This window comes from Lactobacillus porci (genome assembly GCF_009695985.1).
GTDB lineage: Bacteria > Bacillota > Bacilli > Lactobacillales > Lactobacillaceae > Lactobacillus > Lactobacillus absianus.
Map to the genome: position 1 here is coordinate 1 of NZ_VUMX01000011.1, position 57,671 is coordinate 57,671.

At 53.3% G+C, this 57,671-nt stretch carries 46 protein-coding genes, 1 tRNA gene and 1 pseudogene (1 of these 48 running past the window's edge); 41 read left to right on the top strand and 7 right to left on the bottom strand.

Annotation, left to right across the window (positions count from 1 at the left end; translation table 11 throughout):
• Window positions 1-583: pseudogene (locus tag FYJ62_RS05070) on the bottom strand (RNA-guided endonuclease TnpB family protein); the annotation flags it as partial.
• 147 nt (window positions 584-730) lie between these two features.
• On the opposite strand from FYJ62_RS05070, the gene FYJ62_RS05075 reads away from it, so the two are divergent.
• The gene (locus tag FYJ62_RS05075; protein ID WP_154548383.1) at window positions 731-1,924 is read left to right on the top strand and encodes a CCA tRNA nucleotidyltransferase; all 1,194 of its coding nucleotides are present in this window, start codon (window positions 731-733) and stop codon (window positions 1,922-1,924) included.
• Between the two features lie 185 nt (window positions 1,925-2,109).
• Here the strand turns inward: FYJ62_RS05075 and trhA are convergent, their stop codons facing one another.
• The gene (gene trhA, locus FYJ62_RS05080; protein ID WP_154548385.1) at window positions 2,110-2,772 is read right to left on the bottom strand and encodes a PAQR family membrane homeostasis protein TrhA; all 663 of its coding nucleotides are present in this window, start codon (window positions 2,770-2,772) and stop codon (window positions 2,110-2,112) included.
• A gap of 134 nt (window positions 2,773-2,906) precedes the next feature.
• Here trhA and FYJ62_RS05085 point away from each other — a divergent pair, with 134 nt between their 5' ends.
• The 25 genes from FYJ62_RS05085 (at window position 2,907) to gtfB (ending at window position 33,261) form a co-directional block, all read left to right on the top strand.
• Entirely contained in the window at window positions 2,907-3,761 is an 855-nt protein-coding gene (locus FYJ62_RS05085; RefSeq protein ID WP_154548387.1) for a DegV family protein, read from the top strand.
• A gap of 1 nt (window position 3,762) precedes the next feature.
• Window positions 3,763-3,993 carry a YozE family protein gene (locus FYJ62_RS05090; RefSeq protein ID WP_154548389.1) on the top strand — a complete coding sequence of 77 codons (231 nt, stop codon included), beginning with the start codon at window positions 3,763-3,765 and terminating at the stop codon, window positions 3,991-3,993.
• Window positions 3,994-4,135: 142 nt separating this feature from the next.
• A complete protein-coding gene (ylqF, locus tag FYJ62_RS05095; protein ID WP_154548391.1) occupies window positions 4,136-4,987 on the top strand; it encodes a ribosome biogenesis GTPase YlqF in 852 nt (283 codons plus the stop codon).
• Window positions 4,977-5,744, top strand: a complete 768-nt coding sequence (locus FYJ62_RS05100; RefSeq protein WP_154548393.1) for a ribonuclease HII — start codon at window positions 4,977-4,979, stop codon at window positions 5,742-5,744. Before ylqF ends, FYJ62_RS05100 begins: the two co-directional genes overlap by 11 nt.
• Window positions 5,745-5,842: 98 nt before the next feature.
• Window positions 5,843-6,688, top strand: a complete 846-nt coding sequence (dprA, locus tag FYJ62_RS05105) for a DNA-processing protein DprA (protein WP_154548395.1) — start codon at window positions 5,843-5,845, stop codon at window positions 6,686-6,688.
• Between the two features lie 123 nt (window positions 6,689-6,811).
• Window positions 6,812-8,986 (top strand): type I DNA topoisomerase, encoded by a 2,175-nt coding sequence (gene topA / locus FYJ62_RS05110; RefSeq protein WP_154548397.1) that lies wholly within the window; start codon window positions 6,812-6,814, stop codon window positions 8,984-8,986.
• A gap of 120 nt (window positions 8,987-9,106) precedes the next feature.
• Window positions 9,107-10,426, top strand: coding sequence for a methylenetetrahydrofolate--tRNA-(uracil(54)-C(5))-methyltransferase (FADH(2)-oxidizing) TrmFO (gene trmFO, locus FYJ62_RS05115; protein ID WP_154548399.1), 1,320 nt, complete (start codon window positions 9,107-9,109; stop codon window positions 10,424-10,426).
• Window positions 10,426-11,331: a site-specific tyrosine recombinase/integron integrase gene (xerA, locus tag FYJ62_RS05120; RefSeq protein ID WP_154548401.1), complete on the top strand. Its 906-nt coding sequence runs from the start codon at window positions 10,426-10,428 to the stop codon at window positions 11,329-11,331. The genes trmFO and xerA overlap by 1 nt, the downstream gene beginning before the upstream one ends.
• Before the next feature lie 58 nt (window positions 11,332-11,389).
• Window positions 11,390-11,923, top strand: a complete 534-nt coding sequence (hslV, locus tag FYJ62_RS05125; protein ID WP_154548403.1) for an ATP-dependent protease subunit HslV — start codon at window positions 11,390-11,392, stop codon at window positions 11,921-11,923.
• Entirely contained in the window at window positions 11,923-13,326 is a 1,404-nt protein-coding gene (gene hslU, locus FYJ62_RS05130) for an ATP-dependent protease ATPase subunit HslU (RefSeq protein WP_154548405.1), read from the top strand. The genes hslV and hslU overlap by 1 nt, the downstream gene beginning before the upstream one ends.
• Before the next feature lie 25 nt (window positions 13,327-13,351).
• Window positions 13,352-14,260, top strand: coding sequence for an aldose 1-epimerase family protein (locus FYJ62_RS05135; protein ID WP_154548407.1), 909 nt, complete (start codon window positions 13,352-13,354; stop codon window positions 14,258-14,260).
• 203 nt (window positions 14,261-14,463) lie between these two features.
• Complete coding sequence (locus tag FYJ62_RS05140; RefSeq protein WP_154548409.1) at window positions 14,464-16,131, top strand: FAD-dependent oxidoreductase; 1,668 nt, start codon at window positions 14,464-14,466, stop codon at window positions 16,129-16,131.
• 30 nt (window positions 16,132-16,161) lie between these two features.
• The gene (locus FYJ62_RS05145) at window positions 16,162-18,420 is read left to right on the top strand and encodes a Rib/alpha-like domain-containing protein (protein ID WP_154548411.1); all 2,259 of its coding nucleotides are present in this window, start codon (window positions 16,162-16,164) and stop codon (window positions 18,418-18,420) included.
• A gap of 279 nt (window positions 18,421-18,699) precedes the next feature.
• The gene (locus FYJ62_RS05150) at window positions 18,700-19,452 is read left to right on the top strand and encodes a hypothetical protein (RefSeq protein WP_154548413.1); all 753 of its coding nucleotides are present in this window, start codon (window positions 18,700-18,702) and stop codon (window positions 19,450-19,452) included.
• Window positions 19,453-19,567: 115 nt separating this feature from the next.
• Window positions 19,568-19,639, top strand: a tRNA-Gln gene (locus FYJ62_RS05155).
• A gap of 258 nt (window positions 19,640-19,897) precedes the next feature.
• Window positions 19,898-21,202, top strand: a complete 1,305-nt coding sequence (gene lysA / locus FYJ62_RS05160; RefSeq protein ID WP_154548415.1) for a diaminopimelate decarboxylase — start codon at window positions 19,898-19,900, stop codon at window positions 21,200-21,202.
• Between the two features lie 181 nt (window positions 21,203-21,383).
• On the top strand, window positions 21,384-22,568 hold the full coding sequence (locus FYJ62_RS05165; protein WP_154548417.1) for an aminotransferase class I/II-fold pyridoxal phosphate-dependent enzyme: 1,185 nt from the start codon (window positions 21,384-21,386) through the stop codon (window positions 22,566-22,568).
• A gap of 208 nt (window positions 22,569-22,776) precedes the next feature.
• Window positions 22,777-23,988: an accessory Sec system protein translocase subunit SecY2 gene (gene secY2 / locus FYJ62_RS05170; protein ID WP_154548419.1), complete on the top strand. Its 1,212-nt coding sequence runs from the start codon at window positions 22,777-22,779 to the stop codon at window positions 23,986-23,988.
• Between the two features lie 48 nt (window positions 23,989-24,036).
• The gene (asp1, locus tag FYJ62_RS05175) at window positions 24,037-25,626 is read left to right on the top strand and encodes an accessory Sec system protein Asp1 (protein WP_154548421.1); all 1,590 of its coding nucleotides are present in this window, start codon (window positions 24,037-24,039) and stop codon (window positions 25,624-25,626) included.
• Window positions 25,626-27,182 carry an accessory Sec system protein Asp2 gene (asp2, locus tag FYJ62_RS05180; RefSeq protein ID WP_154548423.1) on the top strand — a complete coding sequence of 519 codons (1,557 nt, stop codon included), beginning with the start codon at window positions 25,626-25,628 and terminating at the stop codon, window positions 27,180-27,182. The genes asp1 and asp2 overlap by 1 nt, the downstream gene beginning before the upstream one ends.
• A gap of 1 nt (window position 27,183) precedes the next feature.
• Window positions 27,184-27,801 carry an accessory Sec system protein Asp3 gene (gene asp3 / locus FYJ62_RS05185; protein ID WP_195837394.1) on the top strand — a complete coding sequence of 206 codons (618 nt, stop codon included), beginning with the start codon at window positions 27,184-27,186 and terminating at the stop codon, window positions 27,799-27,801.
• Between the two features lie 27 nt (window positions 27,802-27,828).
• Window positions 27,829-30,198 (top strand): accessory Sec system translocase SecA2, encoded by a 2,370-nt coding sequence (secA2, locus tag FYJ62_RS05190; RefSeq protein WP_456073119.1) that lies wholly within the window; start codon window positions 27,829-27,831, stop codon window positions 30,196-30,198.
• Window positions 30,191-30,409: a hypothetical protein gene (locus FYJ62_RS05195; RefSeq protein ID WP_154548429.1), complete on the top strand. Its 219-nt coding sequence runs from the start codon at window positions 30,191-30,193 to the stop codon at window positions 30,407-30,409. Before secA2 ends, FYJ62_RS05195 begins: the two co-directional genes overlap by 8 nt.
• A 10-nt stretch (window positions 30,410-30,419) precedes the next feature.
• Window positions 30,420-31,928 carry an accessory Sec system glycosyltransferase GtfA gene (gtfA, locus tag FYJ62_RS05200; protein WP_154548431.1) on the top strand — a complete coding sequence of 503 codons (1,509 nt, stop codon included), beginning with the start codon at window positions 30,420-30,422 and terminating at the stop codon, window positions 31,926-31,928.
• Window positions 31,921-33,261: an accessory Sec system glycosylation chaperone GtfB gene (gtfB, locus tag FYJ62_RS05205; RefSeq protein ID WP_326831994.1), complete on the top strand. Its 1,341-nt coding sequence runs from the start codon at window positions 31,921-31,923 to the stop codon at window positions 33,259-33,261. The genes gtfA and gtfB overlap by 8 nt, the downstream gene beginning before the upstream one ends.
• Window positions 33,262-34,758: 1,497 nt before the next feature.
• On the opposite strand, the gene FYJ62_RS05210 is transcribed toward gtfB, so the two are convergent.
• From FYJ62_RS05210 to FYJ62_RS10770, 4 genes are all read right to left on the bottom strand, one after another.
• On the bottom strand, window positions 34,759-34,929 hold the full coding sequence (locus tag FYJ62_RS05210) for a hypothetical protein (RefSeq protein ID WP_154548433.1): 171 nt from the start codon (window positions 34,927-34,929) through the stop codon (window positions 34,759-34,761).
• 2,148 nt (window positions 34,930-37,077) lie between these two features.
• Window positions 37,078-37,314, bottom strand: coding sequence for a hypothetical protein (locus FYJ62_RS05215; protein WP_154548435.1), 237 nt, complete (start codon window positions 37,312-37,314; stop codon window positions 37,078-37,080).
• Window positions 37,315-37,461: 147 nt separating this feature from the next.
• Window positions 37,462-37,959, bottom strand: a complete 498-nt coding sequence (locus tag FYJ62_RS05220; protein ID WP_154548437.1) for a hypothetical protein — start codon at window positions 37,957-37,959, stop codon at window positions 37,462-37,464.
• Between the two features lie 216 nt (window positions 37,960-38,175).
• Window positions 38,176-43,500 carry a hypothetical protein gene (locus FYJ62_RS10770; RefSeq protein ID WP_229771842.1) on the bottom strand — a complete coding sequence of 1,775 codons (5,325 nt, stop codon included), beginning with the start codon at window positions 43,498-43,500 and terminating at the stop codon, window positions 38,176-38,178.
• On the opposite strand from FYJ62_RS10770, the gene FYJ62_RS05235 reads away from it, so the two are divergent.
• The 4 genes from FYJ62_RS05235 (at window position 43,499) to FYJ62_RS05250 (ending at window position 46,067) form a co-directional block, all read left to right on the top strand.
• Window positions 43,499-44,080, top strand: a complete 582-nt coding sequence (locus tag FYJ62_RS05235; RefSeq protein WP_154548439.1) for a hypothetical protein — start codon at window positions 43,499-43,501, stop codon at window positions 44,078-44,080. The two genes, FYJ62_RS10770 and FYJ62_RS05235, sit on opposite strands and share 2 nt — an antisense overlap.
• Window positions 44,081-44,592: 512 nt before the next feature.
• Window positions 44,593-44,757, top strand: a complete 165-nt coding sequence (locus tag FYJ62_RS05240) for a hypothetical protein (protein WP_154548441.1) — start codon at window positions 44,593-44,595, stop codon at window positions 44,755-44,757.
• 64 nt (window positions 44,758-44,821) lie between these two features.
• On the top strand, window positions 44,822-45,706 hold the full coding sequence (locus tag FYJ62_RS05245) for a YitT family protein (RefSeq protein WP_154548443.1): 885 nt from the start codon (window positions 44,822-44,824) through the stop codon (window positions 45,704-45,706).
• An 82-nt stretch (window positions 45,707-45,788) separates the two neighbouring features.
• Window positions 45,789-46,067 (top strand): hypothetical protein, encoded by a 279-nt coding sequence (locus FYJ62_RS05250; protein ID WP_154548445.1) that lies wholly within the window; start codon window positions 45,789-45,791, stop codon window positions 46,065-46,067.
• 76 nt (window positions 46,068-46,143) lie between these two features.
• Here FYJ62_RS05250 and FYJ62_RS05255 read toward each other — a convergent pair whose 3' ends face one another.
• Window positions 46,144-46,992 (bottom strand): pyruvate, water dikinase regulatory protein, encoded by an 849-nt coding sequence (locus FYJ62_RS05255; RefSeq protein ID WP_154548447.1) that lies wholly within the window; start codon window positions 46,990-46,992, stop codon window positions 46,144-46,146.
• A gap of 200 nt (window positions 46,993-47,192) precedes the next feature.
• Between FYJ62_RS05255 and rpsU the strand changes: the two genes are divergently transcribed.
• The 11 genes from rpsU to rpoD (FYJ62_RS05310) form a co-directional block, all read left to right on the top strand.
• Entirely contained in the window at window positions 47,193-47,369 is a 177-nt protein-coding gene (gene rpsU / locus FYJ62_RS05260; RefSeq protein WP_002880182.1) for a 30S ribosomal protein S21, read from the top strand.
• A 165-nt stretch (window positions 47,370-47,534) separates the two neighbouring features.
• The gene (locus FYJ62_RS05265) at window positions 47,535-48,485 is read left to right on the top strand and encodes a PhoH family protein (RefSeq protein WP_154548449.1); all 951 of its coding nucleotides are present in this window, start codon (window positions 47,535-47,537) and stop codon (window positions 48,483-48,485) included.
• A gap of 3 nt (window positions 48,486-48,488) precedes the next feature.
• Window positions 48,489-49,013: an rRNA maturation RNase YbeY gene (gene ybeY, locus FYJ62_RS05270; protein ID WP_154548451.1), complete on the top strand. Its 525-nt coding sequence runs from the start codon at window positions 48,489-48,491 to the stop codon at window positions 49,011-49,013.
• A 5-nt stretch (window positions 49,014-49,018) separates the two neighbouring features.
• Window positions 49,019-49,441, top strand: a complete 423-nt coding sequence (gene cdd / locus FYJ62_RS05275) for a cytidine deaminase (RefSeq protein ID WP_154548489.1) — start codon at window positions 49,019-49,021, stop codon at window positions 49,439-49,441.
• A complete protein-coding gene (era, locus tag FYJ62_RS05280; protein WP_154548453.1) occupies window positions 49,425-50,330 on the top strand; it encodes a GTPase Era in 906 nt (301 codons plus the stop codon). The genes cdd and era overlap by 17 nt, the downstream gene beginning before the upstream one ends.
• A gap of 3 nt (window positions 50,331-50,333) precedes the next feature.
• On the top strand, window positions 50,334-51,083 hold the full coding sequence (gene recO / locus FYJ62_RS05285; RefSeq protein ID WP_154548455.1) for a DNA repair protein RecO: 750 nt from the start codon (window positions 50,334-50,336) through the stop codon (window positions 51,081-51,083).
• 259 nt (window positions 51,084-51,342) lie between these two features.
• Window positions 51,343-52,257 carry a glycine--tRNA ligase subunit alpha gene (gene glyQ / locus FYJ62_RS05290; protein WP_154548457.1) on the top strand — a complete coding sequence of 305 codons (915 nt, stop codon included), beginning with the start codon at window positions 51,343-51,345 and terminating at the stop codon, window positions 52,255-52,257.
• Window positions 52,250-54,316, top strand: coding sequence for a glycine--tRNA ligase subunit beta (gene glyS / locus FYJ62_RS05295; protein ID WP_154548459.1), 2,067 nt, complete (start codon window positions 52,250-52,252; stop codon window positions 54,314-54,316). The genes glyQ and glyS overlap by 8 nt, the downstream gene beginning before the upstream one ends.
• Before the next feature lie 26 nt (window positions 54,317-54,342).
• Entirely contained in the window at window positions 54,343-56,193 is a 1,851-nt protein-coding gene (dnaG, locus tag FYJ62_RS05300; RefSeq protein ID WP_154548461.1) for a DNA primase, read from the top strand.
• A 16-nt stretch (window positions 56,194-56,209) separates the two neighbouring features.
• Window positions 56,210-57,295 carry an RNA polymerase sigma factor RpoD gene (gene rpoD / locus FYJ62_RS05305; protein ID WP_154548491.1) on the top strand — a complete coding sequence of 362 codons (1,086 nt, stop codon included), beginning with the start codon at window positions 56,210-56,212 and terminating at the stop codon, window positions 57,293-57,295.
• Between the two features lie 53 nt (window positions 57,296-57,348).
• Window positions 57,349-57,671 carry the start of an RNA polymerase sigma factor RpoD gene (rpoD, locus tag FYJ62_RS05310; RefSeq protein WP_154548463.1) on the top strand. It continues 802 nt past the right edge of the window, so only the first 323 of its 1,125 coding nucleotides appear in the window; the start codon lies at window positions 57,349-57,351; its stop codon lies off the right edge, out of view.

Here is a 57,671-nt window from a genome sequence, read left to right on the forward strand (position 1 = left end):
AGGACTTGGTTGCGCTGATGTGCATAAACCAGTGCTTGCCGGATTTAAGAATCCTGGCAGTGCCAAAAGTCCATTCGTCATTCAGATACTGCTCAAAGCCGGGCATGGCAATCTCGCATTCAATCCGCCCGTCAAGGGTGTTGACGGACACGATCTTGCCGTTCTGCTTAAAGGAATAATCCCGGTCTCTGACCTCATCCAGCTGCGGTCGCTTAAAGAAGATTGGCTTCCAAAGCCAGTCAAGATCGCGCTGAACAGAATAGCAGCCCTTGCCTTGGGGCGCATTGATGTCGTGGATTTTATATGGCTTTTGACCAAGCTGAGTTTGAACAGACTTGTATCTGGCAATAACGGTCTTCAAAACAGACTGAGCCATTTGGGATCTGAGGCTGAACTTCTGTCGCAAGTCGGAGTAGAGTGCTTTGTTCAGCTTTGCCTGGCGGAGTTCAAAGTCATGCTCAAAAACATATTGGGATACGAAGTTGCAGCCCTGTCTGTAAATTTCCATGCTGTCTGCTAAGGCTTTAGCGGCATCAGGGCTAGGCACTTTGATGTGAGCTTTAATGGTCAAAGAAATTTCCATTGGTCATGCCCCCTTTCACTAAATATATTATAATGCAAAGGTAGTGAAAGCAGCCACTGGAATACTAATTATCTGGAGAATTTAGAAAGGAGAAAGGTGCGCTTCCCCCCTCGATTGAAATCGAAGGTTTCCGCGCGCTACATATTCATGAAAATTAATCAATTACCAGAATTGTTCGTCAAGGCCCTGCCAGTCTTGCAGACCCTGGAGCAGGCCGGTTTTGAGGCCTACTTCGTCGGTGGCTGCGTCAGAGACCTCCTTTTGGGGCGTCACATCCATGACGTCGATATTACGACCAACGCTTATCCGGAAGAAGTCAAGAAATGCTTTGACCGCACGATTGATACCGGAATCCAGCATGGGACCGTAACTGCCCTGTATGGCGGCGAGAGCTACGAGATTACCACCTACCGGACGGAATCGGGCTACCAGGACTTCCGCCGGCCAGACAAGGTGACTTTCGTGCAGAATCTGGACGAGGACTTGAAGCGGCGGGACTTTACCATCAATGCCCTGGCCATGAACACCAAAGGGGAGATCGTTGACCTCTTCCATGGCCTCGACGACTTGGACAAGAAGGTTATCCGGGCCGTGGGCGTGGCTGAGGAGCGCTTCCATGAAGATGCCTTGCGGATGATGCGGGCCGTCCGTTTCATGAGCCAGCTGCAGTTTTCTTTGGAAGGGCGGACCCGGCAAGCCATTGTTGACAACCATGAGCTTTTGAGCAAGATCAGCATTGAAAGAGTCCGGGAAGAGTTCGTCAAGATGGGAACTGGCCCTGATGCCCGCCGGGCTTTCGCGGAATTTTTGGACACGGGATTGAGCGAAGAATGTCCTCACCTTGCCGGAAAAAAGGACCAGTTGACCGTCTTTACCAGCTTAAAGGCCAGTCCATCCAGTGAGCGGGTGCTTTGGTCCTTGATCGTCATCCTTTTGAATTTGCCGGAAAAAGCTATCGGCGGGTTCATGAAGGACTGGAAGAACTCTAATGCCATGACCCGTAAGGTGAAGGGGATTGCAGCCGCTTTTGACAAGCTGGGGCAAAGTCCAAGTGACGTCGATTTGTTTGAAATGGGGGCATTGAATCTAAATGACGCCATTGACGCGGCCTTCATTTTGGGCCAGCCGGTTGATTCCAAGACCTTGTTGGACCGCTACCAGAAGCTGCCAATTAAGGACAGCGATGATCTGGCCATTGACGGCCGCTGGTTGATCGCCCAAGGCGTGCGCCCTGGTCCAAAGATGGGGACGCTGCTGAACGACATCAAGACCAAGGTGATCAATGGCGACCTGGTCAACAGCGAGCTGGCCATCGCCAAGTACGTCAGTCAGCAATTGTAGATGAGTAGCGATAAAGCCTTGTCACCGTTGGTGGCGGGGCTTTTGTTTTGCAGGGGGAACGCTGCAGTTGGATACCTTTCGGGAATTAAACTTCAAAAGGTCTAAAGCTACAATGGCTACTTGAAACATAAGCATTCAAAAAAGACCTTGATCAAGCGATCAAGGTCTTTTTACCAACGCGGGCATCAGACATAGAAAAGCACGGAGAAGTACATCAATACTGAGCCCAGCAGTACGAAAAAGTGCCAGATGACGTGGCTGAAGGGGAGGTTTCTCATTGAGAAGAAGAGGCAGCCAAAGGTATAGGCCACCCCGCCCCAAACCAAGAGCCAGAAGCCGGTGGGCCCCAGGCGCGGGTACAGCTGGCTGGCGGCCAGGATGACCATCCAGCCCATGGCAATGTAAAGAATGGTGTCGCCGATCCAGTGCTTGCCCCGGTTGAAGATATAGTAGACGATCCCAAACACGGTCAGGGCCCAGATGATCCCGAACATCCACCAGCCTTCAGCGCCGCCAATGGCGACCAAGGTGTAGGGGGTGTAGGAACCGGCAATGGCAATAAAAATTGACGAGTGGTCGAAGATCTGGAAGACCTTCCGCGCTCTGGTAAAAATCAAGCTGTGATATAAGGTTGAGAAGAGGTAAAGCAGGATCATGCAGGAGCCATAAATGGCAAAAGTCGTGATCCGCAAGGCGCTGCCGGTGTGGGCCGCCTTGACGATCAAGATGACCAGCCCCGCCACGGCCAAGCCAAAACCAATTCCATGAACGACGGCGGAAAGCACGTTGTCAACGACATGGTAGGCTTTAGACCGCTCTTCAGGTTCACTCCAAGGATTAAAAGTCATGTAAACATCCTTTCAAATCGTTATCAGTTTTCACAAAAAGTTTGCTATACTAAATTCGTATAAACTAAATTCTATCATAATGGTTGCCAGTCGGGGCGATTGATAGAATATTATGGAAATTGAGGTCATTTAAATTGGCAAAGATCAAGATCATGACGGACTCTTCCGTACAGTTGAGTCCAGAAGAAATTGAAAAATATCACATTACCGTGGTGCCGCTGTCGATCACGATTGACGGCCACACTTATACGGATGGGGTTGAAATTACCCGTGCCAACTTCATCAAGAAGATGGATGAAGCGGACCAGCTGCCAAAGACCAGCCAGCCGCCGGTTGGGGTCTTTTTGGAAAAAATGAAGGAACTGACGGCTGACGGCAGCGAGGTTCTGGGCATCTTTATGGCCAAGAGCCTGTCCGGGACCGTAGATGCCGCCCGCCAGGCCGCTGAACTGGTCGAAGGCAAGATCACGGTCATTGACTGCGGCTACACCGACCGCTCCCAAGGCTACTACTGCCTGGAAGCAGCCAAGTATGCCGAAGCCGGCAAGAGCATGGACGAGATCGTCGAGCACCTGGATGAAGTTGGCGACAACATGTACCTGGAAATGATGGTGCCGAACCTGAAGAACATTCTGGCTGGGGGCCGCTTAGGCAGATTGGCGGGCCGGGTCGTGTCCGCCTTGAACTTCCACGTGGGCCTGGTCATGAAGAACGGAAAGCTGACCGTGCCTTACCGCGGCCGCGGGCACAAGTTCATGAAGAAGTTCGACGACATGATCGTCGACCAGCTCAAGGAACTGGGCGACAAGGTCGACCGGGTCGGCATCTCTTACGTCGATACCCGCGAAGACATGGAAAAGCTGGCCGCCCGCTTCAAGGAAGTCAACCCTAACCTGGACATCCTGATCCAGGAGACCAGCCCGATCATCATTACGCACGCAGGACATGGCGCTTACGCGGTCATGTTCTTCACTAAGACGGAGCACTAGCATGGCTTACCGGCAAAGTTTCTATCAGTTCCTGATGACCCAGCGCGACCCTGATTCCCGTGAAGAGATTGCCCAATTTGCCAACAATGCTCAGTTCGATTCGTCCTTCCCAAAGCAGGAGCAGGACAAGAACAAGCTCTCTGAGTACCTGGAAGAAAACGCCGGCTACCTGCCGACGATGACGATCTTCGACGATGCTTGGGAGCGATACGTCGAGAAAATGCAGTACTAGCATGATATCGATATACCAAGAGCCTCGCGGCTCTTCTTTATTTGCGGCTGGGGAATGAAGCGGCAAAAATAACAGCAAAATAATTTTTTAGAATAGTAAACAGATATTTAGTTAAGATTGGTATTAGCTTATTGGAGGAAAGATGACTAAGATTCAATGGTATCCTGGCCACATGAACAAGGCCAGGAATCAGCTCGAAGACAAGATGAACCTGATTGACGTGGTTGTGGAAGTATTGGATGCCCGGATTCCGATCGCGTCCAGAAACCCGATGATCGCCGAACTGGTTGGCGACAAGCCGCACTTGATCGTCTTGAACAAGGCCGACCTGGCGGACCCGGTGATGACCAAGCTTTGGCAAAAGGCCCTGATGGGGCCTAAGACCTCAGTCATGGCCATGGACGGCAAGCACAACACCAACATGCAGGCCTTGATCCACCTGATCAAGCGGGCGGGCCAAGACAAGGTGCAGAAGCTGCAGGAGAAGGGGGCGGCTACCCCAACCATCCGCATTGCCTTGGTCGGGGTGCCAAACTGCGGCAAGTCCACCATCATCAACCGCCTGGTTGGCCACAACGTGGCGATTACCGGCGACAAGCCCGGCGTTACTAAGGGCCAGTCTTGGTTGAAGACCCAGCACGGGATTCAAATCCTGGACACGCCAGGGATTCTGTGGCCAAAATTTGACGACCAGGCCGTCGGCTACAAGCTGGCTGCCTTTGGGGCCATCAAGGATACCATTTTCCACGCCGATGACGTGGCTTTGTTCGTGATCGCCCAGATGCGCCAGTACTACCCGGCTTACCTGGCCAAGTTCGCCAACACGAGCAAGGAAGCCCTGGAAAACATCTCAGATACCGACCTGCTTTTGGCTATGACACAAAACAACGGGATGCGGGACGACTACGACCGCTTTGCCAACTTCATGCTCCTGCGCCTGCGCAAGGGCAAGCTGGGGCGGATTACGCTGGACCGGCCGAACCATGACAATTAGCGAAATCAAGGCCCTGCTCAAAAGCGGCCAGGTTGACCCAGCCGCTTTGGCTGCCCTGCGCCAGGACCCGCGAAAAGGCGTGGCCGCGGCCCTGAAGGCCTATGACAAGCGGATGGCCAAGGAAAGCGAAAAGAAAGCGGCTTTTTTGGCCCGCTTCAAGTATGAACGGGAATTCTGGGCTAAGGGGCAGCTGGTGGCCGGAGTCGATGAAGTCGGCCGGGGGCCTTTGGCCGGGCCGGTCGTCGCGGCCGCGGTCATCCTGCCCGCCGGCTTTGACCTGGTGGAAGTCAATGACTCCAAGCAGCTGAGCCCCCAAAAGCGCCTGGCCCTCTACCCGAAGATCCTGCAAGAGGCCGTCAGCGTCGGCGTCGGCGTGATGGACAATCAGGTGATCGACCGGATCAATATCTATGAGGCTGACCGCCAGGCCATGCGGCAGGCGGTTCAGAGCCTGTCCGTCCAGCCGGATGCCTTGCTGGTCGACGCGATGAACGTGCCGGTCAAGCTGCCGCAGACGGAATTGATCAAGGGGGATGCCAAGTCCAACTCGATCGCGGCTGCTTCGATCGTGGCCAAGGTCTTCCGGGACACCCTGATGGATGACTATGCCCAGCTTTACCCCCAGTACGGCTTCCAGCACAATGCCGGCTACGGGACGGCGGAGCACCTCGCGGCTTTGCGGGAATTCGGCCCCACGCCGATCCACCGCCTGACTTTCGCGCCAGTAGCTGATATGGTCAATGAAAATAATGAATAGTTTATAAGACTGCTGCGGCAGTCTTATTTTTTGGCAATTTTAAAAAAATTCCGGTAAAAAGCGCCCTTTTTTGCGTAATAGTAAGTGGAGGGAAAATTATGAACAAAACCGAATTTCTTCTGCGACTGAAAATGCAAAAGGGGCTCAGCTACCTGAAGATCCTCCAGGTCATGCAGCAGATGCCGCCTGACGAGGACGTGGACCATGAGTGGCTCAGCTGCCTGGAATTGCCGGACGAGCTCATCCTGAAGGTGGAGTCCGCCTTCTTCAATGACCGCTTTGAAAGCGCCATCGAGCGGGTTCAGCGGCAGTTCAAGATCATTACTTTCTTTGACGACCTGTACCCGGTCAAATTGCGGGAAATCTACCGACCGCCGGTCCTCTTGTTCGCGATGGGCGACTTGGGCCTGCTTGAGCGGGAAATCACTGTGATCGTCGGCTCCAGAACCCCGACGGCCTACTCCCGGCAAGTGATTGAGAACTTGATGCCGGAGCTCTTGCGCCGCAAGCAGGTGATCGCGTCCGGCCTGGCCCAGGGGGTTGACGCGATTGCCCACCAGACCACCCTGAATTATGGCGGCAAGACGATTGCCGTGGTGGGCAACGGGCTGAACTACTTCTACCCCCAGGGCAACATGGACCTGCAGCGCGCGATTGCCAAAAAGGGGCTCTTGCTCAGCGAGTACCTGCCGGATACCCCGCCCAAGCCCTTCAGGTTCCCGGAGCGCAACCGGATCCTGGCCGGCATCTGCAAGAACGTGATCGTGACTGAGGCCAAGGAGCATTCCGGCTCCTTGATTACCGCCAATTTGGCCCTGCAGGAAAACCGCAACGTCTACGCGATTCCCGGCCAGATCAACTCCCCCTTGTCGGTTGGCACCAACCAGCTGATTTCGGCGGGCGCGACTCCGATTATTGGCCCGCGTCTGGAAGGGATCGGCTGACTTTTTGTCCGCGCCAGAACTTGTTTTTTCCTTTATTAGCTTTTCTTTTAGTTGACAATTCGCCAAATAATACCTATATTGGAAAAAGATTTGAATTTAGATTACAAGTGAAAGGGGCATTTGATGCCTGCTACGACAAAGAAAGCTACGAAGAAAACGACAGCGACTAAGAGCGCGGCCAAGACCAAGGCCAAGCGCAAGAGAAGCAAGGTCAAGAAGGACCTGGTCATCGTGGAATCGCCAGCCAAGGCGCACACGATTGAGAAGTACCTGGGCCGCAAGTACCACGTGATTGCCTCTAAAGGCCACATCCGCGATCTGCCCAAGTCCCAGATGGGGGTCGACATTGAGAACGACTACAAGCCAAAGTACATCTCCATCCGCGGCAAGGGCGACACAATCAAGGAACTGAAGAGCGAAGCCAAGAAGGCCAACAAGGTCTACCTGGCTTCCGACCCGGACCGGGAAGGGGAAGCCATTGCCTGGCACGTGGCCCACGTTTTAGGGCTGGATGAGAAGGAGCAGAACCGGGTCACCTTCAACGAAGTGACCAAGGACGCGGTCAAGGAGGCCTTCAACCACGCTCGGACCATCGACATGGACACGGTCGACGCCCAGCAGGCCCGCCGGGTCCTGGACCGCTTGGTCGGCTACTCCCTGTCGCCAATTCTCTGGTCCAAGGTCAAGAAGGGCCTCTCAGCCGGCCGGGTGCAGTCCGTGGCCCTGAAGCTGGTCATTGACCGGGAGAAGGAGATCAAGGCCTTCAAGCCTAAGGAATACTGGACCATTGAAGCCGAATTTGAGAAGGACAAGAAGTTCCAAGGCAGCTTCTACGGGGTCAAGGGAAAGAAGACCGAGCTGCCTGACAATGACGCCGTTCAGGACCTGCTCAAGCAGTTTGACAAGAAGCAGCCTTTTGAAGTGGCGAAAGTGGTCAAGCGGGAAGTCCGCCGGCAGGCGGCAGCCCCCTTCACCACGTCAACCTTGCAGCAGGAGGCCAACCGGCGCTTGAACTTCCGGACCTCAAAGACCATGAACATTGCCCAGCACCTCTATGAAGGGGTCAGCCTGGGCAAGGAGGGGACCGTCGGCTTGATCACTTACATGAGAACCGACTCCAAGCGGGTTTCCCCGGTCGCGACCGCTGAAGCTGCCAAGTTCATCAATGAGGAATACGGAGAAGCGTTCGCGGCCAAGAAGCAGCGGCACTTCAAGAACCAGGAAGATGCCCAGGACGCCCACGAAGCCATCCGGCCAACCAGCGTCTACCGCACGCCAAAGTCCCTTGAGTCCGTCTTGACCCGCGATGAGCTCCGCCTCTACAGCCTGATCTGGTCGCGCTTCGTGGCCAGCGAGATGACGCCGGCCGTGTTTGACACGGTCCGCTATGACCTGGTCCAAAACGAGGTCTGCTTCAGAGCCTCCGGGTCAGTCATGAAGTTTGCCGGCTTCACCAAGGTCTACGACAACCGGGCTGAAAAGAACGTTACCCTGCCGGTTTTGGAAGAAGGGGATCAGGTCAAGCTGACCAAGTCCGACAACAAGCAGCACTTCACCCAGCCGCCGGCCCGCTACACGGAAGCCAGCCTGGTCAGAGCCCTGGAAGAAAACGGGGTCGGGCGGCCGTCAACCTACGCGCCAACCATCCAGAACATCCAGACCAGAAACTACGTCAAGCTGGAAGGTCGCGCCATCGTGCCGACTGAGCTGGGCGAGATCGTCGACGGCCTGGTTGAGCAGTTCTTCCCAGACATCACCAGCGTGGACTATACGGCCAAGCTGGAAAGCGACCTGGACGAGGTCGAGGACGGGAAGAAGGACTGGGCGGCCGTGGTCGACCAGTACTACAAGCCTTTCTCCAAGGAACTGGAAAAGGCTGACAGCGAGATCCAGAAGATCCAGATCAAGGACCAGCCAGCTGGCTTTGACTGCGAGATCTGCGGGGCGCCAATGGTGATCAAGATGGGCCGCTACGGCAAGTTCTACGGCTGCTCGCGCTTCCCTGACTGCCACCACACCCAGGCGATCGTCAAGAAGGTCGGCGTGACCTGCCCGAAGTGCGGCCAAGGCGAGATCTTGGAGAAGAAGTCCAAGCGCGGCCGCAAGTTCTATGGCTGCTCGCGCTACCCGGACTGCGACTTCGTCTCCTGGGACAAGCCGATCGCGCGCAATTGCCCTAACGACGGCCACTTCCTGGTCGAAAAGAAGCGCAAGGACGGGATCATCGTCCAGTGTCCAAACGGCGACTACAAAGAAGAGCCGCAGGCGGAAAGCGAAGCCGTCAGCGGACAGGAATGAAAATGATTGCTTAAAAATCAATAAAATTAAGCGTTTACCATCAACCGAAATTCGATTGATGGTATTATTTTTAGAAGAAGAATTTTTACGCGAATTAATAGGATTAAAGGATTGAAAGAAATGACTCAAAAAGTAACTGTTATCGGCGGCGGACTGGCCGGCTCAGAAGCCGCTTGGCAACTGGCCAAGCGGGGCATCGAAGTTGACTTGTACGAAATGCGGCCTAAGAAGCTGACCCCAGCCCATGAAACCGGCGGCTTCGCGGAATTGGTCTGCACCAACTCCATGCGGTCCAACCAGCTCTCCAACGCGGTTGGCCTGCTCAAGGAAGAAATGCGCCGCATGGGCTCCTTGATCATGGAGGCCGCTGACGCGACGCAAGTGCCAGCCGGCGGGGCCTTGGCCGTTGACCGGGCGGACTTCTCCAAGTACGTCACTGACAAGCTCAAGAGCATGGACAAGATCACGGTTCACGATGAGGAAATCACTAACCTGCCAGCTAACGGCATTACGGTCGTAGCGACTGGTCCATTGACCTCAGACGGGCTGGCGGAGAAGATTCAGGAATTTGAAGGCCGGGACTCCCTCCACTTCTTTGATGCCGCCGCTCCAATCATCGCGGCCGACTCCATCGACATGGACATCGTCTACAAGAAGAGCCGCTATGACCGGGGCGAGGCGGCCTACCTCAACTGCCCGATGAACAAGGAGCAGTACGAGGCTTTCGCGGATGCCCTGATTCACGCGGAGACCGCTGAGCTGCACGGCTTTGAGAAGTCTGAGGTCTTTGAAGGCTGCATGCCAATTGAGGTCATGGCCGCCCGGGGCCCGAAGACCATGCTGTTTGGCCCCCTCAAGCCAGTCGGCCTGGAAGACCCGCACACTGGCAAGACCCCATACGCGGTCGTGCAGCTTCGCCAAGACAACGCGGCCGCGTCCATGTACAACATCGTGGGCTTCCAGACCCACCTGAAGTACGGGGAGCAAAAGCGGGTCTTCCGCATGATTCCGGGTCTGGAGAACGCCCGCTTCGTCCGCTACGGCAAGATGCACCGGAACACCTACATGGCCAGCCCGGAAGTCTTGAACGCCACTTATGAGGCCAAGCAGCGCCAGGGGCTCTTTTTTGCCGGCCAGATGACCGGCGTTGAAGGCTACGTTGAAAGCGCGGGCTCAGGCCTGGTTGCCGGGATCAATGCCGCCCGGGAGGCCTTGGGACAAGCGCCGGTCGTCTTCCCGAAGACTACGGCCCTGGGCTCCATGGCCAACTACATCACGACCACTGATGCCAAGCATTTCCAGCCAATGAACGCTTCCTTTGCCTTGATTCCGGGCCTTGAAGGCAAGAAGATCCGCAACAAGCGCGAGCGCCACGAGAAGATTTCCGAAAGAGGCCTGCAGGATCTGGAAGCCTTTAAGGAACAAGAGCTGGCTGACTAATGAAGGACGAGTTCCTGGACCAGTTCCTGAGCTATTTGAAAAATGAGCGGGCCTACAGCCCCAAGACCATCCAGGCCTATCAGCGGGACTTGGAAGCAGCCAGGCAGTTCTGGCAGGACAATGGCGGCTTTCCCGGCTGGGGGCGCTTAGCGGGCCGGGACTTTGAAATCTACCTGCAGGACTTGGCCAGCCGCGGCCTGGCCCGGTCGACGACCAGCCGGAAGATGTCCAGCCTCAAGTCCTTCTACCGCTTTTTGACCAAGCGCCAGCTGGCCGCGGTGGATCCAACCGCCGGGATCGTCATCAGGCGGGGCGAGAAGAAGCTGCCCCAGTTCTTCTACCCCCAGGAGATCAAGCGGGTCTTTGACTCCCTGAATGACGACCGTCCCCTGACCATCCGCAACCGAGCCATCTTGTCCTTGTTCTATGCCACGGGGATGCGGGTGAGCGAGCTGGCGGCCTTAAAGTTCCAGCAGCTGGACTTAGACCGGCAGCTGATCCTGGTTCACGGCAAGGGCGGGAAGGACCGCTGGGTCTTGTTTTCGGATGAGGCCAAGCAGGACCTTGAGCGCTACTTGGACCAAAGCCGGCCGCTTTTGCTGGGACGCAAGGAGGATGGCGGCCAGGTCTTTTTAAGCCAGCGGGGCGATCCCCTGGCGGTAAGGACGATCCAGGAGGTCATCCGGCAGATTTTCGCCAAGGCCGGCGCTGGGACGGGGGCCCACCCCCATGAATTGCGGCATACTTTTGCCACCCAGATGCTGAACAATGGGGCGGACATCAGGAGCGTGCAGGAATTGCTGGGCCACGCCAGCCTATCGACGACTCAGATCTACACGCACGTGACGATGGCTCACCTTAAAGCTGATTACGCGAAATATTTTCCACGGAAGGGCCCGAAATGAGCTCAAAGTGCTAAGATGAAAATGGCCCTACGGCCAATAAATGGAGGATAGAGAAAAAATGACGACGATTTGTTCCGTTAAATACCATGGCCAGACCGCGATCGCGGGCGATGGCCAAGTTACCTTGGGAAAGAGCATTATTGCCAAGTCTTCAGCCAGAAAGATCCGCCGGATCTACCACGACCGCGTGGTGATCGGCTTTGCTGGCGGCGTGGCTGATGCCGTCAGCCTGGAAGAAATGCTGGAAGGAAAGCTGGAAAGCTTTAACGGCGACCTGCGCCGGGCAGCCGTCGAAATGGCCCAGTCCTGGCGCAAGGACCCGACCCTGCAGAAGCTGGAAGCGATGCTGATTGCTTTTGACGACAAGGACCTGCTCCTGATCTCCGGCAACGGCGAGGTGCTGGAGCCGGATGAAAGCGTGGTGGCAATTGGCTCAGGCGGCTACTATGCCCAAGCAGCCGCAATTGCCATGACCCGGCACAGCGAAGGCATGAGCGCGGCGGAGATTGCCAAGGAAGCCGTGGACATTGCCGCGGGGATCGATGTCTTCACCGACCACCAGATTATTACTGACGAAATCGAGGCAAAATAATGAAGCAGAAGACTCCAAAGCAGATCGTGGCCTTGCTTGACCAATACATCATCGGTCAAGACGAAGCCAAGAAGTCAGTCGCCATCGCCTTGTACAACCGCTACCGCCGGGCCCAGCTGCCAAAGGACGTGCAAAAGGACATCACGCCCAAGAACATCCTGATGGCTGGCCCGACCGGGGTCGGCAAGACCGAGATTGCCCGCCGCCTGGCTGACATCGTCGAGGCGCCTTTCGTCAAGGTCGAGGCCACCAAGTTCACCGAAGTCGGCTACGTAGGCCGGGACGTGGAATCAATGGTCCGGGACCTGGTGACTGAAGCCGTCCGCATGGTGGAAAAGGAAGAATTCGCCCGCGTGGAGGCCCAGGCCGCCCGCGAGGCCAACAAGATCCTGGTCAGAAAGCTGGTCCCAGGCATCAAGCGCAATGATCGCCAGAACCAGATGCAGCAGATGCAGTCAATGATGCAGAACCTTTTGGCAGGCAATCCTTTGGCAAGCCCAGAGGAAGATGACGGGGAAGTGACTGACGAGATCAGAAATGAGCGTCTGTCAGTTGCTGAGCAGCTGGACAAGGGGCTCTTGGAAAACCGGGAAGTCACCATCGAAGTCGAGCAGGCGCCAAAAGTCAACCCAATGGGCGACATGATGGGCCAGATGGGGATGGACATGTCCTCAGTCCTGGGCGACATGATGCCCAAGAAGAAGGTCAAGCGGACCCTGCCGGTCAGCGAAGCCCGCCAGCTGCTGATCCAGGAGAACGAGCGCAAGCTGGTCGACTACGACAAGATCTACCAGAAGGCGATCGAGCGGACCAGCCAGGACGGGATCATCTTCATCGACGAAATCGACAAGATCGTTGCCGGCAACAAGAACAACTCCGGTGAAGTCTCCCGTGAAGGGGTGCAGCGCGACATTTTGCCAATCGTGGAAGGGTCAACCGTCAACACCAAGTACGGTCCGGTCTCCACCGACCATATTCTGTTCATCGCGGCGGGGGCTTTTGCCGAAAGCAAGCCGAGCGACTTGATCCCTGAATTGCAGGGGCGCTTCCCAATCAGAGTCGAGTTGAACGGCCTGACCAAGGAAGACTTCATCAAGATCTTGAAAGACCCGCAAAACTCCCTGCTCAAGCAGTACATTGCCTTGCTGAAAGCAGACGGGGTCAGCCTGGTCTTTACGGCCGAAGCCGTGGACAAGATCGCCCAAATCGCTTATGAAGTCAACCAGGGAACTGACAATATCGGTGCCCGGCGTCTCGCCACCATTTTGGAAAAACTGTTGGAAGATGTGCTCTACGAAGGGCCAGACATGGAAATGGGGCAGATTACCGTGACCCAGGCTTATGTAGAGCAGAAACTGAGTGATATCGTAAAGAACAAGGACCTGACCAAGTTTATCTTGTAAAGATCCTGAACAAGGAACCGAAGCTATGGAATACACTATTGAGAATGGAATTATCAAAGTAACTGTTTCAACCCATGGAGCCGAAATCCAAAGCATTGTCGGCAAGCATCTGGGCAATGAATACATTTGGCAGGCTGATCCTGCCGTTTGGGGTCGCCATGCTCCCGTCCTTTTCCCAATCGTTGGACGCCTGAAGAACGACTCTTACACCTACAAGGGCAAGAAGTACGAAATGCACCAGCACGGCTTTGCCCGTGACATGGAGTTTGCTCTGGAAGAGCAGACTGAAGACAAGCTGACTTTCCTTTTGACTGACAATGAAGAGACCCGCAAGATTTACCCGTTCAAGTTTGAATTCCGGGTCAGCTACGAGCTGTTGAACAATATGGTCAAGGAAAGCTTCAAGGTCACCAACAAGAGCGAAGGCGAGATGATCTTCGGCGTTGGCGGTCACCCAGGCTTTGCCTTGCCGGTCAATGACCAGGTCAAGAAGGACGACTTCTACCTGCAGGTCACCCCGGCCAAGCCGCGCGTGCAGGTGCCGCTGGAAGGGGCTTACCTCAACTGGAAGAAGCGGTCCCTGGCCCCAACGGGCACCCTGATCACCATTGATGATGAATTGTTCAAGAACGATGCCATGGTGCTGGTGATGCGCCGGCCGAACAACAAGTTCTCAATCCGGACCGACACGAGCCGCTTCCACGTCAACGTGCGGACTGACTCAGCCCCATACGTCGGCGTTTGGTCCCAGTACCCGAACTGTGGCAACTACGTCTGCATCGAGCCATGGTGGGGGATTGCCGACCTCACTGATGCCGATGGGGACCTTGAGCACAAGCAGGGGATGAACAAGTTGGAGGCTGGCGAAGAATTTGAAGCCAGCTTCCGCATGTCCTTCCACAGCCAAGGTGAACCAAACGAGCTCAAGGCTTAAGGTAAAGTTAACTAAAGACGCTTCCAAGCATGGAGGCGTCTTTTTTTGACCCCGGCTTAACTCATTTGCTATCTTTTTTGATCCGAAAGCGTTTACTTTTCAAGGAAAAAGAATTACGATTTGGATGTAGACAAGCAATACATACCGTTATTAATCGTGTTATAGCAAAGATCAATCAAGCAGATTGCTAAGGAGGAAAAATTATGGCAAAGCTGCAGAAGGGGACCTTTACGGGTCAAGCCGGCGGTCATGGCGGCGACATCAAGGTCGCTTTGACGACGGACGGCGAGCACATTACTGACGTTAAGATTGTTGAACAGCATGAAACCCCGCATGTGGGCGACAATGCCTTTAAGTGGATTCCAGAGCGGATCGTCCATTACCAGTCCCTGGCCGTGGACGCGGTCAGCGGGGCCAGCTTCACGTCCAGAGGGATCATCAATGCCAGCAAGCAGGCCTTGCAAGCGGCCGGTGGCGACTTGGCCGACTGGAGCCAGCCGGTGCCTAAGCCGCCAGTCGTGGCCAAGGACCAAACGGTAGACGTCGCCATTGCCGGTGGCGGGCTGACGGGCTTGACGATGGCGGCTTTTGCCATCAAGAACGGCTTGAAGCCCCTGATCGTTGAGAAGAACGACCAGGTCGGCGGCTCCTTCCGCTACGCGGCTGGGGCCTTTGCCACCGTTGGCTCCAAGAAGGTCGCTGACAACCAGATCGACGATCTGATCAACTGGGTCAAGGAGCTCAATACCCACGGCGCCAAGAAAGAGATGGACTATGACTTTTTGCGCTATCTGGAAGAGCATACGGGCGAGACTTTTGATGAATTGGTCGACATCGCAGGCAGCAAGCCGCAAATTGCCCAAGAAGCGCCTTACAAGTTCGCCGTATTTGGCGGCGGGGCCTTTATCGTCAATGCCCTGGAGAAATACATCAAGGACCATGGCGGCTTGATCCTGCCGGACACGGTGATTACCAGAATCAACGTTGACGAAAGCGGCAAGCACGCGACTGGCTTTGCGGCCCGGAATGCCGCTGGCTGCTTTACCGTAACCGCCAAGGCCGTGGTGATCGCGACTGGCGGTGAGTCATACGGGCACAAGGAAGACTTGGTCAAGACCACCCCAAGCCTGGAAAAGGTGCACGTCTTCAATGAAGCCAACCCGGGCAACACCGGCGATGGCTACGGCCTGCTGAAGGAAGCTGGGGCCAGCTTCTATGAGGGCAATATCTACAAGAACGCCTTCCTGGACTTTGGCTGGCCGCTGCGCATTTCCTACGCGAACGTGCCAGACTACAGCAAGGCGATCGTGGTCAATGACCAAGCCAAGCGCTTTACCAATGAAGCACCATTTTTTGCCTTAAATCTGACCACGGCCCTTTACTATGAAGGCAGTCCGCGCTACTACGTCATCTATGACGCGGCAAAGATGGACCAGACCTTCAGAAAGAAGCTGGATGCCCAGAAAGAAGACCCAAAGGTCGTCGTTCATGCTGGCAGCGTCAAGGAGCTGGCTGAAAAACTGGACCTTGACCCGGCGGCTTTGGAGCAGACGGTGGCCGGCTACAATGAAGCCTGCGCCAAGGGCGAAGACGAGTTTGGCAAGGACGCCGCCCACTTGGAGAGCCTGGACGGGGCGGATGGCTACTATGGCCTTTACACCATGCCTGGCTCATGGGGAACCATCGGCGGGGTCAAGATCAACCGGGACATGCTGGTTGAGCAGACTGACGGCTCTTTCTTTGACAACCTTTACGCACTGGGCGAGATGTCAACGAACGAGCTCTTCAGCGACTTTTACATTGCCGGCTTCAGCTTGGCCAACTACTCAACCGAAGCCCGACTGGTTGCCGAGCGCCTGGCTGCGAATTAAGGCAGGCGAAAACAAAAGGGGGAGATCATTATGAAACGGATAGTTAAAAGCTTGAGTGCGGCTGCCTTGGCCGCCTTGTTCCTGACCGGCGGGCTGGCTGGCCAAGCAAAAGCCGCCAGAGAGGACGCGGAGCGCTATCAGCCAAAAGTAGCCAACAAGCAGGTGGAGGTAGGCGATTTCCGCTTTGCCGACAGCTTCGTCAAGAATAAGGAACAGCTGCCGAAGGAGACGATTTTTTCCTTTACGGAAACGCCGGACTTCTACCGGGCGGGCAGCTACCGGACGCGGATCATCGCCGCGTACCCGGACTGGTCCCAGGACAAGAGCAAGACCTTCACGGTAACGGTCAAGGAAAAGCAGACCGATGCCAAAAAGTACCGTCCAGAGGCCAAAGGCAAGACGGTCAAGATGGGCAAGAGCATTTCGCCGGCCAGCCTGATCAAGAACCGCCATTCCCTGCCAAAGGGCACGAACTACAGCTTTAGCAGCCGGGTCAACTTCAAGAAAGCCGGAAGCTACAAGACCAGGATTGCCTTGGTCTACCCGGATGGGAGCAGCGAAAGCAGCAAGACCATCAGGATCAAGGTCAAGGACCTGAGAAAGGACAAGGAGAAGTACCGGCCAAAGGTCAAGAAAGTCAAGACCGCTTACGGGAAAGTGCTGTATGCCTACCAGGCCGTGACCAACTGGCGCAAGCTGCCAAAAGGGACGACCTTCTCCTACACCAAGGCCGTCAACTTCTGGAAGTCCGGCAAGTACAAACGGCGGGTTCTGGTCCAGTATCCGGACAAGTCGTCTGAAAAGACCAGCAGCTTCTATTTGACCGTCAAGCGCCAGCCTGACAACCAAAAGTATGGCTTAAGGGTCAAGAATGCCAGCCTTTGGCTGGGGCAAAAGACCACGGCCAAGAAGCTGGTAGCCAATGCCGCGGCCTTGCCAAAGAAGACCAAGTACTCCTTTACCAGCAAGGTCAGCTTCAAGAAGACCGGGACCTATTGGACCCAGATCAAGGCCACTTACCCGGACAAGTCCAAAAACACCAGTGCCTGGCTCAAGGTCACGGTTGCCAGAAAGCCGGACCGCTTGAAGTACCAGCCAAAGGTCAAGGGGACCAGCGTTTGGAGCGGGCAGGCCGTGTCAGCCAAGCAGCTGGTCACCAACCACTCCAAGCTGCCAAAGAAGACCAAGTACTCCTTTACCAGCAAGGTCAGCTTCAAGAAGGCCGGCACTTACCAGACCCGGATCAAGGCCACTTACCCGGACAAGTCCAAGGATACCAGCGCCAAGATCAAGATCACGGTAAAGAAGAAGCCTGATGCCGCAGTCTACAAGGCCAAGGCCGTCAAGAGCGCGTCCGTGGTCCGCGGCAGCGTGCTGCCGGCGGCCAGTCTGATTGCCAACCGGTCCAAGCTTCCCAAGAAGACGGCTTTTGCCTTCACGGTTGGTCCCAACTTCCAGAAGGTGGGCTCATATGACACCGGCGTAGTCGTCATCTACCCTGACGGCAGCCGGCAGGTAATTAAGAAGCTCACCGTGGTCGTCAAGGAAAAAGCCAACGCGGACTTGTATGCCCCGCAGGTTAAGGGCACGGCGACGACTTTGAAAGGGCACCCGCTCACGGCGGCCAGCCTGATCACCAACGCTGCTGCTCTGCCAAACGGCACCAAGTTTGCCTTTGTCAAGGCGCCTGACTTTAACAAGGCCGGCAGCAGCCAGGTGAAGATCAAGGTCACCTACCCAGACAAGTCCAGCGAGGAGACGGCGGCGGTCCGGATCCAGGTCAACGCCAGCCAGGCTTCTCTGCACCCAGCCTTAGCCGTCAAGGAGGCGGTCTTGCCAGTCGGGCAGGCGGCTGACGCCAATAAGCTGCTGACCAATGCCGCGGCTTTGCCAGCTGGCTTTAGCGTCCGCTTCGTTGAAGCAGGCGGCGCCGCGAGCTACCAGCTGCCAAATACCGGCGTGGCCGGCACTTACAAGGCCTGCCTTGAGGTGGCCTACCCAGACGGGTCAACGGTTCAGCGGCCAGTCACGGTCAAGGTTCTGCCAGACAGTGAATACTTCAAGCCGCAAGCTGGGAACAGCGAAGCCGCGCTAGGGACGGTCAAGAGCGCCAAGGATTTGATCCAAAACGCGGGCGAATTGCCGGGCATGACCACGTATGAGTTTGTGAGCGAAGATGGGGCAGTCGTGCCTGACTTTAACCAGGCCGGCACTTACCCAGCTGCTATCAAGCTTGGCTACCCGGACCAGACCAGCACTATCGTCAAGCTGACCATCGTGGTCAAGTAAGCTAATTGCAAGAGTCTGGAAAAAGACTCTAACGAATAATAAAGGCTTCTAGAAGTGGAAAAACTTCTGGAAGCCTTTTTATGTGTCTCAAATCACAGCAGAGAATGGCTGAAGCCCAAAAGGCCCCCAGCAGCCACTTTTTCCCAGACTCTTTTTTCGATCATTTTGTGTGACTTTTGCCGTCTGCTTTTGTTATAATTTTCCTTGTGTGAAGCGGTTACATTTAGAAAAAGAGTTTTAACAAGGGATTTAGTTAATTAAGAAGACAGGAACACGCAAATGGACAAGATCAAGTGTGCCGTCTGCGGCGGCCAGAAAATCAGAAAGGAAAGCGACCTTTACGTCTGCCAGACTTGCGGGATCGAGTATACTCTGGGCCAGGTACAGGAGCTCTATTATCAGAAAAATTTAAAGCAAGAGGACCTCTTGGCCAAGGCCAAGGAGTGCTACCGGCGCAAGGAGTACCGCAAATCCTGTCGCCTCTGCCAGCAGCTGCTGGCTTCTGGCGCCAAAGAGCCGGAAGCCCAGCTGTACCTGGCCTTAAGCCAGGCGCGTCTGCACTTTCATAGCAAAAGCGCGCGGGAGCAGCTGGTCAGTGGAACGTCAGCGGCAATTGCTACTAAAAGGCAGGCCGGCATTGGTCGCTCCTACTTTGACTTTTGCAGCCGGGCTCTGGGGGAAGTCCTGGTCTTGGGGCTGGCTTATGAAGAAGCCGCGGAAAAGGTCTTTTATGCTGAAACCAGTCATTTGGACTCATCATCGCCAATTACCATTGCCCAGGCTGAGAAGCGCCTGTCTAAAGAGCTGATGGCCAGCTGGGAGACCTGCGACCAGGTGGCCAGGGCCTGCGTCAGCGGGATCGAGGACTTTTCGGAGGCTGGATCAGGCTTTTGGGACTTGATCGCGGCCATGCTCGATGACTTGAACATCAACGCCAAGCGGGGGATCGCCTCGTCAGAGCGCCTGCAAGAAGAGCGGACCTTTTTTGCCAAACTGCAGAAAGCGCCTTGCCTTTTTGAAGAAATTTCCTGAAAAACAAATTATTTTTAAAAAAGGTCTTGCCAAAGGCTAAGAAAATAAGTAAGATAGTAGATGTCGGTTGGGGGATGCAAGTAGTCAACCCTTGATTGAACAAAATGATTTTGCTTGCGTTATAGCCAAGTGGTAAGGCAACGGTTTTTGGTACCGTCATGCGCTGGTTCGAATCCAGCTAACGCAATGAAAAGGAGAAGCCAAGGCAGCAGTACTTGGCTTCTTTTTTGCTATTTTGAACGGAGAACACTCATCTAGGCTGGTGAGTGTTTTTTTACAGTTCGGGAATCAATTTTCGCGCAAATGTCCGTTGCATGCAGACTATTGGCCCTTGCAGGCGGGCCAGGTTCAGGCTAAACTGAATGTTATGAAAATAATGATTAGATTAAATAGATGAAAGAATTCTGATTTCAACCAGGATAAGAAAGACTTTTGAGGTGAAGAAATGACAGATTTGATCAAGCCGGCCGATATCAACGCGGCTGGCCACTTGCAGATTGGCGGCGTGGATGCCTTGGACCTGGCCCACAAGTACGGGACGCCTTTGGTGGTTTATGACGTGGACAAGATCCGCGCCACTTTCCGGGCCTTCAAGCGGGTTTTTGAGGAAGAGAAGGTGCCTTATGCCGTCAGCTATGCCTCCAAGGCCTTTTGTGCCATTGCCATCTATCAGGTGATCAATGAAGAGGGCGGGCACGTGGACGTGGTCTCAGGCGGCGAGCTGGCCACGGCCAAAGCAGCCGGCTTCCCAATGGACCGGGTCAGCTTCCACGGCAACAACAAGTCCCCGGAAGAACTGGCCATGGCTGTTGACAGCGGGGTGGGCGTGATCATCCTGGACAACTTCCATGAGATCGATCTTTTGTCAGCCATCCTCAAGGAGAAGGGGAAGTGGGCCAAGGTCATGCTCAGAGTGACCCCGGGGATCAGCGCCCACACCAACGAATACATTCAAACCGGCCAGGTTGACTCCAAGTTTGGCTTTGACCTTGGCAGCGGGCAGGCTGACCGGGCTTTGGAGCAAGTCTTGGCGGATGAGCGCATGGACCTGCTTGGCGCCCACGCCCACATCGGCTCGCAGATTTTTGACGTCCGCGGCTTCGTGGGCTGTGCCGACAAGCTGGCCAGCTTGGGCAAGCACTGGCAAGACAAGTACGGCTACGCCATCAAGGTCCTGAACGTCGGCGGGGGCTTTGGCATCCGCTACACGGAAGCAGACCAGCCGCTGCCGCCAGAAGAATTCGTCCGGGCCATTATCAAAGAGGTCAAGGCGGACTGCCAGCAGGCCGGCCTGCCTTTGCCGGAAATCTGGATTGAACCGGGCCGCTCACTGGTGGGCCAAGCCGGCTATAATCTCTATACGATTGGCTCGCGCAAGGACTTGCCAGGTTATGAAAGCTACGTGGCCGTTGACGGCGGGATGGGCGACAATATCCGCCCGGCCCTTTACCAGGCCAAGTATGAAGCCGTATTGGCCAAGGATCCAGCTGCAAAGGCTGCCGAGCGGGTCAACCTGGTCGGCAAGTACTGCGAGAGCGGGGACATCCTGATCAAAGACTGTCCTTTGCCAAAAACCGAACCTGGCGACGTCGTGGCCATGCTGGCTACTGGGGCCTACGGCTACTCAATGGCCTCTAACTACAACCGCAACCCGCGCCCAGCGGTCGTTTTCGCGGAAGGCGGGCAAGACCGGCTGGTGGTCAAGCGCGAAAGTTATGAAGATCTGATTCATCTAGACTTAAAATATTAATGGTTAAACCGGTTACATATTAAATAACCCAATTTTCATTCCGGCCAAACTAAACTATTTTAGGCCAAGGAGGATTTTTTCTGGCGAAAAAAGGGCGCTCTTAGCGAAAAACTTAACATATTATGGTAGAATAAAAGCAAATGTTAAGTTTATTTTGTTTCGAATGAAGAGGTTTATTTCAATGCCACAATTAGCGCAAGATTTGCAAGGGATCGTCAACCACAAGCTTGACGCCTTGCTGCCATCAGATATTCGTCTTTTTGACAAATACGTTTCTCAATATGAGGGGGTCATCAAGCTGACCCTAGGCGAACCTGACTTGAACACCCCGGAACACGTCAAGCAGGCGGCAATTGCCGATATTGAAGCCAACGACTCCCACTACGCGCCGCAATCTGGCAAGCCTGAATTGCGCCAAGTCATCAGCAAGTACGTTAAGGGCCTGAACGGCGTTGAATATGATCCAGAATCCGAAGTTGCCGTTTCCGTTGGGGCTACCGAAGCCTTGAACGCGGTTTTGGATGCCTTGCTCAACGACGGCGACAAGGTTCTCGTGCCAACGCCGGTCTGGTCCATGTACATGCAGCTGGTTTCCCTGACCGGGGCCACCCCAGTTGAAGTTGACACCAGTGCCGACGGCTTTGTCTTGACTCCGGAAAAGCTGGAAGAAGTCCTCAAGAAGGAAGGCAAGGGCGTTAAGGCGGTCATGATCAACGACCCAAGCAACCCAACTGGCGTCGTCTACCCTAAGGAAACCCTGGAAGGAATCGCCAAGGTTCTGAAGAAGTACCATGTCTACGCCATCAGCGATGAAATCTATGCAGAATTGATCTACGGGGAAGCCAAGCACTACTCACTGACCAGCTTTGCTCCAGAGCGGACCATCTACGTTTCCGGCCTGTCCAAGTCCCACGCGATGACTGGCTGGCGGCTGGGCTTTATCTGCGGGCCAGCAGAAATCATGAAGAACATCTGCAAGATGAACAACTTCCTGATCACCTCTTTGACCAACAACGTCCAAGCCGCTGGGGTGGAAGCCTTGACCAACGGGTTGGATGACCCAAAGGAATTCAAGGCCATTTACGAACGCCGCCTGACCTTCATGGAAGAAGGCTTGCGGGAATTGGGCTTTGACATGGCGCGGCCGCAAGGGGCCTTCTACATCTTTGCCAAGATCCCTGCCAAGTTCAAGGGCGACGACGTTGCCTTTGCCAAGGCCCTGGCCAAGGAGTCCCTGGTCGGCGTCACCCCAGGGAGCTTCTTTGGCAACGGGGGCAAGGGCTACATCCGCATGTCCTATGCTTCAAGCGATGAAGACCTGCACGAGGCCCTGAAGCGGATCGGGAAGTTCGTCAGCGAGCACTGATCCTGAGCCGACATGAATATTGAAATGCTGCTTATCTATTTATTTATTGGCAAGCAGCAATAATTCCAGAAAGAGTCTGACCGCTGGGCAGGCTCTTTTTGGCCTTTATGACAGAATAGCCGCCTCCTGCCCAAAGTCCGGCTGGCTATGTTATCATTGTTTAATAAGAGCTGGTCGAAGAAAAATTAATAAATGGATTTGATAACTAATGGGTAAAAAAGAATCGCTAACAGATTTGGGCTGGCGCACCATCCTGACCAAGGGCTGGTGGTCCCTGCTCTACATTGGGATCTTTGTTTTTGGCAAATACATCCCGCTGCCTTTCGCAAATTTGACCACAAAGGGCGGCAATATCATGCTGGCGGCCACGGGCGGCGACTCAAGCCGGGCGTCGCTTTTCTCACTGGGGATTGGCCCCTGGATGTCATCGATGATCATCGTGGGGATGCTGGGCCAGCTGCACCTGCCAGGCTTGTCCAAGCTGACGGAGAAGAAGCTGGACTGGATTCAGAAGGGGCTGACCTTCTTCTTGGCAGTCATTCAAGCCTTCGTGGTCCTGCACGAGTTCAGCTTTACTTCGACCGCGCCGTTTGCCAGGTTCGTCTCCTTCCTGGTCCTCTTGGCTGGGAGCTTCCTATTGGTCTGGCTGAGCGTTGAAAACGACAAGAACGGTTTGGGCGGGATCACCCTGATCCTGATGGCCAACATGTTCTTTGCCCTGATGCGCTTTTTCATTCAGGGGATTATTCCAGGCCTGCGGCCGCAAGCGGCCAACTGGACCCGGGGCATCACCCTGCTGGCCATGCTGGCCCTGGGGACCGTGACGGTCCTGTTGACTAATGCCGAGCGGCGGATTCCCGTCACCAAGCTCTTGATCAGCTCGGAGTTTGGGTCAGAGTCCTACCTGCCGATCCGGGTGCTGCCGGCTGGGTCCATGCCGGCCATGTTTGCCATGACCATCTTTGCCCTGCCGCGCTATCTGTTGCTCTTTTTGCGGAACGTGACCGGGGCCAGAATCTGGCAAATCTTGGCGGACTGCTTCCAGATCAACGTCCTGCCTGGATTTTTTATCTATAATTTGATCCTGGTGGCTTTGACTTACGGCTTTGCCTATATCAGCATTGACCCCCTGGAAATCTCGGAAAAAATGCAAAAGTCCGGCGACTACATCCCCGGCTTTCACCCGGGCAAGGAGACGGAGAAGTACCTGCACCATGTGATCAACGTCTTCTCCTTTGTCAGCTCGGTCTACTTTGTCGTGATCGTCGGCCTGCCGATGGGCCTGAACCTGGTCAGCCCTAATCTGGGGGCTTTGGCCATGATCCCCAACTACGTGATCATCCTGGCTGGCTTTAGTGCCGCCATTGTGGAAGAAATCGACGTTCTGCGGATCAGAAGCCATTACGTGAGCCTGATCTAGAGCGGCCGCGGCTGCTTTTAGGCAAAAGAAGCGAGAAAGGAAGTTTGCATGTATTATTTCGTTCCATCATGGTACCGGAGAAGCCGGACCTGGCTCAGCTACGGCCAGATTTGGTTTCTTAACAACGGCTTGATCCACTTTGCCTTTGACGACAGCATCAACCAGATCAGAATGTTCAAAGATGAGGGCAAGCCGGTCAAGATCCTGACCCTGGGCTACTTCCCCTCGATCGGGAACTTCTTGTTCCGCCACAATATCCTCGACGCGGAAAGCGACAATATTTTTGACCAGATGCAAGGGATTCCTGAAGACCAGGTCATCCGCAACGTCAACTACCTGGACTTCAACTGGCCCAGAGACTGCGCCTTTGTCTACAATGGTTTCAACATCCTGGTCTACCGGGAAGATGAGCTCTATGCCCGGATCAGAATGGGGGTTACGGGCAACTTGATTCAGATTGAGTTCGTCCGTCTGGGCTACAAGTACCGGACCATGTTCTTTGACTGGCGGGGCTTTTTGTCCAGCATCCTGAACTATGACGCGGAAGGCCGCTTTCAAGACCGGGTTTTCTTGAACCCTGAAGGGGAAGAAGTCTTTCGCAGCAACAAGGACGACACGATCACCATCCTGCCGGCGGGCCAGGCCAATTTTAAGCAGACCAGGTACGACAGCATGAACGAGATGATCGGCGAGCACCTGGACCGGTATCTGGCCAAGAACCTGCAGCCCAAGGACACCTTTGTCATCGCGGCCAGCCGCCGGCACGACCAGTTTCTGCTGGACCGGCTGAAGGGCCGGGACTGCCACAAGGTCATCTCTTACTACGGACACCGGACCAAATTTGATGATCCCCACGTCTTTGAGACGGCCCGCCAGGCCGACATGGTCATTGCCGACTCCAACTATATCAGCAACCTGATGAAGCAAAACGGGGTCAAGCACGTTTTGCAATTGCCGCCGCTGGACACCAACCTGTCAATGGGGGAAAGCGACCGCGAGCGTCTGCTCAAGGTCATGTTCATGGTAGGCGGATTGCCGAAGGAGATTCTGACCGAAGCCATCCACCAGATGTTCGACGTGATGGAGTCCAATAAGCTGGTGGAGATCAACTTTACCGACTACGCCGGCTTTGACCAGTTCAGCATGGTCAAGGGCTTGATCGAGGCCGAGCTGAAAAAGCGGGACCAGACCAGCTACCAGTACTATTTCCTGCGAAGCAGCCAGTCTTTGCCTGAGGGCCTGGAAACGGCCACGGGCAGCGAAGAGGATGAGGAAGAAAAGAAGCGGGTGCGCCGGATCAATTACGTGACCATCCACTCCGACAATGACCTGATCAAGCTCTTGAAGCCAATCCGCCTGATCGTCGACTTGTCCACGCGTCCGGAGATCTTCCTCCAGGTCGTGGGGATCAGTACCGGGATTCCCCAGATCAACCGGGTGGAATCCGCCTACGTCGACAACGGGAAAAATGGCCTCCAGATCGGCCAGGTCACTGAACTGGCTGGGGCCATGCGCTATTATCTGGATGGGCTGAACAACTGGAACCGAGCCAAGATGTACTCGGTCAACAAGATCAACAACTACACCGGCGAAAAGATCGTCAAGGAGCTGGAAGAGGCAGTAAGGGGCACGGAATAATGGATTATTTTTTGCTTTATGGAATTGAAGAGTATCTGCCCAGCGTCCCGGAATTCGCGGACGTCAAATGGTTTAAGGCCGGCCGGGGAAAACTGGCGGACCTGGTGGAAGAGCTGAAGGCAGACAAGAAGCTGCGCTTTCGCGGCTTTCAGGGCTGCTGGCTGATCGACCTGCCGCTTGACGAAGACGTGCCCGTCTTGGCCAAGAACGTGGATGCCTACACTTTCATTGCCGATGACGACCTGGAAGACGAGGAAAAAAGCGAGCGGGTCCAGTACCTGTTCAAGACCAAGCAGGTGACCTATAGGCACTTTGAAAGCCACAACCAGGCCTTTGACTGGATCAATACCCGCCTGTTTGGCGGGCAGACCGGGTCCAAGATCGACGTGTCCGCTTTGGAAGTCAATCCCTTGTTCAGGGGGAGAATTGAGTATGACGGCTTCAAAAGCGTCCGCCTGAGCGGGAACTTTGGCGATGAATACTGGCCGGTCGTCAACTGGCGCTGGGGCATTTACTGCGACAAGGACAAGACCATCGAAATGTGGCCCCAGTTCATCAAGGACCCCAGCATCGACATCCGCCTGGCCGTGTTTGAAAACAATCCCGGGATTGCCGACAACGTCCGCCGGCGGATGGCTTTTGACGAGAAAGACATGAAAGACTGGCTCTTGATCGAAGGGACCAATGCCGGCTCCGTCTTGAACGTCAGTCTGGAGGTCAGAGGCGAAGGGAACCTGACGGTCGGCGACGTCCACTACCGTTGGTCGCGCCGGGGGATGGGCTCCTTTATCGCTGGCGGGGAAGAGATTTCCGATCAAAACCGCGACCTGCTGATCACCTACTTCAATCCCGGCGACCTTAAGCCGCCTTTGAACGTCTACTTTTCCGGCTACCGGACCGCAGAGGGCTTTGAAGGCTTCTACATGATGCGGGGGATGAAGACCCCCTTTATGCTGATTGGCGACCCCCGCCTGGAGGGCGGGCAGTTCTACCTGGGCAGCAAGGAGCTGGAAGACAAGCTGGTGGCCAAGATCAAGGAGAAACTGGCTTGGCTGGGCTTTGACCATACCCAGCTGGTCATGAGCGGCTTGTCGATGGGAACCTTTGGGGCCATGTACTACGCGGCCAAGCTGGAGCCTAGGGCCATCATTGTCGGCAAGCCTTTGGCGAGCCTGGGCAACATGGCCAAAATGGAGCGGGACTACCGCTTCGGGATCTTCCCGACCGCCTTTGACGTCTTAAACCAGGGCTCACCCATCAAGGACTGGCACGCCAATTTTGATGACCGGGCCAATGCCCTGAACGACAAGTTCTGGTCCGCTTTTTCCAAGGCTGACTTTTCCCAGACGATCCTGGCGGTGGCCTATATGGAAGACGACGACTATGACGCCTACGGCTACCGGGACCTGCTCAGGAACTTCAACGGCAGAAAGCGTGACACGAAGATCATCGCTAAGGGCTTCCCCGGCCACCACAACGACGCGACCGGCCCCCTGGTCAAGTGGTTCCGCACCCAGTACGGGATGATCCTGCGCGATGAGTTTGGAGAGCGATAATATGCAGAGCATTTATTGGAATGAAAATTGCACCGTCTTCTGGCATGGGATCTCCATGGCCGACCAAGCCAAGTACAAGAGCGGCTTTTCCTATGTCGGCAGCACCGTCAAGGCGACGGGGCACGCCTATATGTACGGCTCGCGCATCATGCGCCGGGCCAGGGACGACATCTATTTTTACAATGGCGGTTTGCCAGCAGGATCGACCATCTACAAGTGGGACATGGTCTACAGCTACGCCACGGCTCACGCGATCCCCAGCCTGCCGCTGCTGATCCCCGGCCACCGCTACTATTTCAGAATGCTGGCGGAAGCCGACGTGCCTGACGGCCTCTTTTTGCGCCTGATCGCTTACAACCGCGAGGACGTCATGGTCAAGCTGCAGATCATCCGCGGCAAGAGCGGAATCTTCGACTTCCCCCAGGAAGCCAGCTACTACACCGTGGAACTGGTTGGGGCGGGCTGTCATGAAGTGATCTTTCACCGGATCGACGTCCAGGAAATCCAGGATGAGAGCGAGATCGACCAGCTCGACTTTGAGAAGATGCACCAGGAGAATGAGCGCCGGCGCTGGCTGGCGGCCCAAGTGGTCGACAGCTACTTAGGACGAAGGGAATGATGTTTGATGCCTAAGATCGGCAGCCCAATGTCTTCAGACTATTGGGACTTAAGAAAAATCAAGCGGCTCTTGGGCAGGGTCAACGCGCTGGCCAAGACGATGAAAAAAATGACCGACCAGCAGCTGAAGGACAAGACCCAGGAGTTCAAGCAGCGCCTTAAACAAGGCCAGACCCTGGACCAATTGCTGCCGGAGGCCTACGCGGTCGTCCGGGAAGCGGACAAGCGGGTGCTGGGGATGTACCCCCACGACAGCCAGGTCATGGGGGCCATTGGCCTCAACTTCAACAACATCGTGGAAATGAAGACCGGGGAAGGCAAGACCTTGGTCGCCACCATGGCGCTTTACTTAAACGCCTTGAGCGGCAAGGGGACCATCCTGGTCACCACCAACCAGTATCTGGCCGCGCGCGACGGGGAGCAGATGTCTCAGGTCTACAAGTGGCTGGGGCTGACTTATGCCACGGGCTTTTCCCTGGCGGGCGAGAAGCTGGACGTCAAGCAGAAGCAGAGGATCTACAAGTCCGACATCGTCTATACGACCAGCGGGGCCTTGGGCTTTGACTACCTTTTGGACAACATGGCCCAGGAGAAGAAGGACAAGTACATGCGGCCCTTCAACTACTGCATCGTCGATGAAGCCGACTCGGTCCTGCTGGACATGGCCATCACGCCCCTGGTGATCGCCGGCTTGCCTAAGGTCAAGTCTGACTTTATCGGGGTCGCTGACGAGTTCAGCTACTTTTTGGATGAAGACCAGGACTATGAATTCAACGAAGAGCACAATGAAGTCTGGCTGACCAGCTCCGGCATCAGCAAGGCGGAAAAGTTCTTTTCCATTCCCAACCTGTTTGACGGCAAGCATACGGAACTGGTCAGAAGCCTGAACCTGGCCCTGAACGCCCATGCCTTGTTTGAAAAAGAAGAGTCCTACGTCGTCTCTCCAGACGGCGAGGTCGACCTCTTGGACAAGGAGAACGGGCGGATCCTGGAAGGGATGAAGCTGCAGGCCGGCCAGCACCAGGCCATTGAAATGAAGGAGCAGCTCAAGCTGTCCGATGACCAGCAGGCGATGGCGTCCATCACCTACCAGAGCCTGTTTCGCAAGTTCAAGAAGCTGGCGGGGATGACCGGGACCGGCTATTCAGCCCGCGATGAGTTCTTCAAGATCTATGGGGCCAAGGTGGTCCGGATTCCGACCAACCGCCCGGTCATCAGAAAAGACCTGCCTGACCGGGTCTATCCGGACCTGCCAAGCAAATTGCTGGCCTCCCTGCAGGAAGTCAAGCGCCTGCACGCCATTGGTCGCCCAGTCTTGATTATCACCGAATCCATCGGGGTGTCGGAGATCTATTCTGAATTGCTCTTGCGCGAGCAGATTCCTCACAATGTCTTAAATGCCAAGAACGCGGCCAAGGAAGCCACGATCGTCAAAGAAGGCGGTCAGGTTGGTGCCGTGACCGTGGCGACCACGATGGCTGGCCGCGGGACCGACATCAAGCTGGGGCCCGGGGTGGCTGAACTGGGCGGCTTGGCCGTCTTAGGCGTGGCCAAGATGGCCAGCCGGCGGATTGACGACCAGCTGCGCGGCCGGGCGGGCCGCCAGGGCGACCCAGGATCAAGCGAGTTCTTCGTCTCCCTGGAAGACGACGTCGTCCTCAAGTACGGGGCCTTGTGGCTTGAGCACTACCGGCAAAAGTACCATTCAGACACCTTGGACATGGATGAGGTCCACGAGCTGAAGAGCCGGCGGATCCGCGAGGCCTTAAATGACGCCCAGGTCAAAAGCGATGAGAGCGACTACTTCATGCGCAAACAGCAATTGTCCATGGGAGCCAGTGACGAGATCCAGCGGGACTTGGTCTACCAGACCCGGGACCAGATCATTTTTTCTGACGGGGTCTCCTATGACATCCATGCCTGGCTGACTGAGTTGATAGACCAGTTCTACCAGGACCACCCGCACTTCCGTCGCCGGGACCTGCGCCGCTTCATTTTGGACAATTTGTCCTATGAATTCAAAGGCAGCCTCCTGGACCTGGATATTGAAAACAAGCAGGCCGTCTATGCCTACTTGATGAAGCTGGCTGACCAGGAGATGGCCCGCAAGCAGCAGTACTTCCAGGACCAGACCGAGCAGAAGCGCTTCTACAGCTTGGCCGCCTTGAAGGCCATCGATGCCTGCTGGATCAAGCAGGTCGACAACCTGCAGCAGCTGCGCCAGATGGTGACCATGCGGACTTCGGCCCAGCGGGACCCAATGAATGAGTACCACCATTCAGCCCTCAGCTCTTTTATGAAGATGCGCCGGGAAATCCACCGGATGACCATTCGCAACGTCTTGATGAGCAACATTACGATTGATAAGAACGGACAAAAGGAAGTTTACTATGTCTAAGGAAAATGAGCGCCAAGAAAAGCCGCGGCTCAGCCAAAAAGAGCGGGACGTCTTGACCAAGCACATGAATTCCCAGTTGAAGAGCGTGCGCAACGAATATACTGACCATGACAAGGAAAAATGGAATACATATCGTTTATTTGGAGTAATCATCGCCGCGGCGGTCATTTTGAGCATTATCATTACGATTGTCAGATCTTTGCAGGGCTAAGGTAACAAATATGACTATATACAGCATCAACAAGGGGATTGGCTGGGCCTCAAGCGGGGTCGAATTTGCCCAGGCCTACCGGTCCCAGGTATTCGCCAGTCTGGGCGAAAAGGCTAGATTCATCTTTACCGACTGGATCAGCTATGAGAATATTGAGCATCTGACTAGCAATATGGGCTTCAAGGACAGCCAGGTCATCTGGCTCTACCTGTTCTTCACGGATTTCAAGATCAAGCCGACGAGCTTCACAACGGCTGATCTGGAGCGGCACCTGCCCAAGATTGCCGAGAAGAAGCCGTTGGGCAAGGCTATCCGCTATGTCTTTGACGACCGCTTCTGGGCCACGGCCTACTTGAAGGCGGAAAATTCCGACCTCGTGGAGCGGGTTGAATACGTGTCCGGGACCAGCCTGATCCGCAAGGACTACTTCAGCTACGGCCGCTACTGCACGGAATTCTACGCGCCATATGACAACCGGGCCAAGGTCTACCAGCGGCGCTTCTACAATGAAGACGGAACGACTGCCTACGATGAGCTCATTGACGGCGAAAACGATCACATCTACAAGTTTAAGGACGACATCGTCTACTCTAAACAGGGGCTGATCGCTAAGCTGATGAAAGAGCTGCATTTTGGCAAAAAAGACATCGTCTTGATTGACCGGGCCGAGGGCCAGGGGCAGGAGATCCTGGAAAACCGTGGCAAGGCCCGGGTGGGCACGATCGTCCACGCCGACCACTTCAGTGAGCCGGAGACCAATGATGAGACGGTGCTTTGGAACAACTTCTATGAATACGAGTTTGACCATGAGCGGGAGATCGACTTCTTTGTGACCGCCACCAAGCTGCAAAAGCGGATCATGGAAGACCAGTTCAAGAAGTACAAAGGACAAAGCCCCGTCATCTATGCCATCCCCGTCGGCAGCCTGGCAAAGCTGCACAAGGTGCCGTTTGCCAGCAGAAAGCCGTTCAGCATCGTGACCGCCTCCAGACTGGCCACGGAAAAGCACCTGGACTGGGCCATCCGGGCGGTCGCCAAGGCTCATGAAACCTGGCCGCAGCTCACTTTCGACATCTATGGCTCAGGGTCAGAAGAAGCCAATCTGCGCGAGGTGATCGCGGAAACCAAGTCCGCGGACTACATCCGCCTGCTGGGTCATCAAGACTTGACAGAAGTCTATCAGAACTATCAGGTCTACTTGTCATGTTCAACCAGCGAAGGCTTTGGCTTGAGCTTGATGGAAGCTGTCGGCTCAGGTCTGGCCATGATCGGCTTTGACGTCCGCTATGGCAATCCGACCTTTATCGATCCTGGCCAGAATGGCCTGCTTCTGCCTTACAAGCGGCTTGAAACCATGCCCCAGCACGTTGAGGAGATGGCAGAGGGGCTATGCGAGCTGTTCAGCCAAGATCTGTCCAAATTTTCTGACCATTCCTACCAGCTGGCCAGCCAGTTCAAGACCAAGAAGGTGGCCAAGCTTTGGAAGCGAGCCATAGAAAGGGAGCTGCATCGTGATTAATCTGTTCTATAGCTACAACCAGCAGGCCCAGGACCTGCACTTCTCCCTGCAGGCGGCGGGCTTTGACGAGCCAACGGTCGTCATCAAGGACGGGGGCTTTCTGCCGTCAAAGGTGGCATCGCCTTTGCGCTTTTTCTTGGCGCAAGCAGGCTCTGACTTTGCCGGGCGGCCACGCTACTTCAACGAGATCGACCTGCCAAGATACTGGGAGATCAAGGCCAATTCCCAAAATGGCCAAATTCTGGACCACGGCCAGGTCCGCGGGAAGATTGAATACGCCAGGCAAGATCGTCGCCGCATGGTCGCTAAGGTCAAGTGGCTGGATTTGAACGGCACGGTCCGGGCAATCGACCACTACAACCAATGGGGTTGGAAGTACGCCGTCACCAGCTGCGATGCCAAGGGGAAGGAAGCGATGACCAGCTTCTTTGCCAGCAATGGTCAAGAAGTCTTGGTTCACAACCACTTGACGGGCGACTATCTCTACAATGATCCAGATGGTAAGCTCATCAGCTTTGGCGACATCAACCAATTGGTAGCCTATTTCCTGCAAGTCTCCGGCTATGATGCCTCCAGCATCGCCTTCAACTCCCTGGGCACCTGTCTGTTTTCAGCAATGCGGGTCAAGCCGACGCCGGACAAGAACTTGATGTTCTGGCAGGAGAAGAGCCAGGGCGGGGTGCCGGACAACATGCGCTACCTGCTCGAGGGCAACTTGAACCAGACCAAGATTGTCGTCCAGGATCAGAACGAATACCAGAAGCTGGTTGGCCAGCTTGACCCAGAAAAGGCCAAGATGGTTCATTTCCTGGGTCAAATCTATCCCTTCAAGCGGGAGAACCAGCACCGAAGCCGGGCCTTGATCTTTACCAATTCCGACCAGATCGAGGGCTTGAAGAAATTGGTTGAAGCCCTGCCACAGCTGCATTTTGACGTGGCGGCGGTGACGGAGATGTCCAGCCGGCTCTTGAACTTTGGCAATTACGACAATGTCTCTTTGTATCCTGTGGTTAGAGACGACGACGCAGCTGAGCTGCTGAAGACTGATGATATCTACCTGGATATCAACTATGCCAACGAAATTCTGAACGCCGGCCGGCGGGCCTTTGAAAACAATCTGGCAATCTTCGCCTTTGGGGACACTCTGCACGCGCCAAGCTACACCGCTTTGGAGAATATCTTCGCGGCGGGGGATGTGGAAGGCCTGATTCATGAGCTAGAGACGATCCTGGCTGACCAAGCGGCCTTCGATGCAGTCCTGAAGCGCCAGCATGAGTTTGCCGGAGCGGAAACTGCCGATCACTACCGCCAGGTTCTAGGTGAATGGCAGTAAACTGACAAAAACACATGAAATTATAGTTAAAAAGCAATACTTTTGAAATCAAGCACCTGTTGAGCAAATAACAGGTGCTCTTTTTGCATAATGATTCAACATGTTGAAAGCGAGTTTGGAAATCAATTGCCAGAATGGCAGGCGAAAGTCCCTGGCTTGATGATCGCTTGCGAGCAGGCTTTCTGAACCAAGCAGCCAGTCGATCACAGTAAATCCCATCGTAACGGCAAAAAATAAGTTCCCGAGGCTTAGCAAGCAGCATAAAAAATGAATTTGCAATTAAAAAGGGCTTGTCCAAGCAGGGGATTCTTTCAGACAGCACCTGGTTTCGCTTATTAAAAAATGTTTATGCCCATGCTATGTCTTCCTGCTATATCAATAGGCCTGGCTCGTGATATAATTGTTTTAATAAAGCAGATTGTTATAATCTTTCTTCAATTTTCCGGAGAAAGTGAAAGGGACAGAAAATCATGTCGTTTGTGAGTGCTTTTCAATAAATACGTCTCAAATCAATGTGCGGATAGGTTAACCTAAATATTTCATAGCTATCACAGTTAATTAAACGAGAATCTCGATTTGTTGGGAGTGGATCAAAATGTCGAAATCCAAAGATAAAAGAAAGAAACTCAAGTTCTCCCCAGCCGCTAAAGCTGCACTTGAGAAAGAGGAGAAGAGTTCTAAGAGCAAGAAACTGAACACGGAGCATGCCGTCAGCTCCAACACGCGTGCCGTCTTAAAAGGGGTAACGGCACTTGGGGCCTTTGCCGGCGGAATGGCCGCGGCCAATGCCTTGGTAGACAACAAGACCTTCGGAATGACATCTCAAGTCGACGCGGCCGTTGATGCAACCAAAGACACGACCAGTCTGAATTCAGTCAACTCAAGTTCAAATGCTGACGCCAACGCGCAATCAGAATCCGATACTTTGAGTGAAAGCCAAAGCTCATCGAAATCGCAGTCTTTGGAGCAATCCACTTCAGCTAGTCACAGTGCTTCCGTTTCTGTCAGCAGCTCTCAAAGCCAAAGCGCGTCAACGCAAGCTTCACAAAGTTTGTCTGAATCAGCCGTCGCCCAGAAGGCTGCTGAAAGCCAGGCAGATACCAGCTCCAAAAGCGAAACGACTCAGGCTTCTAAAGCCTCGGAAACCAAGAGTACGGAAAGCAGCCAAGCCACTGAAGGCAAGTCAGCTGACGGTGAATCTAAGAGCGAGGCAGCCAGCAATACTGGCAATCAGTCTGCTTCTGAGGCAGCCAGCCAGCAGGCCGGTGACAGTCAAGCTGGTTCAGAGCAAAGCGAAAGCTCAGCCGCAAAGAGCGAATCTGCTTCTTCGGCCTCAGCGAGCGCGGAGTCAAAGAATGCTGAAAAGACCAGTAACAGTGCTTCAGAAAGTAGTCTCACTTCACAAGCAGCCACTTACACGATTGACGTGAATGACCTGACTGACAGCGGCAACCAGGACAGCACCGATCACGCCGCGCTGTTTGCCAACAGGCTCTTTCAAGTACCGGCATCGCAAAGTACTGCCAAGCCTTCCAGCTCTTCCAGCCAAGCCGACACGACCAGTGCCAGCCAGAGCGCGTCAGCGAGTGCGTCAGTCAGTGCCAGCTTAGTCAAGTCAACTGCTGACTCGGTTTCAGCTTCTGAAAGCGAATCAACTTCCAGCAGCATCTCGGAATCGGTCAGTGCCGAACAAGCTGAAGCGGATTTCCAAAGCAACCTTGAAGTGACTAAGCAAGCAGCTCAAGCTCAGCAGACGCAGGCTCTTTCAACCAATACCAGCAGATACTTCAGCGACGCGACTGACACGTATAACTCAAATCGTGTAAGCCAGTACGACTCTGTGACCGGTCTGACGATCAAATATGGTGGATCGAAGTATGCAGATGAGGACGGAACAAATATTGGTCAAGCAGTTGCCAGCTTTGATGCCGCGACTGGTCAAACGACATACGTGGTTGAAATCAACCCCGCGGGTACGGCTGAAGGCAGACAACATGTCACTTTAAGCGATCTGAAAGAAGGCGACAGCGTCAAGTTTTACCGGACAACAGCGGAAATTTTGAGAAATGCCAAGCCAGCGGATGTAGTCGCGAACGCGGATGCATCTAGCGATTACACTTATCTTGGTTCAGACGAGGGGACCGGATCCCAGTACAACTTTACCGTAGACGTTGATGGTGAAACTGCATATGTAGCAGTGGTCGACACGACCAACGATCTTGGAAAGAATTCCACCTTTAGCTCCAATGTTTATGGAACCACGGGCAGCTGGTGGTGGGCTTATACTTCCAGCGCGACCATCACGACTGGTTTCAATGCTGACCAGTTCCAAGCCGACAGCACCAGCTTGGCTCAATCGGACTCAGCCCGCTTTAGTCAGCTTGCGTCCCAGCATGCCGCTGATTCAGTCTCAGCCAGCCAAAGCGTAGAGCGGGCAAGTACTAGTGCCAGTCAGAGCAAGGCAGCCAGCCAAAGGGCTAGTCAGTCGGTTCAAGCCAGCATTTCTGACTCAGGAAGCGCCGTGCAATCGACCAGCGCCAGCATCTCAGCATCAGAAAGCGCGCAAGCTTCAACTTCGATCAGTCAATCTGAAGAAGAGCTGGCCAAGAAGGATCCAGCAGCCAGTGTCAGTCTGTCAGTGCGCGACCGTCTTAACTCAGTTGCCAATCGGATCAGTGAAGAGGATGCACAAGACGCGTCTGAATCTGCGAGTGCCTCAATCAGCGTCAGTGAATCAGAAGCAGCTGACCGCGCGCATTCACTCAGTGCATCAGCTTCAGTAGAATCTGAAATGCAGGCTGAATCTCAATCGAGAAGCGAAGCTCAATCAAAGTCTGCCTCAGAATCAGCCGCAGTTTCACAATCCATCAGTGAATCCGAGAGCACCAGCCGCTTCCGTGCGGAAGACGCTTCTTTGAGCACGGCTGACTCAATGAGCACAATGGCCAGCCAGAATGAAGCCAACAAGGGAGTCTTGGTCTTTGAACAGAAGAATACGACTTTAAGCAGCGGTTTCTACTCATCCAAATCCTTATCCGATTTGAAGGGGTATCTCAACCTGCAAACCGGGGTTATTACCTGGGAAGTTACCTACACGCCAACCTCAGACAATTCAACGTCAAAAGACACCTACTTTGGCTTCTTTACCAACAGCATGTCTGGTCTGGACAAGGCTGACAACATTACGGTTTACTCGGTAGCTAGCGGCTCGGTTGAAGCAGCCTACAGCAGCACGAGCAGCCACAATACTTTACAGAACGTAACTAATACCTTCACCCAAAAGGATCCAAGCAACAGCTCACAGTACAAGGCATTAGGCTTTAACGTTAACGGCTCAATGGTTAACGACACGCGTTACTCAGGCAACCGTTACTGGGGCGAAGCTTTCTCAACGACCAATAAGATTGACACTTCAGAAGGCGTAGTCGTTACCTTTACGACAAAGATTCCAGATACGACTTCATTTGGTAATGTCGTAAACAACACGCTGATTGAAGTTCAAGCGGTTGAAAACGATCGGTTCCAAACGGTTCACGCAACTGGTGCTGAACAATCTGGCTATACCGATCTGGCAACTAGCAAGAGAGTAACCGGCGGGAACAAGAATCTTGGGGCCATTATGGCTGGCTACAAGCTGTCTTACGTTCCAACTGGCTTCTCAGAATCGGGCAGCATTGCTGTTTCGCAGTCAGTCAGCCGTTCAGTGTCTGAATCTGAAAGTGACTCCGAATCCGCGGAAACTAGCAAGTCAATCTCAATCAGCGCAAGTGAATCAGAAGCCAAGGAAGACAGTCGCTCGACCTCAGCTGAGCAAAGTCAGTCTGAATCGGCAGCAAGAAGCGAATCAGCTTCTAAGTCTGCCGATGAGTCAGCCTCAATCAGCGAATCCAAGAGCGAAAGCAGATCAATTGAAAGAAGCGTGGAGGCATCTGAGATTGCCTCACAATCTGAATCTGCTGCAGAGAGCTTGAGCAAGTCAGCCTCTACTTCAGCAAGTGAATCAGCTTCACAGAGCACGTCAGTCTCTGAGAGTGAATCTACTTCAAAGAGCATCTCGGATAGTCTGTCTAACTCAATCAAGGCTTCAGAAAGTCTGTCACAAGCCCAGTCAGAAAGCCTCAGCTTGTCAGAAAGCCTGTCGGAAGTAGCAAAGTCCGATAGTGATAAGGCTGCCAGGGATTCAACTTCTATCTCCGAAAGTCAGAGCACTAGGGATAGCATCAGCAACAGTGTTTCACTTTCTGAAAGCAAGAGTAGTTCTGAATCCAAGAGTAAATCTGAAAGCCTAAAATCAGCCAGTGAATCTACGTCTGCATCTTTGAGTGCGTCAGCTTCAGAATCCACGAGCAAGTCCCTGTCTGCATCTAAGTCAGCCAGCGTTTCAACTGCTGAATCACAAAGCGCTTCGATTAGTGCTTCAAAGAGCACCTTACTAAGCCAAAAAGAATCGGAAAGTACTTCACGCAGTATTTCTGTTAGCGAAGCAAACAGAAAGTCGCTTAGTGAATCGTTAAGCAGATCACAAAGCAGATCTTTGAGCCAGGAACAGAGCAAGTCAATTTTTGAATCCGAAAGCAAATCTTTGAGCGAGAAAAAATCAGAAATTGCTTCGCAATTCGCATCGGACTCCGACCTGGCGTCAAAGCGCCTGAGTGAAATCGACTCAGACAGTCTGTCAACTGCTATTTCTAAGAGCACGATCAGCAGTGAAGAAGCCTCAGAGAAACTGTCTGAAGCACTTAGTCAATCAGAGTCATATTCTGTAAAGAAGAGCGAATCAGAAGCTACCTCTAAGTCGATCAGTGAATCTATTTCAGCCAGTGCGGCTGAATCAACCAGCAAAGCTGAAAGCCAAGCATCTGAAAATCTTAGCCTGAGTGCTTCACGTAGCGAATCCAAGTCAAAATCAGAAAGTCAATCTATTGAGCTTAGTAAAGAAGAAAGTGCGGCTGCGTCGGAATCCGCAAGTGTGGCAGCCTCAGAATCCGAGAGTGAATTCGAGTCAACATCAGAATTAGAAAGCAAATCAGCTTCCGAATCTGTGAGTGAATCCGAATCAGAGTCCGAAAGTGAATCAACTTCCGAATCGGAAAGTGAATCTGAATCAGCATCCGAGTCCGATAGTGAATCGGTATCTGAATCCGAAAGTGAGTCGGAATCCGAGTCAGAGAGCGAATCAACTTCCGAATCCGAAAGTGAATCCGAATCAGCATCCGAGTCTGATAGTGAATCGGTATCTGAATCCGAAAGTGAGTCGGAATCCGAGTCAGAGAGCGAATCAACTTCCGAATCCGAAAGTGAATCCGAATCAGCATCCGAGTCCGATAGTGAATCGGTATCTGAGTCAGAATCCGAGAGCGAATCAACTTCTGAATCGGAAAGTGAATCTGAATCAGAATCCGAAAGTGAATCAACTTCTGAATCGGAAAGTGAATCCGAGTCAGAATCTGAGTCAGAATCCGAGAGCGAATCTGAGTCAGAGTCTGAAAGTGAGTCCGAGTCAGAGTCCGAAAGTGAATCAACTTCCGAATCAGAAAGTGAATCCGAATCAGCATCCGAGTCCGATAGTGAATCGGTATCTGAGTCAGAAAGTGAATCCGAGTCAGAGAGCGAATCAACTTCTGAATCGGAAAGTGAATCTGAGTCAGAATCCGAGAGCGAATCAACTTCTGAATCGGAAAGTGAATCTGAATCAGAATCCGAAAGTGAATCAACTTCTGAATCGGAAAGTGAATCCGAGTCAGAATCTGAGTCAGAGTCTGAAAGTGAGTCCGAGTCAGAGTCCGAAAGTGAATCAACTTCCGAATCAGAAAGTGAATCGGAATCCGAGTCCGAAAGTGAGTCCGAGTCAGAATCCGAGAGTGAATCGGAATCAGAATCCGAGAGCGAATCTGAGTCAGAATCTGAAAGTGAATCCGCATCGGAATCTGAAAGTGAATCAGAATCAGAGTCCGAGAGTGAGTCGGAATCAGAATCCGAGAGTGAATCCGAGTCAGAGTCCGAAAGTGAATCAACTTCCGAATCAGAAAGTGAATCGGAATCCGAAAGTGAATCCGAATCCGAATCTGAAAGTGAATCAGAATCCGAGAGCGAATCCGAATCCGAGTCCGAAAGTGAATCAGCATCCGAGTCCGAAAGTGAGTCCGAGTCAGAAAGTGAATCTGAGTCAGAATCTGTGAGTGAATCCGAATCCGAGAGCGAATCCGAGTCCGAAAGTGAATCTGAATCTGAGAGTGAATCTGAATCAGAATCCGAAAGTGAATCAACTTCCGAATCAGAAAGCGAATCGGAATCCGAGTCCGAGAGTGCATCAGAATCGGAGTCCGAAAGCGAATCGGAATCCGAATCTGAAAGTGAATCTGAGTCAGAATCCGAGAGCGAATCAACTTCTGAATCGGAAAGTGAATCTGAATCAGAATCCGAAAGTGAATCAACTTCCGAATCAGAAAGCGAATCGGAATCCGAATCTGAAAGTGAATCTGAGTCAGAATCCGAGAGCGAATCAACTTCTGAATCGGAAAGTGAATCTGAATCAGAATCGGAAAGTGAATCAACTTCTGAATCGGAAAGTGAATCTGAATCAGAATCCGAAAGTGCATCAGAATCGGAGTCCGAAAGTGAATCCGAGTCAGAATCCGAGAGCGAGTCAACTTCTGAATCGGAAAGTGAATCTGAATCAGAATCCGAAAGTGAATCTGAATCAGAAAGCGAATCCGAATCGGAGTCCGAAAGCGAATCGGAATCCGAATCTGAAAGTGAATCTGAGTCAGAATCCGAGAGCGAATCAACTTCTGAATCGGAAAGTGAATCTGAATCAGAATCGGAAAGTGAATCAACTTCCGAATCAGAAAGCGAATCCGAATCAGAGTCGGAAAGTGAATCCGAGTCAGAATCCGAGAGCGAGTCAACTTCTGAATCTGAAAGTGAATCTGAATCAGAATCCGAAAGTGAATCCGAGTCAGAGAGCGAATCAACTTCTGAATCTGAAAGTGAATCGGAATCAGAGTCCGAAAGTGAGTCCGAGTCAGAATCGGAAAGTGAATCTGAGTCTGAATCTGTGAGTGAATCAGAATCTGAGAGCGAATCCGAGTCAGAATCTGAAAGTGAATCAGCATCTGAGTCTGAAAGTGAATCTGAATCAGAGTCCGAAAGCGAATCAGCGTCCGAATCAGATAGTGAATCGGTATCTGAATCTTCAAGCGAGTCATTGTCAGGCTCTGAGAGCAGCTCATTATCCTCAAGTGAATCGGCTTCAGGTTCCGAGAGCACGTCAAGCTCTGAATCTTCAAGCGAGTCATTGTCAGGCTCTGAGAGCAGCTCATTATCCTCAAGTGAATCGGCTTCAGGTTCCGAGAGCACTTCGAGCTCTGAATCTTCAAGCGAGTCATTGTCAGGCTCTGAGAGCAGCTCATCATCCTCAAGTGAATCGGCTTCAGGCTCTGAGAGCACGTCAAGCTCTGAATCTTCAAGCGAGTCATTGTCAGGCTCTGAGAGCAGCTCATTATCCTCAAGTGAATCGACTTCAGGTTCCGAGAGCACGTCAAGCTCTGAATCTTCAAGCGAGTCATTGTCAGGCTCTGAGAGCAGCTCATTATCCTCAAGTGAATCGGCTTCAGGTTCCACGAGCACTTCAACTAGTGAGTCAGGTTCAAATGATTCCACGAGCACTTCAACAAGCGACTCAGGTTCAAGTGAATCCACGAGCACTTCAACTAGTGAATCAGGTACAAGTGAATCCACGAGTTCCTCAACTAGTGAGTCAGGTTCAAGTGAATCCGCAAGCACCTCAACTAGTGGATCAGGTGCAAGTGAGTCTACGAGCACCTCAACTAGTGGATCAGGTTCAAGTGAATCCACGAGCACTTCAACTAATGGATCAGGTGCAAGCGAATCCGCAAGCACCTCAACAAGTGAGTCAGGCGCAAGTGAATCTGCAAGCACCTCAACTAGTGGATCAGGTTCAAGTGAATCCACGAGCACTTCAACTAGTGGATCAGGTGCAAGCGAATCCGCAAGCACCTCAACAAGTGAGTCAGGCGCAAGCGAATCCACGAGCACTTCAACTAGTGGATCAGGTGCAAGCGAATCCGCAAGCACCTCAACTAGTGAGTCAGGTGCAAGCGAATCCACGAGTTCCTCAACTAGTGAATCAGGTACAAGTGAATCCACGAGTTCCTCAACTAGTGAGTCAGGTTCAAGCGAATCCACGAGCACCTCAACAAGTGAATCAGGCGCAAGCAAATCCACGAGTTCCTCAACTAGTGAATCAGGCGCAAGCGAATCCACGAGCACTTCAACTAGTGAATCAGGTACAAGTGAATCCACGAGCACCTCAACAAGCGAGTCAGGTGCAAGCGAATCCACAAGCACTTCAACTAGTGGATCAGGTGCAAGCGAATCCGCAAGCACCTCAACAAGTGAGTCAGGCGCAAGTGAATCCACGAGCACATCAACAAGCGAGTCAGGTTCAAGTGAATCCACGAGCACCTCAACTAGTGAATCGGGTTCAAGCGAGTCCACGAGCACTTCAACAAGTGAGTCGGGTTCAAGTGAGTCCACGAGCACTTCAACTAGCGAATCAGGTGCAAGTGAATCCGCAAGCACCTCAACTAGTGGATCAGGCGCAAGTGAATCCACGAGCACTTCAACAAGCGAGTCAGGTTCAAGTGAGTCCATGAGCACTTCAACTAGCGAATCAGGTTCAAGTGAATCCGCAAGCACCTCAACTAGTGAATCAGGTGCAAGCGAATCCGCAAGCACCTCAACAAGTGAGTCAGGCGCAAGTGAATCCACGAGCACTTCAACAAGCGAGTCGGGTTCAAGTGAATCCACGAGCACTTCAACAAGCGAGTCGGGTTCAAGTGAATCCACGAGCACTTCAACAAGCGAGTCGGGTTCAAGTGAATCCACGAGCACCTCAACTAGCGAATCGGGTTCAAGCGAGTCCACGAGCACTTCAACAAGTGAGTCGGGTTCAAGTGAGTCCACGAGCACCTCAACTAGCGAATCGGGTTCAAGCGAGTCCACGAGCACTTCAACAAGTGAGTCGGGTTCAAGTGAATCCACGAGTTCCTCAACTAGTGAATCAGGCGCAAGCGAATCCACGAGCACCTCAACTAGTGAATCAGGTGCAAGTGAATCCACGAGCACTTCAACAAGTGAATCAGGTACAAGTGAATCCACGAGCACTTCAACTAGTGAATCAGGTTCAAGTGAGTCTACGAGCACATCAGCTAGCGAGTCAGGTGCAAGCGAATCCACGAGCACCTCAACTAGTGAGTCAGGTTCAAGTGAATCCACGAGTACTTCAACAAGTGAGTCAGGCGCAAGCGAATCTGCAAGCACCTCAACTAGTGAATCAGGTGTAAGTGAATCTACGAGTTCCTCAACGTCAAGTAGTGAATCGAGCGTAAGTGAATCCGCAAGCACCTCAACTAGTGAGTCAGGTTCAAGTGAATCCACGAGTTCCTCAACGTCAAGTAGTGAATCGAGCGTAAGTGAATCCGCAAGCACCTCAACTAGTGAGTCGGGTTCAAGTGAATCCACGAGTTCCTCAACTAGTGGATCAGGTTCAAGTGAATCCACGAGTTCCTCAACAAGTGAATCAGGTTCAAGTGAGTCCACGAGCACTTCAACTAGTGAATCAGGTTCAAGCGAATCCGCAAGTACCTCAACAAGTGAGTCAGGTTCAAGTGAATCCGCAAGTGCCTCAACTAGTGAGTCGGGTTCAAGTGAATCCACGAGTTCCTCAACTAGTGAATCAGGCGCAAGTGAGTCCACGAGCACTTCAACTAGTGAATCAGGTTCAAGCGAATCCGCAAGTACCTCAACAAGTGAGTCAGGTTCAAGTGAATCCGCAAGTGCCTCAACTAGTGAGTCGGGGTCAAGTGAGTCCACGAACACTTTAACTAGTGAATCAGGTGTAAGTGAATCTACGAGTTCCTCAACTAGTGAATCAGGCGCAAGCGAATCCACGAGTTCCTCAACTAGTGAATCAGGCGCAAGTGAGTCCACGAGTTCCTCAACGTCAAGTAGTGAATCGAGCGTAAGTGAATCCGCAAGCACCTCAACTAGTGAATCAGCTGCAAGTGAATCCGCAAGTGCCTCAACTAGCGAATCAGTTGCGAGTGAATCCACGAGTGAGTCCACCAGTCTTTCCGTATACGAGAGCGAGTCAATCAGCAACAACACTTCTACCTCAACTAGTGAAAGTGCAAGTGTTTCTGCAAGCAACAGCATGAGCCAGAATACAGTTCCAACTGTCGGGACTACGCCAGCAGTCAACATTCCTAACACTGGTAATGCCCCAGCAGTTCCAAACGTAACGCCAACGGCTAACGCAGCTACTCCAACTGCGGCAACTACTCCAGTAGCAAACACTACTGCTGGAACGACTCCAGCCGCTGGCATCAACGGTGCGGCAACCGGTACTACTCCAACTGGTACTACTCCAACTGGCACTACTCCAACTGGCACTACTCCAACTGGCAACAACACGACAGTAAGCACTTCGAATGCATCAACTAGCGAAAGCCAGACGAGCATCCAGGAAGCGAATGCCAATGCTTCAGTAGCTGAATCCACTGAAACGAGCACCAGCACTCAATCTACTAGTGCTTCAACTTCACAATCTGAACTTGAAAGTCTGCTTGTTTCACAATCCGATCTTGCAAGTATGAGTGACCCAACCCAGGCTGAACAAAGCGCGCTTGCATCCGCTTCATTCAGTACGTCGATTTCTCAATCACAATCTGAGTTCAACTCAAGCGTGGCAAGCTCTGAAAGCAACAGTCAAACCAACATCCGCAGCAATAGATAATGCTGCTATATAAAGACCCTTGTGGGAAAATCCCACAAGGGTCTTCTTTTTGGTCATGCAAGATCAGCATCAAAGTAGAAAAAAACAAAATCAAGTGCTTACATTTTTTTAAGTAAGTGCCCAATAGTGTGGTATCTATCGTGCCCGGTTCAGAAGTCATATACTGTTATTGACAATTGAATAAGAGGAACACGATATTATGAGTGAACATTCAATCGTACTGCTCGAGTTGCCAAAGGGTAGAATCAGGCCTAAGAATAGGCTCGGAAAAAGTTTCTTAATCCAAAGGAGTTGAGCTGTTATTCTACAGTGATGCCACTAACGAACTTATGCTCGAAATTGTGGACAGGTTCTTGAACCATGATTAATCTAGCGGAACTAGGTCGCGTGTTCATTGTTTGTGGTAAGACCGACATGCGTTGAGCGCTCGACTCGCTTGCTTACATAGTTAAGAAGGGCTTCAATCTTGTTCTTTTCTCTGGGTGCGTCTGGAAGTCGGAGAGACAACAACCATGACTAATGCAGACACTTCAGTTTTAATCAAAACGCCCAAAGCAAATAATGAAGGATTGCTCAAACTTCTTACTGAACAAGTTGAGGATTTAACCCAGAAACTTGTGTTTATGGATATCGAAGATTTTTTGGGGACTATTTTTCCAAAAAAATCGAAGAATTGATGTTACTAAAATTGGATTCTGTTACAATTACAATGCTTAAGTAGTCAAGAAAGGTAGCAGAAAAATGAACGATCTAGACCTGAATCGCTTTTCACGCAAATACAGCTTTGTCGCCAAGCTCGGTGCGGCTGTCCTTTACTCAGTCATGGTGGCCGTCGCCCTGAACTTCTTCTGGCATCCCGGCCACATCTACTCCTCAGGGATTACCGGTTTTGCCCAGATCATCAACACCGTGACCTCGCGCTATATGCCGTTCACGATCCCGACTGAAGTCATGTACTTTGCCTTAAACGTTCCTTTGTTTATCCTGGCTTGGGTAAAAATTGGCAAGGAATTTACCGGCTATACGATTTTTACGGTTTTCATGTCATCCGTCATGATGAAATTCATCCAGCCGACCCATATCAGCTTGGACCCAATCCTTTGTGCCATCTTTGGTGCCGCGGTGAACGGGATGGGGACGGGCCTGGCCCTGAAGAACGGGATCTCAACCGGTGGCTTGGATATCCTGGGCATCGTGGTCCGCAAGAAGACGGGCATGAACTATGGTAAGTTCAACATCATCGTCAACATGGTGATCGTGATCTTTGCCGGCTTCCTGTTTGACTGGTCCAGAGCCCTCTACACGGCCTTGAACATCTTCATTAACGGCCGGATGATCGACGCAATCTACACCCAGCACCACAAGCTGCAGGTCATGATTGTCACCGAGCACCCAACTGCCATTATTGACGGGATTCAGTCCAAGATGCACCGGGGGATCACCATCCTCCACGACGCGGAAGGGGCCTATGGGCACGTGGAGAAGACCGTCCTGCTGACGATCATTGATACCTATGACCTGTATGATATCCGCATGACGGTCCAGGACTGCGACCCTTATGCCTTCATGAGCGTCACGGAAGTTCAGCGGATCTATGGCCGCTTCCGCGAGCAGGAAATCGTCTAAGACGATTTGTTAAAAAATGATTAGGTAAAAGTATGCTGATTGAGTTATAATTAACGTATGCTTTTATTGGGGTGAAAGGTTAATGGCAAATAGAGAATCTTCCAGTCGCGACCGTCGCAATTACCTTAGTTTGGATACGGCGACCACAATTGCCAGCGAATACGCTGACTTGCATGGCCACCGGAAAGTACGGATTTCCCACAAGCCTTATGCCAGACGCCGGGCGGACAATTTCTACGTTTTCGACGTGTTTGGCGGAAACGGGAACGTCGGTGAAGATGGACCATTCATTTTGGTTGATCCCGCTTCAGGCGAAGTCTTTGAGATGGATGAGCGGCTTTTCAAGAATAAAGATAAATAACGTATAACAAAAAGCGTCATCTCCACTTCTGGAGATGACGCTTTTTTCTGTTAAAGCATAAGCATTTTGCGCTATCTTAATCTTCGTAGCCCAAGTGGTCCATGATCAGGGCAGCCGTTTCCTCGATTGACCGGTCGGCAACGTTGATGACCATGCAGCCCAGCTTCTTATAAAGGGCCATGGCGCTCTCAAGCTCCTTGTTGATGGAGCTCATGTCGGAGTAGGCGGTGTCAGGGTCCATGCCATAGCTGATCATTCTTTGCCGGCGAATCCGGTTCAGAACCTTCGGGTCGTTGGTCAAGCCAATGATCTTCTTCGGATCGATCTCGTAGATTTCCTTTGGAATGTGGGTTTCTGGAACCAGTGGCAGGTTGGCGACCTTCAGGCCCTTGTTGGCCAAGAGCAAAGACAATGGAGTCTTGGAGGTTCTGGAAACGCCCAGCAGGACGACGTCTGCTTCCAAGAAGCCGCGTGGGTCCTTCCCGTCGTCGTACATGACCGCGAATTCCATGGCTGAGATCCGGTTGAAGTACTTGTCGGTCATCTGGTGCTTGGCACCGACCACGCCGCTTGGCTTTAGGCCAGTGGTCTGGGAAATTGCTTCCATGATCGGGGACATGATGTCCACGTAGCTGGCCTTGTGCTCCCGGGCAAACTTGATGATTGGCAATTGCAGGTCTTCGCTGACCATGGAGTAGATGATCAAGAGGTTAGGATACTTCTCGATCTCTTCAAAAGTGTGCTCAAGCTTCTTCTTGTCAGTCATGAAGGGGTAGCGGCGGTAGTTGATCACGGCTTCCGGGAATTGGGCGGCAGCGGCTTGGGCGTTGTTGAAGGCAGTTTCGCCGGCTGAGTCTGAAATAATGATAATGTTGATTTCAGGAGCAGCCTTCTCTTCAGTTGTGCTTGCAGTAGTTTCAGTCATATTTCGTCCTCTTTTCATGAAATAAACGTTCGTTTGATCACCTCTATTATACCGAATTTTCAAAGAGAGCGATTACAAAATGCCGCTTTTGGCAAGTTTTCAAAAAAATTGCGAAATCTTATTGACGGTGGGCTGATCTTTGCTATAATGTAGATAAATGTTTAGGCAGAAATGCCAAGAAATGGAAGGAGGGATCACACATGGCTAAGACTATCGTTCACGAAAACGAGTCTATTGATGATGCTCTTCGTCGTTTCAAGCGTTCCGTTTCTAGAAGTGGTACTTTGCAAGAATACCGCAAGCGTGAATTCTACGAAAAGCCAAGCGTTCGCAGAAAGTTAAAATCTGAGGCTGCTCGCAAGCGTAGACATTATTAATCGACTAAAGCTCTCGTGTCAAAGCGAGAGCTTTTTTCATGCAATAAAAGGCGAAAAGAAGCTAGAAAGTTCCAGTTTTTCCTGATTAAATGATAGAATTGAGGCAGAGACTTGGTGCTCATGTGACTAATTTTATCTTGCGCATTTAAAAGGAGTGTCCAGTATTTGGAAGAGAAGTTTTTACCACAAAACGCCGAAAATATCCAAAAGTTGGTCGGGGTCAACGACGGCAATCTGAAGCTGATCGAGGACGGCTATGAGGTTGCCTTGGATGACTTGGGCCAGGAAATCAAGGTGACTGGCCCTGAAGACCAGGTAAAGACCGTCATGCGGGTCTTAAAGGCCTTGGACAAGGTAGCCGCCAACGGGATCAACCTGACGCCAGCTGACGTCGTGAGCGCCATGAAGATGGCTGACAAGGGGACCACGGAATACTTTGGCGACCTGTACAAGGAAATCTTGATCAGGGATGCCAAGGGGCGGCCAGTCCGGGTCAAGAACATGACCCAGAAGAAATACGTTGAGGCCATCCAGAAGAGCGACGTGGTCTTCGGCATCGGGCCCGCGGGGACTGGGAAGACCTTCCTGGCTGTCGTCTGCGCGGTCGCGGCCTTCAAGAAAGGAGAAGTCTCCAAGATCATCCTGACCCGGCCGGCAGTTGAAGCCGGGGAATCGCTGGGCTTTCTGCCAGGGGACCTGAAGGAGAAGGTTGACCCTTACCTGCGGCCAATCTATGACTCGCTCTACGCCATCCTGGGCCAAGGAACCACGGACCGCTTGATTGAGCGCGGCGTCATTGAAATCGCCCCGCTGGCCTACATGAGAGGGCGGACTTTGGAAGAGGCCTTCGTTATCCTGGACGAGGCCCAGAACACTACCGACGCCCAGATGAAGATGTTTTTGACTCGGCTGGGCTTCAACTCCAAGATGGTCGTCAACGGGGACGTGACCCAGGTCGACCTGCCGGGCAAGGTGCACAGCGGCTTGATCACGGCCATGCACATTCTGGAGGGGATCGACCAGATCAAGTTCGTCGAGTTCTCAGCCAGCGACGTGGTCCGGCACCCAGTAGTGGCAAAGATTATCAAGGCATATGAAGAGAAAGGGAATTTTTAGGCAATGGACCCGATTGAAGTAAGCTACACGGATGAAGTTGGATTTTTGGACGATGACCAGCGCGATTGGCAAAAGTGGATCATGGACCTGCTCTTGCTGGCCAAGCAGGAGATCAAGAAGGACAATCCCCTGGAAATGAGCATCAATTTCGTGGATGAGGAGAAGTCCAACCAGATCAACCGCGACTACCGCGGCAAGGACAGGCCAACCGACGTCATTTCCTTTGCCATTGAAGACGGAGAAGAGGGGCTGGATCTGGCAGCTTTCGCAGCTGACCCTGACTTCGTCGAAGACATTGGCGACTTGTTCATGTGCCCCAGCGTCATCAAGCGCCACAGCGTGGAATACGGGACGGGCTTTGACCGGGAATTCGGCTACACCATCGTGCACGGCTTCCTGCACCTGAATGGCTATGACCACATTGAGCCTGACGAGGCCAAGGAGATGTTTGGCATTCAAGGCAAGGTGCTGGAAGACTACGGCCTGCCTTTGTACCCTGACCAGCTTGACGAAGGGAGAGGCAAGTAATGCCGATGAATGAAGCAGAAAGCCGGCTGTTTGCCCTGGCCAAGGAGCACTTGAAGGATTCCTACAGTCCTTACTCGCATTTTCAAGTGGCCGCGGCCCTGATGACTGAGTCAGGGAAGACCTATACTGGGGTCAACATCGAGAACAGCTCCTTTGGCCTGACCAACTGCGCGGAAAGAACGGCCATGTTCAACTGGATCAACGACGGGGGCCTGCCAGACCCCATCGAGCAACTCTTGATCATTGGCAACACCGACCGGCCTATTTCGCCCTGCGGGGCCTGCCGGCAGGTGATGAGCGAATTTATGGCTCCTGAGAGCGAGGTCATTTTGACCGATACCAAAGGGGAATTCGTCCGCTACACGGTCGACGAACTGATTCCCTATCATTTTACAGAAAAGGATATAGAAGATGGCGCAAACAAGTAATTTCAAGTCAGGCTTCGTAGCTCTGATCGGCCGGCCAAACGTCGGCAAGTCAACTTTGATGAACCGGCTGGTGGGCCAGAAGGTGGCCATTACCTCAAACAAGCCCCAAACCACCAGAAACAAGATTTCCGGGATCTATTCAGCAGACGACATGCAAGTCGTCTTCGTGGACACGCCAGGGATCTTTAAGAGTCACTCAGACTTAGATGAATACATGGACAAGGCCAGCCTGTCCTCCCTGAAGGACGTGGACCTGGTCCTCTTTATGGTTGAGCCCAAGAAGGCCGGCAAGGGCGAGGAATACGTGGCTGGGCTCTTGAAGGACCTGGACCTGCCAGTCTTTTTGGTCGTCAACAAGATCGACCAGGTTCACCCAAACGACCTCTTGCCAATCATTGACTCTTACCAGGCCTTGGGCAACTTTGCCGAATACCTGCCAATTTCCGCCGGCCAGGGCAACGGGGTCGACGACCTGCTGGCAACGATCAACAAGTACCTGCCAGAAGGGCCGCAGTACTATGCTTCTGATGAAGTGACCGACCGGCCGGAATACTTCGTCGTGGCGGAAATGATCCGGGAGCAGATCCTGCACTTGACCAGCCAGGAAGTGCCGCACTCAGCCGCGGTCTGGGTGGAAAAGATGAACGAGCGGGTCAACGGCAAGCTGCAGATTGAGGCCACCATCTATGTGGAAAAGCCGGGCCAGAAGCGGATCATTATCGGCCAGGGCGGGAGCATGATCAAGAAGATCGGCATCCAGTCCAGAAAGGAGATTGAAGCCCTCTTGGGCGAAAAGGTCAACCTGCAGCTCTGGGTCAAGGTCCGCCACAACTGGCGCCAGGACCCGGCCTTCTTGAAGTCGATCGGCTACGACAAGAAGGAGCTGTAGCCAATGGCCTTTGAACTTCTGGAAGTTCACGGGATCATTTACAAAAGACAGAAATACCAGGAAGCGGACCTCCTGGCCAAGCTCTTGACCAGGGAGCTGGGACCAGTCACCGTCATCTTGAAAGGGGCGCTGCGTCCCAAGTCCAAGCTGGCCAGCGTGGCCTTGCCCTTTACGGAAGGCACCTTCACCATCTTGACCAAGCGGCGGGGCATCAGCCAGTTTCGGACCTACAAGGACTTAGTCCAGCACGACGAGCTTTTTGGGGATTTATTGGCGAGTGCCTACGCTTCCTTTATTTTCGACCTGCTGGATCACGCGGCGGTTGAATACCAGCCGGTCGGCAAGTACTACCAGCTGGTGATGACCGCCTTTCACCGCATGCTGGCTGGAGATGATCTGGAGATGCTTTCCCAGATCGTGCAGCTGCAGCTGCTGGAGGCCTATGGGGTCAAGCCTGAGCTCAGCTGCTGCCTTGTCTGCGGGAAAGTGCAGGGGACTTTTGACTACTCCATCTCCTTAGGCGGGGTGGTGTGTTCAGACCACTTTGCCAGAGTGCAGCGGATGCACCTGGCGCCAAAGACCGTGGCCCTCCTAAGGACCCTGGGATTGGTGCCCATTGACCGCCTTGGCAGCATTCAGATCGATGACCAGCTTAAGGAGCAGAGCCGCCAGGCCATCGACTTGATCTACCAGGAAACCGTCGATTTGAACCTGCGCACGAAAAAGTTCCTGGATGAACTGAAAACACTGTAATTTTTGATAGAAAGCGGCCCTGCTTTGTGGTAAAATAAGCCCTGTATTGGCGATGATGAGGATTCAGAAAAGTACCGCGCCAGCGAGTGTCGGCAGGTGGGAGGACACGGCGGGAAAAGGCACCTCTAGCCAAGTCAATTAAGAGCAGAAGGCGAATATTGCCTTCTGAATTAGGGTGGAACCGCGAATAATGAATTTCGTCCCTATGCAAACTGTAATTGCATAGGCTTTTTTTATGGCCTTGCATAGGAGGAATAATATGGCACAAAAATTAGACATTCAGACCATGATCTTCAAACTGGAACAGTTTTGGGCCTCAAAGGGCTGCATGATCATGCCTTCATACGATGAAAACAAGGGCGCCGGGACGATGAGTCCTTACACCTTCTTGCGGGCGGTTGGTCCTGAGCCTTGGAAGGCTTGCTACGTTGAGCCTTCCCGCCGGCCAGCTGACGGCCGCTATGGCGAAAACCCAAACCGGCTTTTCCAGCACCACCAATTCCAAGTCGTGCTCAAGCCAGCGCCTTTGGAAATCCAGCAATACTACCTGGACTCCTTGAAGGTTCTGGGCATTGAGCCGCTGGAACATGACATCCGCTTCGTTGAAGACAACTGGGAAAATCCATCAATGGGCTGTGCCGGGGTCGGCTGGGAAGTCTGGCTGGACGGGATGGAAGTCTCACAATTTACCTACTTCCAGACGGTCGGTGAACTGGACGTCAAGCCAACCATGGGCGAAATTACCTACGGGGTTGAGCGTCTGGCTTCATACATCCAAGACGTCAACTCAGTCTTTGACCTGGAATGGGGCGACGGGGTCCTTTACCGGGACATCTTCAAGGAGCCTGAATACGAGCACTCCAAGTACGCCTTTGAAGAAAGCGACCAAGACCAGCTTTTGAAATTCTTCGACACTTACGAGCGTATCGCCAAGCGCCTGCTGGACAAGAACCTGGTTCACCCAGCCTACGACTATATTTTGAAGTGTTCCCACACCTTCAACCTGCTTGACGCCCGCGGGGCCGTTTCCGTCACCGAACGGGCCGGCTACCTGCACCGGATCCGCAACATGGCGCACGAAGTTGCCGTTAAGTTCGTGGAAGAACGCGAAAAGCGCGGCTTCCCATTGTTGAAGAGCGCACAAGCTAAGAAAGCGGAGGCAAGCAATGACTAAAGACTTTTTATTTGAAATTGGCGTAGAAGAAATGCCAGCCCACGTAGTAAGCAAGTCAGTCAAGCAACTGGCTGACCGGACGGGCAAGTTCTTGAAGGAAAACGGCTTGGGCTACAAGGAAATTGCCACCTACTCAACCCCACGCCGCCTGGCCATCCTGGTCAAGGACCTGGCAGAAAAGCAGGCCGACATTGACGAAGTCAAGAAGGGGCCGGCCAAGAAGATCGCCCAAGACGCTGACGGCAACTGGACCAAGGCTGCGCAAGGCTTTGCCCGCGGCCAGGGCATGAGAGCCGACGACATCTACTTCCAGGAACTGAAGGGCGTTGAATACGCCTACGTGCACGTGCAAAAGGAAGGCAAGTCCGCCAAGGACATCCTTTTGGGCCTGGATGAAGTCGTTAAGGCCATGACTTTCCCAACCAAGATGCGCTGGGACTCCCGCGACTTTGAATTCGTCCGTCCAATCCACTGGCTGGTTGCCCTCTACGGGTCAGAAGTAGTGCCAGTCAAGCTGCTGGACATCACTGCTGGCCGCAAGACCGCCGGTCACCGCTTCCTGGGCGACAGCGTGGTTTTGGCCAACGCTGATGACTATGTCGAAGCCTTGCGCAACCAATACGTAATCGTTGACGCCGCTGAGCGCAAGGACATGATCGTGTCCCAAATCAACGACCTGGTCAAGGAAAACAACTGGCAGATCAAGCTGGACAAGAGCCTGCTGGAAGAAGTCAACAACCTGGTTGAATACCCAACCGTCTTCGCCGGCTCCTTTGACCCGAAGTACCTGGAAATCCCTGATGAAGTCCTGGTCACTTCCATGAAGGACAACCAAAGATACTTTGAAGTCTACGACCAAGACGGCAAGCTGATCAACCACTTCATCTCCGTCCGCAACGGCAACCGGGAACACCTGGAGAACGTCGTTTCCGGCAACGAGAAGGTTCTGGTGGCCCGCTTGGACGATGCCGTCTTCTTCTACGATGAAGACCGCAAGTACCCGCTCAGCCACTTCGTTGACCGCATGAGCGCCGTTTCCTTCCACGACAAGATCGGCTCAATGGCTGAAAAGATGGACCGGGTTCGCCTGATCGGCGACTACCTGGCCAAGCGCTTTGGCGTTGACGGGCAAGAGCTGGCTGACTTTGACCGGGCTGCTGGCCTGTACAAGTTTGACCTGGTGACCCAAATGGTCGGCGAATTTGCCGAGCTGCAGGGGGTCATGGGGATGCACTACGCCCGTTTGGCTGGCGAAGACGAAAACGTCTCCGTTGCCATCAAGGAACACTACATGCCAACTACGGCTGAAGGCGACTTGCCAGCAACGACGGTCGGCGCGCTTTTGTCAGTTGCCGACAAGCTGGACACTATCATTGCCTTCTTCGGTGCCGGCATGATTCCATCTTCATCAAACGACCCATACGCCTTGCGCCGCTACGCTTACGGGATCGTCCGCATCCTGCTTAAGGAAGGCTGGTCATTGCCATTTGACCAAGTCATCCCAGAACTGGTTGACCTGCTTGACGGCAAGACCCCAGCCAAGATGCCAAGGGGCCGCGAGGAAGAAAGCGAGCTGGCTGCCTTCATCCGCGACCGGGTAAAGCAGTTCCTGCAAAAGAACGGCTACCAATACGACGTCATCGATGCCGTCTTGGCCTCAAGCGAAGAAGACCCAAGCGAGATCCTGGCTGCTGCCAAGGTCTTGGCAACCCACCACGACGACGAGGCCTTCAAGCCAGTCGTTGAAAGCTTGACCAGAATTGAGAACATCTTGAAGAAGGCCAAGTTCGACCAAGCCAGCGCCGTTGATGAAAGCTTATTTGAGGACAGATCCGAAAATGACCTTTATAATGGTGTTGAGAGCCTGCAAGGCGCCAAGAGCCACGCTGACCTGTACGAAGGCTTCGTTGCCTTGCAGCCGGTAATCGACCGCTACTTCGACGTCAACATGATCATGGCCAAGGACGAGCGCGTCAAGAACAACCGCTTGAGCCAGCTGGCCGCGGTCAACGACCTGGCTAAGCGCCTGGGCGATTTGAGCAAGCTGGTTATCAAGTAAATTTAGCAGAACAAAAGGGTGATTGAATGGCTGGCAGGATTCCGGAAGATTTTATCAATGAAGTTCGGGACAGCGTCGACATCGTAGACGTAATCGGCCAGTACGTGTCACTTGAGAAGAGGGGCAAAGACTATGTTGGTCTTTGCCCTTTTCATCAAGAAAAGACCCCTTCTTTTTCCGTGAACCAGCAGAAGCAGTTCTTCTACTGCTTTGGCTGCCACCGGGGCGGCAACGTCTTCAAGTTCATGATGGAGAAGGAAGAGCTGACTTTTCCCGAGAGCGTGGAGCGGGTTGCGGAAATGGCCAACATTCCCATGCCCGCTTCCTACAACAATGAGCCTGTTCAGCAGAACCCCCTGGTGAGCATGCACAAGGACGCGGCGGACTTTTACCACCAGATCCTGATGACCACCAGGATCGGGGAGCGCGGGCTCAGCTATGCCAAGGAGCGGGAACTGGACGAGGACCTGCTCAAGCACTTTGACATCGGCTACGCCCCAGGCAACGGCGACGTCCTCTATACCTTTTTAAAAGAGAAGGGCTACAGCGAAGAGCAGCTGATTGAAAGCGGCTTGTTCGTCCAAAGCCAGGATGGCCGCTTGTTTGACCGCTTCAGAGACCGGCTGATGTTCCCGATGAAGGATGAGACCGGACACCCGGTGGCTTTTTCCGGGCGGCGGATCTCAAACAATGACAAGGAACCCAAGTACCTGAACAGTCCCGAGACCAGCATCTTTACCAAGTCCAAGCTGCTTTTTCACTTTTCTGAAGCCAAGAAAGTGGCCAGAAAAGAGGGGCACCTGATCCTGTTTGAAGGACACATGGACGTGGTCTCCGCCTACAAGGCCGGGATCAAGTCCGGGATTGCCTCCATGGGGACCAGCCTGACCCAGGACCAGGTGTACATGATCCGGCGGATCACGAATAACGTGGTGATCAACTACGACGGGGATGCCCCTGGCGTCAGCGCGGCTGAGCGGGCCGTGGGCCTGTTTAAGCAGGCTGGCAATTTCAACCTGGGGATCGTGGTCCTGCCTGAGAAGCTGGACCCGGACGAATACGTCAAGAAGTACGGGCCTGAGCGCTACCAGCAAGAGATCAAGGGGGCGATCAGCCCGACCGACTTCTACCTCCTGCGCTTGAAGCAGAAGTACAATCTGAACAATGAGCGCGAAAAGATGGCCTACCTGAATGATGCCATGACGGAAATTGCCTCCCTGGCCAGTCCCGTCGAACAAGACATCTACCTGCAGCGCCTGGGCAAGGAGTCTGGCGTCTCGACCGACGCCTTGAAGGCCAGCCTGTCCCGGGCCAGACGCCGGCAAAGGCGGGTCAAGCAGCATACCAGTCAGATGCAGGGCGAAATGCCCCCTGAGCAGCTGCCTTATGCCGAGATCCTGCCGCCTGAAAGCCAGGTCAGCCAGATCCCGCCTAAGGCGGAAAAGGCCCAGCAGCGCCTGCTGTATGCCTACATTGGCTCAGATGAGGCCAGAAGCTACCTGCTGAAGAACGGCTTCGTCTTCCCCAGTCCGGAATACCAGCAGGCCGCCACGGCTTGGCTGGACTACGTGGAGACGCACGACAAGATTTCTCTCTCTGGGTTCTTAGATTTTGTTCCAGAGCAACTTCAGAGTATAATTGTTAGTACTGATATGGCACAAATGCCAGGTGAAATTACTCTCGGCGAGCTTGATGAGCAGGTTGCGGCGATCAACCTCTGCAAGATTGACGAGGAGATCGGCAAGCTGCAGCAGCAGATCGAAGAGGCCCGGCGCAAGGGGGATTCCCAGTCCCTTTTGACCCTGACCCAGCAGATCCTGCGCTTGCGGCAGCTGAAGAAAGAAGAAGAGGAGGGCTTAAGTGGCAGAAGCAAATAGCGTTCCAAAGAACGACATGACCCTGGACCAGGCAGTCAAGCAGGTGGTCGAGGGCGTCAAGAAGAGCAAGCAGATCACGGAGAAGGACTTTACCGCCCGCTTGCTGACCCCTTATGGCCTCCAAGGCAAGGCGGTCGACCAGCTGGTACAGGAGTTTGAAGACAATGGCATCAGCATCGTCGATGAAGCAGGCAAGCCGTCCAAGCTGGCCCTGACCAAGCAGAAGCACGTGGAAAAGGCCGAGCTGGACAATCTGGCCGCGCCAAGCAGCGTGCGGATGAATGACCCGGTCCGGATGTATTTAAAGGAGATCGGCCGCGTCAGCCTGCTGACGGCTGATGAGGAGATTGCCCTGGCCAAGCGGATCGAAGCCGGGGATGAAGAGGCCAAGCAGGAACTGGCGGAAGCCAACCTGCGCCTGGTCGTGTCCATTGCCAAGCGCTACGTGGGCCGGGGGATGAACTTCCTGGACCTGATTCAGGAGGGGAACATGGGCTTGATGAAGGCGGTCGACAAGTTTGACTACCGTCTGGGCTTCAAGTTCTCGACCTACGCGACTTGGTGGATTCGCCAGGCCATTACCCGGGCGATTGCCGACCAGGCGCGGACCATCCGGATTCCAGTCCACATGGTGGAAACCATCAACAAGCTGATCCGGATCCAGCGCCAGCTCCTCCAGGATCTGGGGCGGGATGCTGTGCCGGAAGAGATCGCGGCGGAGATGGACCTGCCGGTCAAGAAGGTCCGGGACATCTTGAAGATTGCCCAAGAGCCAGTCTCCTTGGAAACCCCAATCGGGGAAGAGGACGACTCCCATCTGGGCGACTTCATTGAGGACAAGGATGCCACCAGTCCCGAGCAGCACGCTGCCAATGAAATGCTGAAAGAGCAACTGGCGGAGGTGCTGGATACCTTGACTGACCGCGAGGAGAACGTCCTGCGCCTGCGTTTTGGCCTGGATGACGGAAAGACGCGGACCTTGGAAGAAGTCGGCCGCGTCTTCAACGTCACGCGCGAGCGGATTCGCCAGATTGAGGCCAAGGCCTTGCGCAAGCTCCGCCACCCAAGCCGGAGCAACCAGCTGCGTGACTTTTTGGATTAATCGGGCAGAAGAATTAAGTCATCGGTTTTAGATATTAGAGTGAAGGCGATTAAATGGCAGACAAAGCAAAGACGTCAGACAAAGCTAGCCAAAAGCTGCCTTTAGCTGACGCGGTCAAATTGGTTGTTAAGGATGTCAAGAAGAGCAAGGAAATCACTGACACGGATTTCACCGCGCGTTTGATCGAACCTTACCAGCTTGAAGGCAAAGCGGTCGACCAGCTTGTCCAGGAATTTGAAGACAATGGGATCAGTATTGTTGACGAAAATGGCGAGCCGTCTAAGCTGGCCCTCAACAAGCAGAAGAATGTTGAGAAGGCCGAACTGGAGCACTTGTCCGCGCCTGGCAGCCGGATGAATGACCCAGTTCGTCAGTA

Excerpts from the sequence above, each read along its gene's own strand:
- rpsU (WP_002880182.1), top strand. The coding sequence starts at position 47,193 with ATGGCTAAGACTATCGTTCACGAAAACGAGTCTATTGATGATGCTCTT.
- FYJ62_RS05100 (WP_154548393.1), top strand. The coding sequence starts at position 4,977 with ATGACAATTAGCGAAATCAAGGCCCTGCTCAAAAGCGGCCAGGTTGAC.
- asp2 (WP_154548423.1), top strand. The coding sequence starts at position 25,626 with ATGGATTATTTTTTGCTTTATGGAATTGAAGAGTATCTGCCCAGCGTC.
- xerA (WP_154548401.1), top strand. The coding sequence starts at position 10,426 with ATGAAGGACGAGTTCCTGGACCAGTTCCTGAGCTATTTGAAAAATGAG.
- hslV (WP_154548403.1), top strand. The coding sequence starts at position 11,390 with ATGACGACGATTTGTTCCGTTAAATACCATGGCCAGACCGCGATCGCG.
- dnaG (WP_154548461.1), top strand. The coding sequence starts at position 54,343 with ATGGCTGGCAGGATTCCGGAAGATTTTATCAATGAAGTTCGGGACAGC.
- hslU (WP_154548405.1), top strand. The coding sequence starts at position 11,923 with ATGAAGCAGAAGACTCCAAAGCAGATCGTGGCCTTGCTTGACCAATAC.
- secY2 (WP_154548419.1), top strand. The coding sequence starts at position 22,777 with ATGGGTAAAAAAGAATCGCTAACAGATTTGGGCTGGCGCACCATCCTG.
- FYJ62_RS05195 (WP_154548429.1), top strand. The coding sequence starts at position 30,191 with ATGTCTAAGGAAAATGAGCGCCAAGAAAAGCCGCGGCTCAGCCAAAAA.
- glyS (WP_154548459.1), top strand. The coding sequence starts at position 52,250 with ATGACTAAAGACTTTTTATTTGAAATTGGCGTAGAAGAAATGCCAGCC.
- asp3 (WP_195837394.1), top strand. The coding sequence starts at position 27,184 with ATGCAGAGCATTTATTGGAATGAAAATTGCACCGTCTTCTGGCATGGG.
- FYJ62_RS05215 (WP_154548435.1), bottom strand. The coding sequence starts at position 37,314 with ATGCTCTTTGAAGTAGATTCACTCTCAGAGACTGACGTGCTCTGTGAA.
- glyQ (WP_154548457.1), top strand. The coding sequence starts at position 51,343 with ATGGCACAAAAATTAGACATTCAGACCATGATCTTCAAACTGGAACAG.
- FYJ62_RS05090 (WP_154548389.1), top strand. The coding sequence starts at position 3,763 with ATGGCTTACCGGCAAAGTTTCTATCAGTTCCTGATGACCCAGCGCGAC.
- FYJ62_RS05135 (WP_154548407.1), top strand. The coding sequence starts at position 13,352 with ATGGAATACACTATTGAGAATGGAATTATCAAAGTAACTGTTTCAACC.
- FYJ62_RS05245 (WP_154548443.1), top strand. The coding sequence starts at position 44,822 with ATGAACGATCTAGACCTGAATCGCTTTTCACGCAAATACAGCTTTGTC.
- FYJ62_RS05250 (WP_154548445.1), top strand. The coding sequence starts at position 45,789 with ATGGCAAATAGAGAATCTTCCAGTCGCGACCGTCGCAATTACCTTAGT.
- cdd (WP_154548489.1), top strand. The coding sequence starts at position 49,019 with ATGAATGAAGCAGAAAGCCGGCTGTTTGCCCTGGCCAAGGAGCACTTG.
- FYJ62_RS05165 (WP_154548417.1), top strand. The coding sequence starts at position 21,384 with ATGCCACAATTAGCGCAAGATTTGCAAGGGATCGTCAACCACAAGCTT.
- gtfA (WP_154548431.1), top strand. The coding sequence starts at position 30,420 with ATGACTATATACAGCATCAACAAGGGGATTGGCTGGGCCTCAAGCGGG.
- dprA (WP_154548395.1), top strand. The coding sequence starts at position 5,843 with ATGAACAAAACCGAATTTCTTCTGCGACTGAAAATGCAAAAGGGGCTC.
- topA (WP_154548397.1), top strand. The coding sequence starts at position 6,812 with ATGCCTGCTACGACAAAGAAAGCTACGAAGAAAACGACAGCGACTAAG.
- FYJ62_RS05255 (WP_154548447.1), bottom strand. The coding sequence starts at position 46,992 with ATGACTGAAACTACTGCAAGCACAACTGAAGAGAAGGCTGCTCCTGAA.
- FYJ62_RS05145 (WP_154548411.1), top strand. The coding sequence starts at position 16,162 with ATGAAACGGATAGTTAAAAGCTTGAGTGCGGCTGCCTTGGCCGCCTTG.
- era (WP_154548453.1), top strand. The coding sequence starts at position 49,425 with ATGGCGCAAACAAGTAATTTCAAGTCAGGCTTCGTAGCTCTGATCGGC.
- FYJ62_RS05150 (WP_154548413.1), top strand. The coding sequence starts at position 18,700 with ATGGACAAGATCAAGTGTGCCGTCTGCGGCGGCCAGAAAATCAGAAAG.
- FYJ62_RS05140 (WP_154548409.1), top strand. The coding sequence starts at position 14,464 with ATGGCAAAGCTGCAGAAGGGGACCTTTACGGGTCAAGCCGGCGGTCAT.
- FYJ62_RS05210 (WP_154548433.1), bottom strand. The coding sequence starts at position 34,929 with ATGCTGCTGGAAGTTGATTCGCTTTCAGAAGCTGAAACCGAGTCAGCA.
- FYJ62_RS10770 (WP_229771842.1), bottom strand. The coding sequence starts at position 43,500 with ATGCTGTTGCTTGCAGAAACACTTGCACTTTCACTAGTTGAGGTAGAA.
- FYJ62_RS05240 (WP_154548441.1), top strand. The coding sequence starts at position 44,593 with ATGACTAATGCAGACACTTCAGTTTTAATCAAAACGCCCAAAGCAAAT.
- ylqF (WP_154548391.1), top strand. The coding sequence starts at position 4,136 with ATGACTAAGATTCAATGGTATCCTGGCCACATGAACAAGGCCAGGAAT.
- asp1 (WP_154548421.1), top strand. The coding sequence starts at position 24,037 with ATGTATTATTTCGTTCCATCATGGTACCGGAGAAGCCGGACCTGGCTC.
- FYJ62_RS05235 (WP_154548439.1), top strand. The coding sequence starts at position 43,499 with ATGAGCCAGAATACAGTTCCAACTGTCGGGACTACGCCAGCAGTCAAC.
- trhA (WP_154548385.1), bottom strand. The coding sequence starts at position 2,772 with ATGACTTTTAATCCTTGGAGTGAACCTGAAGAGCGGTCTAAAGCCTAC.
- recO (WP_154548455.1), top strand. The coding sequence starts at position 50,334 with ATGGCCTTTGAACTTCTGGAAGTTCACGGGATCATTTACAAAAGACAG.
- secA2 (WP_456073119.1), top strand. The coding sequence starts at position 27,829 with ATGTCTTCAGACTATTGGGACTTAAGAAAAATCAAGCGGCTCTTGGGC.
- trmFO (WP_154548399.1), top strand. The coding sequence starts at position 9,107 with ATGACTCAAAAAGTAACTGTTATCGGCGGCGGACTGGCCGGCTCAGAA.
- rpoD (WP_154548491.1), top strand. The coding sequence starts at position 56,210 with ATGACCCTGGACCAGGCAGTCAAGCAGGTGGTCGAGGGCGTCAAGAAG.
- ybeY (WP_154548451.1), top strand. The coding sequence starts at position 48,489 with ATGGACCCGATTGAAGTAAGCTACACGGATGAAGTTGGATTTTTGGAC.
- FYJ62_RS05075 (WP_154548383.1), top strand. The coding sequence starts at position 731 with ATGAAAATTAATCAATTACCAGAATTGTTCGTCAAGGCCCTGCCAGTC.
- lysA (WP_154548415.1), top strand. The coding sequence starts at position 19,898 with ATGACAGATTTGATCAAGCCGGCCGATATCAACGCGGCTGGCCACTTG.